The organism is Pseudoalteromonas sp. C2R02 (assembly GCF_018860845.1).
GTDB lineage: Bacteria > Pseudomonadota > Gammaproteobacteria > Enterobacterales > Alteromonadaceae > Pseudoalteromonas.
This window is the reverse complement of record NZ_JAHKQC010000030.1, coordinates 1-57,671: the sequence shown is the minus strand read 5'-3', so window position 1 is coordinate 57,671 and position 57,671 is coordinate 1. Positions and strand designations below refer to the sequence as shown.

49 protein-coding genes and 2 pseudogenes (1 of these 51 running past the window's edge) are annotated in these 57,671 nt (G+C 34.1%); 34 read left to right on the top strand and 17 right to left on the bottom strand.

Translation table 11 applies throughout. The features are described 5' to 3' along the window. Both KO527_RS11840 and KO527_RS11835 read left to right on the top strand, forming a co-directional pair. Positions 1 to 1,658: the 3' portion of a phosphate ABC transporter substrate-binding/OmpA family protein gene (locus KO527_RS11840; protein WP_216040511.1), read on the top strand. It extends 49 nt beyond the left edge of the window; only the last 1,658 of its 1,707 coding nucleotides appear in the window; its start codon lies off the left edge, out of view; the stop codon is at positions 1,656 to 1,658. 115 nt (positions 1,659 to 1,773) lie between these two features. Further along, positions 1,774 to 2,493 carry a hypothetical protein gene (locus tag KO527_RS11835; protein WP_216040510.1) on the top strand — a complete coding sequence of 240 codons (720 nt, stop codon included), beginning with the start codon at positions 1,774 to 1,776 and terminating at the stop codon, positions 2,491 to 2,493. On the opposite strand, the gene pdsS is transcribed toward KO527_RS11835, so the two are convergent. The 3 genes from pdsS to KO527_RS11820 are packed head-to-tail and all read right to left on the bottom strand — an operon-like array spanning position 2,480 to position 5,471. Continuing rightward, positions 2,480 to 4,606, bottom strand: coding sequence for a proteobacterial dedicated sortase system histidine kinase (gene pdsS, locus KO527_RS11830; protein WP_216040509.1), 2,127 nt, complete (start codon positions 4,604 to 4,606; stop codon positions 2,480 to 2,482). The genes KO527_RS11835 and pdsS overlap by 14 nt on opposite strands. Then, complete coding sequence (pdsR, locus tag KO527_RS11825; RefSeq protein ID WP_216040508.1) at positions 4,606 to 5,295, bottom strand: proteobacterial dedicated sortase system response regulator; 690 nt, start codon at positions 5,293 to 5,295, stop codon at positions 4,606 to 4,608. Before pdsR ends, pdsS begins: the two co-directional genes overlap by 1 nt. Before the next feature lie 20 nt (positions 5,296 to 5,315). Next, complete coding sequence (locus tag KO527_RS11820; RefSeq protein ID WP_216040507.1) at positions 5,316 to 5,471, bottom strand: hypothetical protein; 156 nt, start codon at positions 5,469 to 5,471, stop codon at positions 5,316 to 5,318. A gap of 45 nt (positions 5,472 to 5,516) precedes the next feature. Here KO527_RS11820 and pdsO point away from each other — a divergent pair, with 45 nt between their 5' ends. From pdsO to KO527_RS11805, 3 genes are all read left to right on the top strand, one after another. Further along, positions 5,517 to 6,275 carry a sortase-associated OmpA-like protein PdsO gene (pdsO, locus tag KO527_RS11815; protein ID WP_216040506.1) on the top strand — a complete coding sequence of 253 codons (759 nt, stop codon included), beginning with the start codon at positions 5,517 to 5,519 and terminating at the stop codon, positions 6,273 to 6,275. A 62-nt stretch (positions 6,276 to 6,337) separates the two neighbouring features. Further along, entirely contained in the window at positions 6,338 to 8,401 is a 2,064-nt protein-coding gene (locus KO527_RS11810) for a marine proteobacterial sortase target protein (protein WP_252733652.1), read from the top strand. After that, complete coding sequence (locus KO527_RS11805) at positions 8,385 to 8,996, top strand: class GN sortase (protein ID WP_216040505.1); 612 nt, start codon at positions 8,385 to 8,387, stop codon at positions 8,994 to 8,996. The genes KO527_RS11810 and KO527_RS11805 overlap by 17 nt, the downstream gene beginning before the upstream one ends. Here KO527_RS11805 and KO527_RS11800 read toward each other — a convergent pair. Further along, positions 8,969 to 9,877, bottom strand: a complete 909-nt coding sequence (locus tag KO527_RS11800) for a DMT family transporter (protein WP_216040504.1) — start codon at positions 9,875 to 9,877, stop codon at positions 8,969 to 8,971. The genes KO527_RS11805 and KO527_RS11800 overlap by 28 nt on opposite strands. A 224-nt stretch (positions 9,878 to 10,101) precedes the next feature. Here KO527_RS11800 and KO527_RS11795 point away from each other — a divergent pair, with 224 nt between their 5' ends. The 4 genes from KO527_RS11795 to KO527_RS11780 all read left to right on the top strand — a co-directional run bounded on the left by KO527_RS11795 (position 10,102) and on the right by KO527_RS11780 (position 13,644). After that, entirely contained in the window at positions 10,102 to 11,094 is a 993-nt protein-coding gene (locus tag KO527_RS11795; protein ID WP_252733650.1) for a GGDEF domain-containing protein, read from the top strand. Between the two features lie 83 nt (positions 11,095 to 11,177). After that, positions 11,178 to 11,537 carry a glutaredoxin gene (locus tag KO527_RS11790; protein WP_216040503.1) on the top strand — a complete coding sequence of 120 codons (360 nt, stop codon included), beginning with the start codon at positions 11,178 to 11,180 and terminating at the stop codon, positions 11,535 to 11,537. Positions 11,538 to 11,729: 192 nt separating this feature from the next. Beyond that, positions 11,730 to 12,638: an ABC transporter ATP-binding protein gene (locus tag KO527_RS11785; protein ID WP_216040502.1), complete on the top strand. Its 909-nt coding sequence runs from the start codon at positions 11,730 to 11,732 to the stop codon at positions 12,636 to 12,638. Further along, on the top strand, positions 12,631 to 13,644 hold the full coding sequence (locus KO527_RS11780) for an ABC transporter permease (protein ID WP_216040501.1): 1,014 nt from the start codon (positions 12,631 to 12,633) through the stop codon (positions 13,642 to 13,644). Before KO527_RS11785 ends, KO527_RS11780 begins: the two co-directional genes overlap by 8 nt. 66 nt (positions 13,645 to 13,710) lie before the next feature. On the opposite strand, the gene KO527_RS11775 is transcribed toward KO527_RS11780, so the two are convergent. Further along, the gene (locus KO527_RS11775) at positions 13,711 to 14,172 is read right to left on the bottom strand and encodes a hypothetical protein (protein ID WP_216040500.1); all 462 of its coding nucleotides are present in this window, start codon (positions 14,170 to 14,172) and stop codon (positions 13,711 to 13,713) included. A gap of 87 nt (positions 14,173 to 14,259) precedes the next feature. On the opposite strand from KO527_RS11775, the gene KO527_RS11770 reads away from it, so the two are divergent. After that, complete coding sequence (locus tag KO527_RS11770) at positions 14,260 to 14,811, top strand: Crp/Fnr family transcriptional regulator (RefSeq protein WP_216040499.1); 552 nt, start codon at positions 14,260 to 14,262, stop codon at positions 14,809 to 14,811. 81 nt (positions 14,812 to 14,892) lie between these two features. Next, entirely contained in the window at positions 14,893 to 15,339 is a 447-nt protein-coding gene (locus tag KO527_RS11765) for a globin family protein (protein ID WP_216040498.1), read from the top strand. A 56-nt stretch (positions 15,340 to 15,395) separates the two neighbouring features. On the opposite strand, the gene dxs is transcribed toward KO527_RS11765, so the two are convergent. Genes dxs through xseB form a run of 3 tightly spaced genes read right to left on the bottom strand, consistent with a single transcriptional unit; the run spans position 15,396 to position 18,422 of the window. Beyond that, positions 15,396 to 17,252: a 1-deoxy-D-xylulose-5-phosphate synthase gene (gene dxs / locus KO527_RS11760; protein ID WP_216040497.1), complete on the bottom strand. Its 1,857-nt coding sequence runs from the start codon at positions 17,250 to 17,252 to the stop codon at positions 15,396 to 15,398. Positions 17,253 to 17,269: 17 nt separating this feature from the next. After that, entirely contained in the window at positions 17,270 to 18,139 is an 870-nt protein-coding gene (ispA, locus tag KO527_RS11755; protein WP_354668619.1) for a (2E,6E)-farnesyl diphosphate synthase, read from the bottom strand. 40 nt (positions 18,140 to 18,179) lie between these two features. After that, a complete protein-coding gene (xseB, locus tag KO527_RS11750) occupies positions 18,180 to 18,422 on the bottom strand; it encodes an exodeoxyribonuclease VII small subunit (protein WP_042147557.1) in 243 nt (80 codons plus the stop codon). 248 nt (positions 18,423 to 18,670) lie between these two features. Between xseB and pomA the strand changes: the two genes are divergently transcribed. From pomA to KO527_RS11695, 11 genes and pseudogenes are all read left to right on the top strand, one after another. After that, positions 18,671 to 19,432 (top strand): flagellar motor protein PomA, encoded by a 762-nt coding sequence (gene pomA, locus KO527_RS11745; protein ID WP_216040496.1) that lies wholly within the window; start codon positions 18,671 to 18,673, stop codon positions 19,430 to 19,432. Between the two features lie 2 nt (positions 19,433 to 19,434). Then, positions 19,435 to 20,364 carry a flagellar motor protein MotB gene (locus tag KO527_RS11740; protein ID WP_216040495.1) on the top strand — a complete coding sequence of 310 codons (930 nt, stop codon included), beginning with the start codon at positions 19,435 to 19,437 and terminating at the stop codon, positions 20,362 to 20,364. Positions 20,365 to 20,584: 220 nt separating this feature from the next. Next, positions 20,585 to 21,079 (top strand): hypothetical protein, encoded by a 495-nt coding sequence (locus tag KO527_RS11735; RefSeq protein WP_216040494.1) that lies wholly within the window; start codon positions 20,585 to 20,587, stop codon positions 21,077 to 21,079. Positions 21,080 to 21,334: 255 nt separating this feature from the next. After that, the gene (locus tag KO527_RS11730) at positions 21,335 to 21,865 is read left to right on the top strand and encodes a hypothetical protein (protein WP_216040493.1); all 531 of its coding nucleotides are present in this window, start codon (positions 21,335 to 21,337) and stop codon (positions 21,863 to 21,865) included. 95 nt (positions 21,866 to 21,960) lie between these two features. Next, positions 21,961 to 22,278: pseudogene (locus KO527_RS11725) on the top strand (toprim domain-containing protein); the annotation flags it as partial. A gap of 75 nt (positions 22,279 to 22,353) precedes the next feature. Continuing rightward, entirely contained in the window at positions 22,354 to 23,679 is a 1,326-nt protein-coding gene (locus KO527_RS11720; protein WP_216040491.1) for a site-specific integrase, read from the top strand. A 4-nt stretch (positions 23,680 to 23,683) separates the two neighbouring features. Next, on the top strand, positions 23,684 to 25,486 hold the full coding sequence (locus KO527_RS11715) for a site-specific integrase (protein WP_216040490.1): 1,803 nt from the start codon (positions 23,684 to 23,686) through the stop codon (positions 25,484 to 25,486). A gap of 2 nt (positions 25,487 to 25,488) precedes the next feature. Beyond that, positions 25,489 to 27,390, top strand: coding sequence for a site-specific integrase (locus tag KO527_RS11710; RefSeq protein ID WP_216040489.1), 1,902 nt, complete (start codon positions 25,489 to 25,491; stop codon positions 27,388 to 27,390). Positions 27,391 to 27,398: 8 nt separating this feature from the next. After that, on the top strand, positions 27,399 to 27,863 hold the full coding sequence (locus KO527_RS11705) for a hypothetical protein (protein WP_216040488.1): 465 nt from the start codon (positions 27,399 to 27,401) through the stop codon (positions 27,861 to 27,863). Beyond that, a complete protein-coding gene (locus KO527_RS11700; RefSeq protein ID WP_216040487.1) occupies positions 27,860 to 29,800 on the top strand; it encodes a DNA topoisomerase III in 1,941 nt (646 codons plus the stop codon). The genes KO527_RS11705 and KO527_RS11700 overlap by 4 nt, the downstream gene beginning before the upstream one ends. A gap of 209 nt (positions 29,801 to 30,009) precedes the next feature. Further along, complete coding sequence (locus KO527_RS11695; protein WP_216040486.1) at positions 30,010 to 33,954, top strand: hypothetical protein; 3,945 nt, start codon at positions 30,010 to 30,012, stop codon at positions 33,952 to 33,954. A gap of 78 nt (positions 33,955 to 34,032) precedes the next feature. Here the strand turns inward: KO527_RS11695 and KO527_RS11690 are convergent, their stop codons facing one another. From KO527_RS11690 to KO527_RS11675, 4 genes are all read right to left on the bottom strand, one after another. After that, positions 34,033 to 34,455, bottom strand: coding sequence for a hypothetical protein (locus KO527_RS11690; RefSeq protein ID WP_216040485.1), 423 nt, complete (start codon positions 34,453 to 34,455; stop codon positions 34,033 to 34,035). Between the two features lies 1 nt (position 34,456). Further along, the gene (locus KO527_RS11685) at positions 34,457 to 35,512 is read right to left on the bottom strand and encodes a hypothetical protein (protein ID WP_216040484.1); all 1,056 of its coding nucleotides are present in this window, start codon (positions 35,510 to 35,512) and stop codon (positions 34,457 to 34,459) included. Further along, the gene (locus KO527_RS11680) at positions 35,502 to 36,410 is read right to left on the bottom strand and encodes an MvdC/MvdD family ATP grasp protein (protein WP_216040483.1); all 909 of its coding nucleotides are present in this window, start codon (positions 36,408 to 36,410) and stop codon (positions 35,502 to 35,504) included. The genes KO527_RS11685 and KO527_RS11680 overlap by 11 nt, the downstream gene beginning before the upstream one ends. Before the next feature lie 234 nt (positions 36,411 to 36,644). Beyond that, the gene (locus tag KO527_RS11675; RefSeq protein WP_216040482.1) at positions 36,645 to 36,947 is read right to left on the bottom strand and encodes a helix-turn-helix transcriptional regulator; all 303 of its coding nucleotides are present in this window, start codon (positions 36,945 to 36,947) and stop codon (positions 36,645 to 36,647) included. Positions 36,948 to 37,043: 96 nt separating this feature from the next. On the opposite strand from KO527_RS11675, the gene KO527_RS11670 reads away from it, so the two are divergent. From KO527_RS11670 to KO527_RS11655, 4 genes are all read left to right on the top strand, one after another. Further along, on the top strand, positions 37,044 to 37,574 hold the full coding sequence (locus tag KO527_RS11670) for a hypothetical protein (RefSeq protein ID WP_216040481.1): 531 nt from the start codon (positions 37,044 to 37,046) through the stop codon (positions 37,572 to 37,574). A 49-nt stretch (positions 37,575 to 37,623) separates the two neighbouring features. After that, positions 37,624 to 37,896, top strand: a complete 273-nt coding sequence (locus KO527_RS11665) for a hypothetical protein (RefSeq protein ID WP_216040480.1) — start codon at positions 37,624 to 37,626, stop codon at positions 37,894 to 37,896. Between the two features lie 403 nt (positions 37,897 to 38,299). Next, positions 38,300 to 39,613 carry a TIR domain-containing protein gene (locus KO527_RS11660; protein WP_216040479.1) on the top strand — a complete coding sequence of 438 codons (1,314 nt, stop codon included), beginning with the start codon at positions 38,300 to 38,302 and terminating at the stop codon, positions 39,611 to 39,613. Positions 39,614 to 39,919: 306 nt separating this feature from the next. Further along, the gene (locus KO527_RS11655; RefSeq protein WP_216040478.1) at positions 39,920 to 40,342 is read left to right on the top strand and encodes a hypothetical protein; all 423 of its coding nucleotides are present in this window, start codon (positions 39,920 to 39,922) and stop codon (positions 40,340 to 40,342) included. Between the two features lie 214 nt (positions 40,343 to 40,556). Here the strand turns inward: KO527_RS11655 and KO527_RS11650 are convergent, their stop codons facing one another. The 4 genes from KO527_RS11650 to KO527_RS11635 all read right to left on the bottom strand — a co-directional run bounded on the left by KO527_RS11650 (position 40,557) and on the right by KO527_RS11635 (position 44,992). Then, positions 40,557 to 42,548: a flavohemoglobin expression-modulating QEGLA motif protein gene (locus KO527_RS11650; RefSeq protein ID WP_216040477.1), complete on the bottom strand. Its 1,992-nt coding sequence runs from the start codon at positions 42,546 to 42,548 to the stop codon at positions 40,557 to 40,559. After that, positions 42,532 to 43,569 carry a glutathione synthase gene (gene gshB, locus KO527_RS11645; RefSeq protein ID WP_216040476.1) on the bottom strand — a complete coding sequence of 346 codons (1,038 nt, stop codon included), beginning with the start codon at positions 43,567 to 43,569 and terminating at the stop codon, positions 42,532 to 42,534. The genes KO527_RS11650 and gshB overlap by 17 nt, the downstream gene beginning before the upstream one ends. 134 nt (positions 43,570 to 43,703) lie before the next feature. Beyond that, a complete protein-coding gene (locus KO527_RS11640; RefSeq protein ID WP_216040475.1) occupies positions 43,704 to 43,946 on the bottom strand; it encodes a hypothetical protein in 243 nt (80 codons plus the stop codon). A 173-nt stretch (positions 43,947 to 44,119) separates the two neighbouring features. Continuing rightward, the gene (locus tag KO527_RS11635; RefSeq protein WP_216040474.1) at positions 44,120 to 44,992 is read right to left on the bottom strand and encodes a LysR family transcriptional regulator; all 873 of its coding nucleotides are present in this window, start codon (positions 44,990 to 44,992) and stop codon (positions 44,120 to 44,122) included. A 101-nt stretch (positions 44,993 to 45,093) separates the two neighbouring features. Between KO527_RS11635 and maoP the strand changes: the two genes are divergently transcribed. The 7 genes and pseudogenes from maoP (at position 45,094) to KO527_RS11600 (ending at position 55,028) form a co-directional block, all read left to right on the top strand. Next, complete coding sequence (gene maoP, locus KO527_RS11630; RefSeq protein ID WP_216040473.1) at positions 45,094 to 45,372, top strand: DUF413 domain-containing protein; 279 nt, start codon at positions 45,094 to 45,096, stop codon at positions 45,370 to 45,372. A 599-nt stretch (positions 45,373 to 45,971) separates the two neighbouring features. Next, a pseudogene (locus tag KO527_RS11625) lies at positions 45,972 to 47,594 on the top strand (DNA topoisomerase 3); the annotation flags it as partial. Between the two features lie 234 nt (positions 47,595 to 47,828). Further along, positions 47,829 to 49,085 (top strand): efflux RND transporter periplasmic adaptor subunit, encoded by a 1,257-nt coding sequence (locus tag KO527_RS11620; RefSeq protein WP_216040472.1) that lies wholly within the window; start codon positions 47,829 to 47,831, stop codon positions 49,083 to 49,085. 29 nt (positions 49,086 to 49,114) lie between these two features. Beyond that, positions 49,115 to 49,816 carry an ABC transporter ATP-binding protein gene (locus KO527_RS11615; RefSeq protein WP_216040471.1) on the top strand — a complete coding sequence of 234 codons (702 nt, stop codon included), beginning with the start codon at positions 49,115 to 49,117 and terminating at the stop codon, positions 49,814 to 49,816. 10 nt (positions 49,817 to 49,826) lie between these two features. Continuing rightward, positions 49,827 to 52,244: an ABC transporter permease gene (locus KO527_RS11610; RefSeq protein ID WP_216040470.1), complete on the top strand. Its 2,418-nt coding sequence runs from the start codon at positions 49,827 to 49,829 to the stop codon at positions 52,242 to 52,244. An 87-nt stretch (positions 52,245 to 52,331) separates the two neighbouring features. Then, entirely contained in the window at positions 52,332 to 53,723 is a 1,392-nt protein-coding gene (locus tag KO527_RS11605) for a sigma-54 dependent transcriptional regulator (protein ID WP_216040469.1), read from the top strand. 3 nt (positions 53,724 to 53,726) lie between these two features. After that, positions 53,727 to 55,028, top strand: a complete 1,302-nt coding sequence (locus KO527_RS11600; RefSeq protein WP_216040468.1) for an ATP-binding protein — start codon at positions 53,727 to 53,729, stop codon at positions 55,026 to 55,028. A gap of 86 nt (positions 55,029 to 55,114) precedes the next feature. Here KO527_RS11600 and KO527_RS11595 read toward each other — a convergent pair whose 3' ends face one another. Beyond that, entirely contained in the window at positions 55,115 to 56,446 is a 1,332-nt protein-coding gene (locus tag KO527_RS11595) for an amidohydrolase (protein WP_216040467.1), read from the bottom strand. A 146-nt stretch (positions 56,447 to 56,592) separates the two neighbouring features. Here KO527_RS11595 and KO527_RS11590 point away from each other — a divergent pair, with 146 nt between their 5' ends. Beyond that, positions 56,593 to 57,450 (top strand): tetratricopeptide repeat protein, encoded by an 858-nt coding sequence (locus KO527_RS11590; protein WP_216040466.1) that lies wholly within the window; start codon positions 56,593 to 56,595, stop codon positions 57,448 to 57,450. Positions 57,451 to 57,671: the final 221 nt, after the last annotated feature.

Below are 57,671 nucleotides of genomic sequence, written 5' to 3'. Positions count from 1 at the left end.
AAAAACTCACTCAATTATCATTAACAGAATTTGAAATCCAAATTTCATATCAAAAAATGATTTCAGAGCAAGATTATCGAGAATTGGTTCTAAAAGAGTTATATGAACTTAATCATCCAGAAATAATTGAAATTATTAATTGGATCAATAATTATTCTGCGGCAGAAAATCAATCTTCTCCTGCTGAACATAGTGATAGTCAAAACAATAAAAAACGCAACTTATTATTACCTTTATCCTTATTTTTTGTATCTGTGATCGCAGTAATGGCATTTCTATTAGTATCGCAAAATAGTGGTTCAGATATATTACGAGCAGCACCCCAAGTTAAACATCAAGCTACTCCTATTGAAGTTAAGACTGTGCAAACTACAAAGAAAATAAAACTAACATTACCGGTTAAAGAAGCAGAGGTAAGCTTTAAACTTCATGGATCTAATACCATAGGAGAGAAACTAGCACCTGCTTTATTAGTTAAATACCTAGAGTTGCAAGGTGTAAAAGATTTTGAGTGGATTCAGGGCGATAGTCCGGTTGAGCGTACTTTACAGTATATAAAAAATAACAAAGTCTATGCGATAGAGTTACATGCACATGGTTCAAGTACAGGTTTTAAAGATTTAAAGTTGGGCAAAGCCGATTTAGGAATGGCTTCTCGTCGCGTTAAACAAAAAGAAGTGATAGCGCTTAAATCTCAACTAGGTAATTTAAATAAAGTGGGTAATGAGCATATTATTGGATTAGATGGTTTAGCTGTCATCGTGAATCAGAATAATCCGATTGCGCATATTTCAACGGATAAATTATCCAAAATTTTCTCTGGTGAAATAAATAATTGGTCACAGCTTGGTGGTACAGATTTACCAATCAAAGTATTTTCAAGGGATGCGAAATCAGGTACTTGGGATACATTTAAAAACTTAGTATTAAAAAAGTTTAGCCGTGAATTAGCAGTCACAGCTACTCGTTTAGAATCAAGCTCGGAATTATCAACATTAATCTCTCAAGATGAAGCTGCTATCGGCTTTATTGGCTTAAATTATGTTTTGCATAATAAAGCTTTGGCTATTTCTGAAGGAGTGGGCACAACAGCTATTTTTCCAACGCGTTTTACAATTGGTACTGAAGACTATGCCTTGGCACGTAGATTATATTTTTATACACCCACTTCGGCTTCAAATATAGTGAAAGATTTTGCACAGTTTGCTATTTCTCAACAAGGGCAAGATATCGTTGAAAAAACAGGTTTGATTTCACAAAACATCAAGGTTGAAAATGCATATCCAATGCAAGATGCACCAATTAAATACAATAAATATACAAAAATAGCTAAGCGACTTTCGCTTAACTTTAGATTTAATTACGGTAATAAAGATCTCGATAATAAAGGTAAAAGAGATTTACAAAGATTAATCTCCTTTATGGAGCAAAATGAAGGACGTCGTTTAGTATTAATGGGTTTTTCAGACAGTATTGGTGCTAAATTGAAAAATATTCAATTATCACTTACACGTGCAAAGTCGGTTGAAAGAGAACTTGTTGCTAGAGGCATACCTGTTATGGCAGTTGAAGGTTTAGGCGAGGCGATCCCTGTTGCAAATAACGAGACCGAATCAGGCAGGGAGCGCAATAGAAGAGTAGAGGTATGGTTGTTATAACTAGGCCGAGCTAGTGTCATTTTATGAAGCTAGCTCAATTAATTAGATTAATTAATATTTCTGTCATAAATTCCTTTTATTATGCAGTCAATTCGTAGTTTTAAGAGTCTATTGTATGTTTGCTATTTTTTCACAACAAGAAAATCTCATTGCTGTATTTAAAAAATACTCAGTAACAGAGGCGCTTAAAGTAAAGTTTAATATTCACCAGGCAATTAAAACACTTAATATCCCTTCTGATGATTTAATTGCGCATATGCGTAATGAAGGTTTATGTATAACTGATTTTAGTTTAGGTTCCAATAAACCATTATCCTCGTCTGAAAGTTCACCTAGTATTATTCGTGCACATCTTCATAAAGTCTTTTTAGATAAGCAAAAGCTGATTGATGCGATGAGTGGTTTTTCTATGTCACAAGCTATAGAAATACGCGCTTTGTTACAAAAGAACATGAGTCAATTAAAGCTACCTTCAGATGAGCTGATCTCTAAGATGGAGCAAGAAGGTTTATCTTTACAGCGCATAGGCATAGAAAATACATCGCCTCAATCTACAGTATCTTCAATTAAGCTCGCACAAACAAAAAAGTTATTATCACAAGCAATTGAAGAAACCGCAGAAGATAAAAAAAGTCGTATTAAGTCAAAACTTAATGCGCTAGTTGAATATGTTGAAAAGCCAAAAAAGCAGCCTACTCAAATACAAAAAACAGAGTCGAAAAATACAAAATCATTAACTGAAGAAATCGAAATTTCCAAGGTGAGAAAAATCAGTTTGCAAGAAGCGCTTGATCGCTCATTACAAACTGACCTATCTCAATCTATGAACTTTTAAACACTAATTTAAATTCAACGCCGTCATTTGAATCTAAATTTTTAGCTGATATCTGTGCATTATGAAAATCAGCAACGAGTCTAGCAATATATAAACCGAGTCCTAAATGTGGTTTCTTTTGTAATGACTGGCTTCTTACCGATACCATAGAGTCAAAAATATGTTCGCCAATTTCAGGAGGTAATAAAGGCCCTTTATTGATGACTTTAATATGAGTTGATTGATTATCAACACGATATTCAACATAAATCGGGCTATCTTGTTCTGAAAACTCAACAGCATTGGCAATGAGCTTATCGAGTAATTGTGCTATAAATTCAGGCACACCTTGCATAGTTTTCTTTTCATCACTCAAGCTTAATTCAAAGGACTTTTCAGGATAAGCCATTTGATAGCCTTGCATACAACCCGAAACAACCTTAGTTAAATTGAAAGGTTCAGTCTCTGCGCTTTGGATGCTTTGCTCTAACCGTGTGGCTTCACTCATTGTAGTTATGATTTTATTTAATCTATGTACGCCATCTGTGGCACGCTCAATATACTTTTGGCTTTCCTCATCTAAGTTTTGCAATTGTAGGCTTTCTAAGGAAGAGCGCACAACCGCAACAGGTGTTCTCAGTTCATGGGATAAGCGTGATGACATATTTTCTAAATAATGGGTATAACCGCCTAATCGACCAACTATATTGGCAAAGCTACGAGACAAATCTCCGATTTCATCTTGGGTGTTTGAGCCTTTAATGTCTCTTAATACTCTTCCTTGAGGATCTATGGCCGCTTCAGCAGCATCTCTTAGGGTTCGGATCCTACTTGAAATACGAGAGGCAAAAAAGAATAAAGATAAAGTGCCTATAAGCATAACGGCTAAAATTACAGTAAATAATTTCTCTAAAGCTTTATTTCTTAAGGTACGTACGCCGTTGGTGGTCTCTTCTGCAATGACAGCACCCATTACTTTATCATCAATCCAAATTGGATAAGCGGCTGATAGAATAACTGCCTTTTTATCAGGGGTAAGGCGCCAACTTGATTGTGGCTTGCCTGCTAAAGCGCCTTTAATATTCTTGCCTTGTAATGAGGTAACATCAAATAAAGTATCTAGAAAATCAGCTGGTGGTTTAGTTAAAATTTTATAGTATAAAGGATGTAAATATTGTTTCTCAAACTGGCGCCATTGACTTAATTTACTTGGGTCATCGCTTAAATTTTGTGACCAAACCCCATCAGCATCTTGGATCTTACCTGATTGTGCCAATACTCTGTGATGATTATCGACTACCCAAATACGACTACCAGAATGCCCCATCCCCTTAATAATGCGTTCTATTTCTGGTGACGGTAATAATACAGAGCCTAACTGTGCTAAATCTTGCAGGTTAGAAGTCGACATGGTTTTGATGGGGGTATTTTTGTTATCTTTATCAACAATTGCAAACCCTAGTTTATTGCCAATCATATTTAGTGGCATGCGAATTTCGATATTATAACCATCTGATGTTTTTAAAAAATGTCCTTGAATTTTTGAAATAGGAGTTAAAGAAGTTGCTTCATAAGCTGTGATCCAACCATCTTTTTTTGGTGCGATAATGTAGTTGAAAATTTGGTTATCAGGATTTTTTAAAGCAATTTTAAGATAATCATTATTGGTGATGCTAAGGCTATTAGCACCGCGGTATTGCGTATTATCATCTTTTACTTTAAATACCGCATATAAGTAATTATCGTATTTCCCAACCATATGAGTAAAAGATAAGTCTGCGGGCTCATGATTAAGATTAATCGGCGTTAAATAACTTTTGTCGTAATGCCAAAATAGTGGTTGGTAGGTTTTCCAGTCATGTAATTTACCGTCTAACTGTATGCGACTTGGTAAATTATAGGCATATAAGTCACGGCCTTTAACCACTTGATCTAAAAAGCTTGCTTGATGATCGAATAGTTTAGGTCGTTCGTGTAAAGCAGTCGCTAGTGCACGAGTAGTACCGACTAACGTTTTTTCTTGGCCTTGCCTTAAATACTTCTCCATTTCCCATACGTATTCATAACCAAGCCAAGGAAGCAGTGCTAAAAAACATGACAATAAAATAATCTGACTGCGTAAACCAAATCGCATTAAACTTGCTCCCAGCGATATCCCATGCCATAAACCGTATCTATGCAATCAAACTCAGGATCAAGCTTTATAAACTTTTTACGAATACGTTTTACATGAGAGGTAATGGTGCTGTCATCGACATAAATCTTGGCATCATTCATTAGTTCATTTCGGCTTTTTACGTGACCTAGACGCTGTGTTAATGAATGTACCATCCAAAATTCAGTGACTGTTAAATCTAATAAAGTATTTAACCAGAAGACTTGCATACGTTTATTATCAATTTTTAATTTGCCACGGGTAATGATATTTTCTTCAAGTATTGGTGCTTCTAACGCTTCCATTCTACGGAACAAAGCAGCAATCCGTGCAGCTAAATGGGGTAGGCTAATATCTTTAGTTAAATAATCATCAGCGCCCATTCTTAAACCACATACCGTATCAATTTCACTGTCTCTGGCAGTTAAAAAAATAATTGGTAGCGTTTTTGATAAAGAGCGTAAGGTTTGACATAAAGCAAAGCCACCATCAATTTCATCGCCTAAGCCAATATCAATAATGGCTAAATCTGGCAAGGTATCATTAAAGGCTATTTCGGCCTCAGGGCGAGAAGCATAACCACTTACTTGATAGCCTTGCTTTGTTAGCATTTCGGTATAGTTTTCTCTAATGGCTTTTTCGTCTTCAATAATGGCTATTTTTTTCATGGTTATTGCTTACCTTTTGCTTAAATCGCTTTGCTGTATAGAACTATACCTAAATTACCCACTAATAAAATGCAAAAAAGCACATTGCCATTTTTTTGCCACAATTGATCTTTGCATTGCCATTTTTCATCCATTTTATCGCCAGAACTCAATGTTTTAATTAACTCATCAACCAAGCACGACCAACCAATTTAATAAATTTAAACATTGAGGCAAAAAAAATGAAAAAATCAATTATCACTACAGCATTAGTATTAGCACTTTCTTCAGTTACATTTTCAACGCAAGCTGCAAGCAGTAAAAAAAATGAAATGCAAAAAGAAGAAGCTATCGGTTTAGGAACTGGTGCATTAATTGGTGGTGTAGTAGGTGGTCCAATCGGCGCGTTTATTGGTGCGTTCACTGGCACTTTAATAGGAAAAGTAGAAGTAAATAAAGATGAAATCGCTGAGCAAGATAAACAAATATCGTCACAAAAAACACAAATAGTCGCGATGCAATATAAAACAAAAAACTATCAGGCATTAGTAGCACAAACGGAGCAACTAGAAACACAATTAGAAGAAATTGAGTTTGAAAAATCACAACTTCAAAAGCAACGCATTAATAACTTAATGGCGATGACAGTTCAGTTTAGAACGGGTTCAGCAAAAATAGAGTCTCATTTTGCAAAGCAGTTAACTGAACTTGCCCAAGTAATGAAAACGAATCCAGATATTCAAATTGATTTAAATGGTTTTGCAGATCAAAGGGGTGAAGAGCAGTTTAACTTAAAGCTATCAAAAGCGCGCGTAGCTCAAGTGCAGCAATTTTTAATAAAACAAGGTGTAGAACATACACGTTTAAATAGTCATGCATTTGGTGAAAGCCAAGCTGTAGCGAAACAAACAGATTATGAAGGTGATTTTTTTGACCGCCGTGTCACGGTTAAAGCTAGAAAAGCACACTCAAATTCTCAAACAGCAAGTAACCAATACTAATCAACCATTTAATTTAAAGTTTAGGATTGAGGTGTTTTACCACCTCAATTAAAGGTTCCCTTATGATGACACTTGCCAAAGCGCTAGGTTTTACACGATTGTGTAAAACTAGCCTTTTTTTACTAACCCTTATAATAAGCCTGTCAGCTAATGCATCTGACTTTGAAAAGCCTAGGCTTGAGCTAAAAGATCTCAGCGGTAAAAAAGTTAACTCAGCTATCTTATTAAGCAGTCATGCAGATATGAAAATATCAGGTTTAATAAATCAAGTTGATGTAATTCAAACCTTTAAAAATGAACATTTTGAAGGCGTAAATGCACGTTATGTATTCCCTTTGCCTAATGAATCAGCAGTTTATAAACTTGAAATGACAATAGGCGAAAGAACAATTTTAGGAGACATTAAAGAAAAACAAACAGCAAAAAAAATATATAAACAGGCACAAAAACAAGGAAAAAAAGCCAGCTTAATCACACAAAAACGCGCTAACGTATTTGTGAGCCAGGTAGCTAATATCCCTCCCGGTGAGCAAGTCACAATTAAAATTAGTTATCAGCAAGTTTTAAGTTATAAAAATCATGAGTTTTCATTAAGGTTTCCTATGGTTGTTGCACCTAGATATCAGCCAAAAACCATGCAATTTGATAGTGATTTAACTTCTAACTGGCTATTTCAAAAAAACTTAAAGCCAGAAGAAATGGAAATGAAAGAGGGACGAAAAAATGCTGAACCAGTCAATAAAATATCTTTAAATATTGCTTTAGATGCAGGTTTTGATTTAGCTGATATTAAATCGCCTTATCATCAAATCGATGTAGAAAATAGTGATATTGGGAAATATAAAATTTCGCTTGCTAGTAATACAACATTAGCCAATAGAGATTTTGTATTACGTTGGAAACCTGAGCAAGGTAATGAAGTTCAAGCTGCTATGTTTACTGAACGACTTAAACAGCAAGGTGAAGAGTATGCATTAGTCATGTTAATGCCACCTGCAAGCGAGTTTCAAGGGCAACAAAGACTACCGAGAGAGTTGATATTTGTAGTTGATACATCAGGTTCAATGCATGGTAGTTCAATGGAGCAAGCTAAACAGGCATTGTTTTTAGCGCTTGCTGATTTACGACCTGAAGACAGTTTTAATATTGTTGAATTTAATACGAATGTCAGTGCTTTAAGCGAGCATGCTATTCCAGCAACAGATTTTAATTTAAGGCATGCAAAAAAATACGTTTATAACTTAGATGCTGATGGCGGCACTGAAATAGCAAAAGCGTTTTCCCGAGTATTGCAAGGCGAGGTGCAAACAGATTATTTAAGACAAGTAATTTTTATGACTGATGGCAGCATTGGTAATGAGCAGCAAATTTTTGAGCAAATAAATAGTACATTAGGCACAAATAGATTGTTTACTGTGGGGATCGGCTCAGCACCTAATAGTCACTTTATGAGACGTGCTGCAGACATAGGTCGAGGCAGTTTTACATTTATTGGCAATACGACTGAGATCAGAAGCAAAATGCAGCTGTTATTAAAGCAATTAAAAAATCCCGCTTTAAAAGAACTAAACATTGTAGATGAAAATGCGTTAGTAATGGATTTTTGGCCTAAACCTATCCCAGACTTATATTTTTCAGAGCCTTTAATGGTGGCTATTAAGCTAAATAAAGGGCAAAAACAAATAAATGTGATAGGTCAAAGTGCAAATGGTGAATTTAAAGCTGAACTCAATGTTGTGGGAATTAAAGAGGGGGATTCAATTTCTCGTATATGGGCAAGGCAAAAAATAAAGTCATTATTGTTATATAAGAATAGTCCAAATAAAAAAGAACAAAACACTAAGCAACAGGTATTAGATTTAGCATTGAAGCATCATATCCTAAGTCCATATACCGCATTTGTTGCCGTAGATTATGGGCCCATTAATGAAAAAGACATCGCTAATAAAGCAAAAGAAACACATAGAGTTGAAGGCATGCGACCTGCGGGTTGGACTATGGCGAGTAAAGGCATTGTTTTGCCACAAACTGATGGTCAAAGCACAATGAAAATTCTACTTGGTTTAATGCTACTTTTATTAGTTACGGCTTATTGGAAATACCAATCCCATGAAGCAGCTAAGTAAAGTGAACCTTAAAAAGCTGCTAGTACTAACTTTGTTTGGTTTAGGGATATGGCAGTTAGGTTCGGGTATTTATATGCAGGCTAAAGCCAAGCTTGCGCAACATTTGATTTCGCAAGCTTGGCAATCTAATGTTGCGCAAGGAGGAGGCAAGCAGATTCGACCTTGGTTTTATGCTGATACTTGGCCTATTGCAAAGTTAACTGTACCAAGACTCAATATTGAAGAGCATATTCTTTGGAATGCATCAGGTCGAAACTTGGCTTTTGGTGCAGCTCACTTCTTACCTTCTGCAAAACTTGAAGACCTGGTAAAAAATGAAAATGGCCAGTTCAGTTTGATTGCAGGACATAATGATACAAACTTTGCTTTTTTATCTCAGTTAAAGCTTGGTGATAGTTATAAGTTAACTTTAGGTAATGGTTTATACATGCAGTATCAGGTGAGTAATATAAGTATTATTCATCAATCTGATACGGAATTTTTACAAACTAATATGCGCTCAGTTAATCGTTTATATCTTATGACTTGTTATCCGTTTAATAGCTTAACATCAGGTACGAAACAGCGTTATTTAGTTGAATCTGTTGTTATTTGATTATTCGAAGATTTATCATTATCTACCGCTTTATATTTTTGGCTGATCATGACGCCGACAAATATCACAATCACACTCAACCACTGTTCAAAGCTTAAAAACTCGCCCAAAATACTAGCCGATAACATTAGGGTAAATACGGGGATCAAATTAGAAAACGCAGCAGCTGTCAATACAGATACTTTTGAAATTGCATAGTTATACATACCATAGGCGCCTAAAGTAACAAAAGTGCCTAAGTAAAGAATGCTTAAAACCGCTTTTTCATCATATTGACTGGGAAGTTCAATAAAAAATAGAAAGGGTGCAAAAAATACAGTTCCAGTAAGTCCCTGTAAAGCAATTAAAGATAGTGGTGAGTATCGGGTAGATAAATGTTTAACGCTCACGGCATAATAAGCTGCACACAATATAGCCAAAAATTCTAAAGCATTTCCTAATGTAGGATTAGGAGCATGCTCTGATTCGGGTGAAAGTAATGTTAAAGCGATACCACCTATAATACAAAAACCAAACCCAGCCATAATTGTTTTAGTGAGCCTTTCTTTAAGCATAATATAAGCAAAAACAGCGACAATAAGCGGAAAACACGATACTAAAATACCCGCTTGAGAAGCTGAAGTATATTGCATTGCATGACCTTCAAATAAAAAATATAAGCAGGGTTCAGCTAACGACATACTCAGTAAAAACTTCCAATCACCTTTTTGATAGTTAAACTTTTTTACCCAAGGCCATAAAAACAGACATACCACTAAGGTTGTTAACATTCTAAAAAAAATAACAAATGCAGGGTCGTAAACATCAATAGAGTACTTTAATGCGATAAAAGAGCTGCCCCATAAAAAGGTGGCAATGATAAGTGCTAAATTGGCTGGCATAGGATAATAAAAATTAATGATAAAACGGTGTAATAGCAGAATATACTAGTTGCTATTCTAAAGCGCTTAGATCTTCTACAGAATAACTATTCCATTAACTAAAATATTTTTAATATCAAAGTACCATGATATTTATTTAAAACTTTATAAATAATACGACTTTGTTTTTACAAAAAATCTTTTTATTAACTAAGCTTAAATTGAGCTTAAAGGAGGGAATATTCTTGATTCAACAAATGAACAGTTGTGCGCACGATTGGCTTATTTCATTAACGCAGCAGGATGATGAGTCAGAATTAGATTTAATTTTGATATCTGCTGTTCAATCTATTTTATTTGGTACAAAAATAGCTGTTTATGTAAATAAATTTTTGGATCATGTTCATGCACCAAAACAAATTTGTTTATCTAAAACACAAGCTCCTCTTAACTTAACTAATCAACAAGTTGAAAATATCATAGATAAAGTGAGCTCTAATAAAATCCATATAGGCGAAATAAACTCCCATGGGGTGACTTATTTTCCCATTTATCATTTTGGTGATGTAATAGGTTTTGTATTAGCTTTTGGGCACAATGATTTTTCAAATGTACAAATATCAACAACGGTGAGTTTACTAAATATTTATGCAAATCAGTTATTCATGCTGTTTAAATCTAAAATAGATCCTTTAAGTGAATTATTAAATCGCCAAACCTTTGATAAAAAAATCCAGGAGATAATTACTGGCAATGGTTTTTTATCTCCTCGAACGCCAATTCCAAAAAATAACATTTGGCATTTGGCTATAATTGATATTGATTTTTTTAAAAAAGTAAATGATGTTTATGGTCATGTTATTGGTGACGAGGTCATTATTTTAATGGCAAGGTTAATAAAATCAGGTTTTCGTGCTGAAGATTATATCTTTAGATATGGCGGAGAGGAATTTGCGGTATTATTCCAATGTGTTAAATCTGAAGGTGCATTACAAGCGTTGGAAAGGTTACGCACTGAAATAGAATTATTTGAATTCCCCCAAGTTGGCAAACTTACGGTAAGTATCGGTTTTACCTCTTTATTAAATTATGAAATGGTGCCAGCTCTAGTGCAAAAAGCGGATATTGCTTTATACCACTCAAAAAATACTGGCAGAAATAAAGTGGCGGACTTTAAAGATATTTCAGATTCTGGAGTTAATAAAATTATAAAGGGAAATGATCCTGAGTTATTTTAATTTACTAAGAATTTCACCTGTTCTTTGCAATTTATTATAATACGGTTAAAATGCGCGCTTAATTTTGCATTAGGAGCGTTGTAATGAAGTTAGTTCGTTGGGTTTTAGGTCGTATTATTTTATTGTTGGATTTTATCTTTACACCTAAAAGCATAAAACGTGCTCCACAAGAGCAAGAACTTGTTAATCAAAAAACAAAAGACCTTTCTTTATATCAATTTAAAGCATGTCCGTTTTGTGTGAAGGTACGCCGTTCAATGAAGCGCAATGGCTTAAACATCGAAACAAGAGATGCTAAAAAAGATGAATTACATCGTCAAACTTTATTAGAGCAAGGCGGTCGTGTAAAAGTACCTTGTTTACGTATTGTAAATGGTAATGATGTAACTTGGTTATATGAATCAAATGATATTATTAGCTTCTTAGAAAAAGAAGTAGCTTAATTAACCTGATCTGCAGAAGAGCGGGTTTTATTGCCCGCTATTTTCTTTTATACCCTTATTTTTAACTCTTTATTATATAGTTCAGCTTCCTTTCTTACTTTTTAATAAACCACCCTTTTAATTTATATATTCCTTTATTTGACTTTCTCCTATATAAAATAGCTATAGTCGTATTTTATATTTGAGGGATTAATGTCGGAAATTCTAGAGGTTGAAGATCTTAAAAGGTATTTTTCAAAAAATAAAGCTGTGGATGGGGTGAGCTTTAAAGTTAAAAAAGGTATTTGTTTTGGCTTATTAGGGCCAAATGGTGCGGGTAAAACAACCACGATTGAAATGCTCGAAGGCATTGTGGAGCCAACATCGGGAAAAATCCTATACCAAGGCAAGGCAATAGATAAACATATTTATCATGAGTTAGGTATTCAATTTCAGCATACTGCGTTGCAAGATCATCTTACTGTTATCGAAACATTAAAAATGTTTTCTGCATTTTACGAAAAAACTTTACCTATAAAAGAGCTTATTTCACTTTGTCAGTTAAATGAATTTATTAATCAAGATCATCGAAAACTCTCTGGTGGTCAAAAACAAAGATTGTTATTAGCTTTAGCTTTAATAAATGATCCTCAGTTAGTTTTTTTAGATGAACCTACAACCGGATTAGATCCCCATAGTCGCAGATTATTTTGGTACTTAGTTAATAAGATTAAATCTCAAGGAAAAACAATCTTACTGACAACCCATTATATGGATGAGGCTGAATATTTATGTGATGAAATTGCGATTATGGATAAAGGTAAAATTATCGCACTAGATACTCCCGAAGCCTTATTACAGCAGAACTTTAGTGGTGCTTTAATTAAGTTACCTAAAAAAAATGTTGATGAACATGATAATAAGCAAAATATATTACAACATTTTAATATTCAGTTTGTGCAACAAAGTGCACTGGTTCAAAGTTTAGATATTCAAACTACTTTAGTCACACTGATTGAGCAAGGCGTTTCACTTGAGGGGTTACAGGTTAAATCAGCCAACTTAGATGATTTGTTTTTAAAGTTAACAGGTCATGGCTTAGAGGGAGTTAATCATGTTTAAGCGATTTTTAGCGGTATTAATCGCGCGCAATTATGAATTTTTTCGTGATCGTGCTGCACTTGGTTGGAATTTAATTTTTCCTGTCTTACTCGTTGTTGGTTTTGCCTTTATATTCTCCGGAGATGGAAAAACGCTTTATAAAATAGGCGTATTACCCGATATAAGCCAAACGTCAAATGATCATAAGTTAATGGCGTTAAAGCATATAGAATTTGTAAGCTATGATGAAAAACTAATTGCGATGAACAAGCTTAGGCAACATAAAATAGACTTATTAGTGGATTTTAACAATGAAATTTATTGGGTTAACCAATCTTCAAATTCGGGTTATATTGCTGAGCAGTTATTATTAGCGTCGAGTTTTAACTACCAAAGAAAGGCAATAGAGGGCAAAGAAATACGATATTTAGATTGGGTTGTGCCTGGTATTTTAGGTATGAATATGATGTTTTCATGTTTATTTGGTGTGGGATATGTAATTGTGCGCTACCGAAAAAATTCTGTATTAAAAAGGTTGCACGCAACTCCGCTAAGGCCTATCGAGTTTTTAACGGCACAAGTATGTTCTAGATTATTAATTATGATGGCGCTCAGTACAGGTATATTTACTGGGTGTAACTGGATTTTTGATTTTTATATTCTTGGAAGCTTAATTGATTTATTTATAATCGCTTTATTAGGCACTGTGAGTTTAATTTCTTTAGGCCTGTTAATCGCTGCGCGTTCAGAATCTGAAGAGTTCACAGGAGGCATGTTAAATGTCGCATCCTGGCCAATGATGATGTTATCAGGTGTGTGGTTTTCATTAGAAGGTAGCCCTGAATTTATTCAGACTTTAGCTAACTTTATTCCTCTTACCCATATGCTAGAAGCTGCCAGAGCAATTATGTTAGATGGTGCTTCTTTATGGCAAGTTAAAAGTCATATTGTAGCCTTACTGCTAATGACTGCTACGTTTTTAATAAGTGGCTCTTTATTGTTTAGGTGGCAAGGACAAGCTAGATAGAGCAAAAAATAAAGCCATCACTATTAGATGGCTTTTTTGATTTTAAATGATTAATTATTTAGATGCCTAAGTTGCATTCGTTAAAAATTGTTCGTTAAATAAAGAGTTAAGTTCATCGACTTGGTTAAATAAATAACTATAAGTTGTTTCAGGAGACTTTTTAAGTTTGGATATTTTGAAGTTATTAATTTCAGGCTCATCCACTAAATATATATTTTTATGTAAACTTTTAATTATTTTTTGTTTTTGAGGGCTTGCCTCTTTAAACATATTTTCAAAGATAAATACACCATCTAAAGCATGGTAATTTTTTAGGTAAACTGACATCTGAGAAATACTCAGTTCATCAGCGAAGTCACAATAGCAATAATCTTCTACTAAGTGGTCGTACATCATTCTTAATAAGTTTCGTGTATTCTCACCTGTACCGATTACTTTTGAATTTTTTTCTGTTAAATAATGACAAAATTGACGAGAAGGAAATGATGGGTTATCGATTAGCAAAAAATTTTTCTCATTTAATAACATTTTACTTTCCTTAGTAATATAGTTAACGAGATTTTAATTGGCTTTAACTAAAGGGGCATTAACTTAGGTTAATTAGGGGCGATTATTATGGATAAATATCAGCAATTATTATCGAATGTGGCAGAACGGAATAATTTACCGACTTTAAGCTATAAACCAGGAGATATTTTATTTCATCAAGGGGTGTTAGAACCTAGACTTTTTTGGATCAAATCAGGTTTAGTTAAACTGGTTTTTATACAACCAGATGGTAAAGAATTTGTAAAAGCCTTTTTAGCTGAAAATGATATATCAGGAAGTTTAATGAGTGTCATTTTTGAAAAGCCTTCACCTTATGCGTGTTATTGTATTGAACCCTGTGAAGTGATTGCTATGCCATACTCTAAAGTGAGGGAGTGGTCTGAAAAAACACCGCAACTTAAAGATGTAGAGCTGGAGTATATGCAGCAATTAACAGCTCGAAAGGAAGAGCGAGAATATCAATTTTTATGCCTGACACCAGAAGAAAGATATAAAAGTTTTAAATCTGGTTATCCTCATATATTTAAACGTATTAGCCAAGCTGAATTAGCCTTGTTTTTAGGTATCACACCAGTGGCGCTCAGCCGTATTAAGACTAGATTAAAAGCAACAGCATAAAATAACGTATTATAAGAAATTCAAAAATCCTATTTTTATACTAAGCTTTGAATAGTCAATGACTTACTAAATAGGATTTTTATGACACCTCAGCAATTGGAGTTAGTGCAAGTCTCTTGGGAAAAGGTAGTCCCGATCGCAAAACAAGCCGCAGGTCTCTTTTATGGCCGTTTATTTGAAATAAATCCAGCTTTAAAATCTATGTTTTCTGATGATATCGAAGAGCAAGGTAAAAAGTTAATGCAAATCCTCACGACAGTTGTCAGAAGCTTAAAACAATTTGATAAAGTAGAAATGGCAGTTTGGCAATTAGGGCGTCGTCATGAGGTTTACGGCGTTAAAAAAGCCGATTTTGATTCAGTGGCATCAGCTTTATTATGGACTTTAAAACAAGGTCTACAGCATGAATTTACATCTGAGGTAGAAGAAGCTTGGGTGGCGGCGTACACAGTGTTAGCTAGCGTTATGCAAGGTGGTGCTGATTATCCTTATGCGAATTTTGATAAATGGAAAGCTGAGCAAGGCTAAAAATTAGCAATAAAAAAGGTGGCTTAGCCACCTTTCTAAATAATAGTATTAAAATCTTACCAATTTTGAATACTATTCAAAATACCTTTGCTATCTAGGCCCATTACTTCATTCATTTCTTGTTGTGTACCATGTTTAATGAATTCGTCTGGTATACCTAGGTTTAATATTTTTATATCTAACTTATTAGCTTGTACAAACTCGTTAACAGCTGAGCCTGCTCCACCCATAATAGCGTTATCTTCTAAGGTCACAAATAAAGTATGTTCCTGAGCAAGGTTCGCTAATAGCTCGGTATCTAAAGGTTTGATAAAGCGCATATCAATTAAAGTCGCATTGAGTTCATCTGCTACTGATTTAGCATTACCTAAAAGAGTACCAAAAGATAAAATCGCAATTTTTTCACCTTCACGAATGTGTTTAGCTTTACCTAATTCAAGTTGTATCATGTCTTTTTCAACTTGGGCATCGCCTGCTGTACCACGAGGGTATCTTACTGCGACAGGTCCATTTAGGTGATAACCTGTATAAAGCATTTGACGACATTCATTAGTATCAGAAGGCGCCATAATAACCATATTAGGTATGCAGCGCATAAAGCTCAAATCATAAGAACCATGATGGGTTTCACCATCAGCACCAACAATACCAGCACGATCAATCGCGAATAGCACATCTAAGTTTTGTAAAGCAACGTCATGAATAAGTTGATCGTATGCACGTTGTAAAAAGCTAGAATAAATAGCGACAACAGGTTTTTGATCTTCACATGCAAAGCCTGCCGCAAGCGTAACAGCGTGTTGTTCAGCTATCGCAACATCAAAGTATTTATCAGGAAACTCTTTAGAAAAACGTACCATGCCAGAACCTTCACGCATAGCAGGTGTAATAGCAACTAATTTGTCATCAGTGGCAGCCATGTCACATAACCAATCACCAAATATTTTGGAAAAAGTAGGCGCACTCGGTTTAGCTTTAGGTAAGCTTGTAGTAGCGGGGTCGAACTTAGGCACGCCATGGTAACCAATTGGATCGGCCTCTGCTGGTTTATAACCTTTACCCTTTTTGGTACGAACATGTAATAACTGCGGACCTTTTAAATTACGCATATTACGTAAAGTATCAGTTAGCATATCAACATCATGGCCATCAATTGGACCAATATAGTTAAAGCCAAGTTCTTCAAAGAAAGTACCAGGGATCACCATGCCTTTTAAGTGCTCTTCCATTCTACTGGCAAGTTCTTTTACTGGAGGCATACCCGATAATATTTTTTTACTGCCTTCTCTGATATTACTATAAAAACTACCAGACAAAATACGGGCAAAATGGTTATTTAATGCGCCAACAGGTTCAGAAATTGACATCTCATTATCATTTAAGATAACGAGCATATCTGAATCTAAATTACCTGCGTGGTTCATTGCTTCAAACGCCATACCCGCAGTCATCGCGCCATCGCCAATTACGGCAACAACTTTGCGATCTTTACCTTCTTTTTTAGCGGCCAACGACATGCCTAATGCAGCTGAAATTGAGGTACTAGAATGGCCTACACTAAATGTATCGTATTCACTTTCACCACGATACGGGAAAGGATGCAAACCATCTTTTTGGCGTATGGTGTGCATGAGCTCTTTACGCTCGGTTAATATTTTATGAGGGTAAGCTTGATGGCCTACATCCCAAATTAATCTATCAACGGGTGTATTAAATACATAGTGTAATGCAACGGTTAGTTCAACAGTACCAAGGCCTGAAGCTAAATGACCGCTACTTTGTGAAACTGAATTTAGTAAATACTCTCTGAGCTCATTGCTAAGAGGTACTAATTTATCATGTGGCAACTGTCTTAGTTGCTCAGGCTTATCTACTATGCTTAATAAGGGATACTTGCTGCTATCAAATGTCATGATATTTATTCGTTATCCTAATGATCTCTTTCTATTATATACGTGGCAAGGGCTTGTAATTCGCTGGTATCAGCCTTGATATCATCAAGTGCAGCGAGTGCATCTTGATATAATTGCCTTGCTTTGTCTTTTGCGCCTTGTAAGCCTAATAATGCCGGATATGTTGACTTATTGGCTGCTACATCTGACCCTTGAGGTTTACCTAAAGTTTCAGTATCGGCTTCTATATCTAAAATATCGTCTTGTACTTGAAAAGCTAATCCAATCGCTTTGCCAAAGTCATCTAATTTAGTGAGTATATCAGAGGTACAATTAGGTGAACACAAAGCACCTAATTTAATCGCTGCTCTAAGCAGTGCACCTGTTTTTAAATTATGAATTTGTTCTAACTGCTCAAGCGATACCGCTTTATCAGTTGCTGCTAAATCTAATGACTGACCACCACACATACCTGTTAATCCAGAGGCTTGTGCTAAAACAGATATTAATGCAACTTGCTGCTTATGGCTAATTCCAACAAAATTATGTGTAGATAAAGTTTCAAAGGCTAAGGTTTGCAATGAATCACCCGCTAAAATAGCAGTTGCTTCATCAAACTCTATATGACAAGTGGGTTTTCCTCGGCGTAAGTCATCATCGTCCATAGCTGGTAAGTCATCATGTACTAAAGAATAACTATGGATACATTCAATGGCACTGGCTGCTGCATCTAAGTCAGAATCATGTGCGTTAAGCATTTTACCTGTGGTATACACTAAAAAAGGTCTTAATCGTTTACCACCATTTAATAAACTATATCTGGTAGCAGATTTTAAAGTTTCATCGGTATTATTTTGTTTATCAATTAAACTATTTAAAACGCAAGCAATGCGTTCTTGAGCTACTATTAGCTCAGGCTTGATATTCTTTGGAGAGTCATTCACTGGATTATTCCGGATCAGAATCAAAATTGGTTAATGGGCTATTTTCATTATTACCCATTAAAATTTTAACTTTTTGTTCTGCTTGGCTTAGCTTTGATGAAGAAGCATTTGCTAATTGAACACCACGTTCAAACTGTTTTAAAGACTGCTCCAGAGTAAGTTCACCATTTTCCATTTCTGTGACTATGTTACCGAGTTCTGACATTGCTTGTTCAAAACTGAGGTTTTCTGGTTTTTTTACAGCCATAGTTTGATTCTCTTTTTATTATACATACGAGTGAGGAGGTCAATTTTATGGGGGATCAGCATCGAATACAAACAACAATTAACCATTTACATAGGTTTTTTAATTTTTTATGACTAGGATTGACTATATAGGCCGTTAATTGATGCTAAATTTATTGAAAATAAATGTCCTTTAGAAAAAAAAATATTTGCCGATAGTTAAAACTAACTTAATATAAACAACAAGTTTGAAGTGCCCTTGGAGGGTTTGTGGATTTAGCAACAATAATAGGAATGGTTGGTGCCATAGGTTTTATCGTGATGGCGATGCTACTAGGTGGCGAGTTAGGCATGTTTGTAGATGTACCGTCGGTATTAATCGTATTTTGTGGATCATTTTTTGTGGTGCTGTCTAATTTTACTATGGGTCAGTTTTTTTCTATCGGTAAAGTGGGTGTTAAAGCTTTTATGTTTAAACTTGAAGCGCCAGAGGTATTAATTGAAAAATCAGTAGAGTTAGCCGATTCAGCCAGAAAAGGGGGGTTTTTAGCATTAGAAGAAGCAGAAATTCCAAATGTTTTTATGCAAAAGGGCATCGACATGTTAGTAGATGGTCATGATGCTGATGTTGTAAGAGCCACCTTACAAAAAGACATTACTTTAACTACAAACCGACATGACTTAGGTGCAAGCTTGTTTAAATCACTTGGTGATGTTGCTCCGGCAATGGGCATGATAGGTACATTAATCGGTCTTGTTGCTATGTTATCAAACATGGATGATCCAAAAGCGATTGGACCTGCAATGGCGGTAGCACTACTAACAACTCTTTATGGTGCGTTTTTAGCAAACGTAATCGCTATTCCAATTCAAGCAAAATTAGAAGTACGTCGAGATGAAGAAGAATTAAATCAAAAACTTATTTTAGATGCCATCTTAGGTATCCAAGATGGTCAAAACCCTAAAGTAATCGAAGGCATATTGAAAAACTATATCGCAGAATCTAAACGCGAAGTCAGTACTGAGGAATAGTTATGTCTGACGAACAAGAAGAGTGTAAATGTCCTCCCGTTGGTTTACCTGCATGGATGGGCACATTTGCAGATTTAATGTCATTGCTGATGTGTTTCTTTGTATTACTATTAGCCATGTCAGAAATGGATGTACTTAAGTTTAAACAAATTGCAGGCTCTATGAAGTTTGCATTTGGTGTGCAAAATAAACTTGAAGTTAAAGATATTCCAAAAGGTACCAGTGTAATAGCGCAGGAATTTACCCCAGGTAAACCTGAACCAACACCTATTGAGACTATTCAACAGCAAACCACTGAAATGACACAGCAAATGTTAGAGTTTCAGGCGGGTGATGAAGCCTCTGCTGGTGGTCGTCAAGAGCAACGAGGTAATAAACGGGGTGGTGAATCACAAAGTACCGCTAAACAAGAGTCTGCGGCTAAAGCCGAAAAAACAGCCGATCAAGAACAAGTGAATGAACTGGTTAAGAAGATAGCGCAACAGCTTGAGCAACAAATAATAGATGGCGCAATAGAGTTGGAATCTTTAGGGCAGCAAATCATCATTCGTATTCGGGAAAATGGCTCTTTTCCGTCGGGTAGTGCTTTTTTACAACCACAATTTAAACCTATTATTCAAGAAATAGCAGATTTATTAAAAGATGTACCGGGTGAGATTGAAGTATCGGGCCATACTGATGATTATCAGGTTAGTAACGAATTATATTTCAATAACTGGGATTTATCAGCAAAACGTGCGGTTGCAGTTGCGAGTGAAATGCAAAAAGTGCGTGGGTTTGATAAAAATCGTATGGTGGTAATTGGTCATGCAGAAACCCGACCTTTAGTGCCAAATACAGACATTGAAACTCGTAAACGTAATCGCAGAGTTGAGATTTCAATTATGCAAGGCAAAGCAAAAGAATCAGATCCAATTCAAGTTGGAAAATAATTTAGATAAATATCAAAAGCTCTCTTGGCATTTATGTACAATTGTTATACTTTAAAACTCACTCTTTCGTAGGGGTGAGTTTTTAAAATTTTTATAAAGAGAAATAACTAAAATTAAGGAAAATATTATGAATACAATTGATAAATATTCGTATATGCCTGGCGGCGGTAGTGGTAATGATGAAAATGAACCACCAAAGAAGAAAGATTAATTCTAGGCAATGCTCCTTTTAATCCTAGATTTTGTATATAGTAGTCAAGCTATATTGATAGTGCTGGCTACTATCTTTTGTTTTGTATCAAAAGATACAAAGGGGACTTTATTTTGTTTTATTACATTCATTTTTTTTCTATGGGCTATTTCTCTAAATAGCTTTATTAAAATTTATGACCAAGATTATTTTATTTTTCGGTATATATTTTGGGCATTTAATGACTTAGCTTGGATGGGGTTAATTGCCTACCTCACCATAAAAGATAAAATACATCTTTGGCAATCGATTATTGGTCAATTAATTGTTTTACCTGCACCTTTACTTCAACTTATGCGTTTAGTGGATCGTCACTATTTTGATTTAACTTATACCGATTATCTTTATAAAGGGTTATTGCCTTTAATTAATACCGCAACAGTAGTTTTATGTTTTGCCCCTTTATTTGTGGTTTTTACTCAATACTTAAAAAATAAAAAGTCTGAAGCAGAAGTCGAAGTTTAGCTTTATTCTTATAGCATTCTTATAGCATTCTTATAGCTTAATGTTTTTTGATTTTAATCCATATCTGATTTTTCCTTTATTTAAATGGAATCTTTCCTATTATTAAAAGTGCTTAAACTTATTTAAGCAAATGGCAAATGGATAAGGAGCATGGATATGACATTACTTGATAAATACGCTTTTATGCCCGGCGGTGGTGGTGGAAATGACGACCCACCTGACCCACCAAAATAGAATATATGAAAAGGAAATCATGTGATTTCCTTTTATTGTTTTACGACTATAAAAATTATGACGATAAAAGAGTTATTACATCTCATACTTGATTGGCAAATGATCATCATTGCTTGCTGTGCATTGATTTATTTTGCTAATAAAGACAGATCTGCATTTTTATTTACCTGTGTTACTTTGCTTTCTTTTTTACTCAGCTATCTATTAACGCCTTATATTTTTGAATATGATCCAAATCGCATATATCGTTATGTATTTTGGATAAGCAATGATATTGTTTGGATGGCAATCATTGCTTATTTAGGCTTAAAAGATAAAATAAGTCTCAGTTTGTGCATTAGCGCACAAATATGTGTTATTCCCGCTATGTTGGTTCAACTGCTACGTATTGTTGATGTGCAAATACTCAATATTCAATTTATCTCTGTTTTATATCAAACGATTATTCCACTTTCTAATAGCTTAGTTGTTTTATTATGTGTGTGGCCATTACTATTCTATTTAATTGAAAAAGCTAAATTAATTGTTTTTAACATGTCGGATGCTAATTAATAAATACAATAAAAATTAGCAATACAAACAAACAGCGATTATGATAACTGTATAAGTAACCAGTATCTTAAATGCAGATATCTAAGACTAATAATATGAAATTGTATATTGCTGAAAAACCATCTCTTGCCCGTGCTATTGCTGATGCCTTACCTAAGCCTCATAAAAAACAAGATGGCTATATAGAAGTTGCGGGTGGCGATATTGTAAGTTGGTGCATAGGCCATTTATTAGAGCAAGCTGAGCCTGATAGCTATGATGATAAATACAAAAAATGGAATGCCGCTGATTTACCTATTGTGCCAGAGACTTGGCAACTTAAACCTAAAGCACAAACCCGTAAACAATTAACGGTTTTAAAAAAATTAATTAAACAGGCTGATGTATTAGTTAATGCCGGCGATCCCGATAGAGCACTGTTACGATATTTTAATGAAATATCACTGTTACATTAAATATTGTTAAAAGTGTGAAATAGGATATGGCTAATGAATTACATTTTATGGACTGTACCAAGTTTAACTATTGACCAAAAATTATCTAAGTCAGTTAATTCAGACACTGGTGAGATCAGCTTTAATTTTAGTGGAAAAGGCCATGATGTTCAGAATATTGTGTTGTTGTATCAAGACAATGGTTTGCCCGTTAGTATTGTTAATAACTGGCTAATTTATCTAAAGACCTCTCTATACCGAAAAAGTGTAAGCACTCAAGCTCAATCCTTATTACATTATTTTATCTTCCTAGATGCTATCGGAGTTGAGTGGGATGAAATGCCTATAACTTCAAGAAATAAACCTACATATAAGTTCAGTAAACATCTTAAAGATGCGGTAAAAAATGGAGAACTAGCTAGAACAACAGCTAATAACTACTTAGGATCAGTTGTTAGTTTTTATAGGTTTTATTTGAACAAAGGCTATGAATTCATAAATAAACCATTTAACTACAAAACAATTAAAGTAAACATTGATGGTGGTCATGAGTTCATGAGAGGTAAGTTTATCTTTGTCGACTCGACAGACATTAGACTGAACTTACCTAAAGATAAAAGTAATTTTGGTATGCCAAGAGAGCTTGTGCCTTTAAGTGAACATGAATGGACTTTGGTTTATGAGATATGTCGCCAAGGAAAGGTAAATTCAAATACTTCAAAAGGAGCTACTTTAGTTAATTTGTCTGAAGAGTTTAAACTTGCTGTTAGCTTAGCTCGATATACAGGGTTACGTAGAGAAGAGCTTGTTACGTTTAGGTCAAAGTTTATTTATAAGCCAACTGCTGAACAGCTTAATAATAAGTATTTAATCCATTCAAGTGGCGTACATATATCTCCGCAAGAGGGAGTAGATACGAAAGGCTCTGGCAGTAGAACTATTGAAATGCCTTCATTGCTAATGCTTCAATTGCACCAATACATTAATTCTAAGCGTTATATAAAACGTAGAAAACTCTTCGAAGTAAAGAACCCTGATAAATTAAGCAATCCACCTTTATTCATTTCACAGAATGGGCATTACTATGCTCCAAGGACGTTTAATGCTAGATGGGGGGAGGTTCGAAATACAGTAAAAGTAAAATATCCAAGCTTTAATCATAAGTTTCATAACTTGCGTTCAACCTATGCAGTAACTCGTTTGAAAGAGCTATTAAATCAAGGGATAAAAGAAGGTGACGCTCTTGATTATATTCAGTCTGTAATGGGTCATAAATCGAGATCGACACTTTTGCATTATTTGAAATTTTGTCATCAAACATTGAAGGCTAATGAAGTTTATGAGCAAGCCCTTGATCTAGTTTTAAAGGTCGAGAAATAAGACTATGGCTTTTATCGGAAATGAAAAGCGCAAAGCCATCCACATTCAAAAAGATATAGAACTTGATGTGCTCAAAATTCCAATAGAGCAGATGGTGCTAAAAGATGATAGCCATACTGCTTATTTTAGGCGATTAGGCTTTAAAGGTTGCCCAAATGCAAAGTCTAAAGGTTTTACTTTGAATTTTGAGCTTGATCGAACTTTACAAGATATGAACAGGTGGAAGGAAGTCAAAAACCTGTATTCCATAATGATAAAACTAGATAGACGCCCAAGAACTAAAATCAATATTTTTAATGCTATCGTGTCATTAATTCAACATTGTGATGAAAAGGGGATAAAGGATTTCTATTCTGCAATAGCAATCCGTAGTTATATATTTAAGCTAAAAGGTAGATATCTTCAGGGAATAAAAGGAAAAACAGTCATGCAGATTCAAAATTCAATAAAGGTGGTTTTGTCTGAAGTGAACCCGACTCTTTTATGTGAATTAAGTGCTGATTTTTTAACGTTAAGCAATGATACGTCACCTAGCTCGACTTATTCCGATGAAGAACTAAAGAAAGTAGTTAAAGCTTTATATAAAATTTTTAATTCTTATAAAGAGTGCGCTATCTCAAATACTGTTCCACAAGTGCACCCTCTATACAATGAGGAAACGTTATTAACAAATAACAATTTTAACGGTCATACAGAAAAAGCTTGGAAAAAAAAGCTTTACACAAAAAATTTTTTGGATAAATGGCGTAACGAACTAATAAATACAGCATTCTATTTAACAAGTTTTTATACAGGAGCCAATGAGTCTGCATTACTTAATTTGAAGCTTTCAGATATCTCAGCAGATACGTTTAATCAAGTATCTAGTGGAAGCTATATTTTAAAAACAGTTAAATACAGGCAAGGTGGAAAAGAGAATTTCATTGAAATAGGATTTAGTAAAAAGGCTAAAGAATTTTTTGAAACTTGGTTACTATTAAGAAAAATAATAATAAAACAGGAGTTTGATTATGTATTCCCACATATTATTAAAAATAAAATAACGAAAACATCACCTGCAAGTTCCTGTGTATCACTTAATAATACTTTTGGTTTACTAGGTCTTCCACTATTGAGCACACAGCGGTTTAGAAAAACTAAAGCTACTTTGATAATGAGAGCGACAGAAAGTATTTTCTCAGTTGCCGAAGGTTTAAATAATAGTCCTGAGACCGTTTCTAGGCATTATTCTAATGGCATGCCTGAATTAATGGAGTTCTCGATTGCTGGAGCGCTTGATGTAAGGCAGAGAACTGTTCAAGGAGAGTCATTAGATGAAGCGGTTATTGAAAGTGCTTATCACTTTAGAGATCCAGTGAGAGAGCAGTTTTATTTAGAAAAAAAATTGGAAGTCCCAAATAATTTATCCAATGGACTTCGCTGTAAAGATTCTTTCGGTGAAAAAGCTAAGCAGCTAAAAAAATCACTAGTTAAAGCTGGTTTGGCTAAACAGAAAAATAAGGTTGCATGCCATAAGTTTTTAGAATGTTTTGGTTGCCCATACCATGCTGTTATTGCTGAAGTTGATGATATTTGGCTTATGCTTTCGTTTAGAGATGTAATTCTTGAGGTCGCCTGTCAGCCATCAATTAACTCAATACCCACTACGACATTAACCAAGGTTACTAATACCGTAGAGTCAATTTTAGAGCGATTGAAGCGAGAATTTCCTCACGTATATAAAAGTGCTGAAGTGAAGTATTCTGAGCTTCCACATCCTCTTTGGGCTGATAAAACCGATTTTAATGTTTTAATGGAGTTACATTAATAATGAAAGAGTTAATTAAGCCTCTAGAGACTATTAATGCTGTATATCAAAAAGTAACTGATACTGATAATAAAGTTATTTCTTACTATTCAGATGGTGAACCTTTTAGTTATTACAAAGATGACATTTGGTTAATTCTAAAAGAAGACGTTAAGTTAAATTTTGGAAATCTCAGTAATGGATTTAAATCAGTTTGTAAGAGATTAATCTTTAAATTGCTAAATTGTGATGATCTCATAAGTAAAAAAAGTATCGGTATGAAGTACATACAAGCATTTTCAATTTTCGACAAGTGCATTATTGAATGTGGCGGTACGGACTTTACCTTTATAAACTCAGATAAAGGGTTTAGAGACTTTATAAAAGTAGCTCAAAGCCGTAATTTAAAATACAAAACATGGAAAAACTACTTAATAATACTTAGCGTTTTAAAAAAAGAAGGGGTTATCTCTAGAGTAATTAATAATGCTGATGAGTTAGCTGTTTTACTCGCAAATAGTCACCGAATTTCACATCAAACGATAGCTTTACCAGAAAATATAGCCTCAAATTATTTTAAAGTTGCATTAGATGTTGTTGCTAAGTATCACCCAAGTAGAAGGGTTATTAGTGATACATATGAAAGTTTTATTCAAGATTACAATAAAAATATTGAACAAGGGTATGGTGTTCCTACAGCTAGGGGTTACGCTCAAAAAAATTATCAAGAACAAACTAAAACTATAGATTTTAAACTAGATCTTACAGGGCAGTGGTTAAGCCTAATTCGAGCAGCATGTTATATAGTCATAGCTGGTTTTACTGGCTGTAGAGATGGTGAAGTTAAGTCATTAACAATTAGGTCTTATCAAGAAAAAAAATATGGAGGTATGGTTATTCCTGTAGTAAATGGAATTCATACAAAAGTAAACGTTGCAGGTGTAGAAAGACAAACAAGCTGGGTAACTATTCCTGCTGTACAACAAGCTATTGAACTTATATATGACATTTATGAATTCTCAAGGAATGCTTGGAAAGAACGAGCTAAGTTATATTTCCACATTGATGAACAACAAAAAATGATAAAAGAAGCAGACTCGCTTTTTTTATCATATTCACCAACAGCTAGGCATCCATCTGCAGGACGTCAAGGCATTGAGTGTTCTTTAAAAAGCTTTGTTAAGTTTGTTAATTACAGAGCTACTTCCCACGATGTTACTGAATTTAACCTTTTAAATCCATCACGAAAAGATGAATTAAAAGTTGGTGAAACATTAATTCCTAACCCACATTGTTTTCGAAGAACTTTTGCGGTTTATATTGTTCGTAATAAACTGGCATCGCTCTTAGACTTAAAATATCAATTTAAACATCTCAATATTTTTATGACTTCTTGGTACTCCAACCAAGCAAATGTGGCTGGCTATTTTGACATGATGTTAGATAAAGAATTACTTTTAGATATAGCACAAGAAAATCATGAGTTCATGACCGACACTCTTTACCATATTTATAATGAAGCAGAATCGCTGTCTGGAGCTGAAGGTAAACGAATAGAAAGTTTACGAGGTGAAGACAGAAGCACCATTTATTTGAGCCGTGACGAAATTTCAAAGCAAGTTCGTGATGGACAAATGTCTATAATAGAAACACCTGTTGGCCACTGTACTAATCCCCGATGTGACCGTATTTGTGATGCGCCTGTCTGTAAGTATGCGGTTGTTACTAAAACCAAGGCGTTAGAACTTCTTCCCAAAAGAAACCTATTAATAACCAAATTTGAATCATTGATCGAGTTTGGATTGAAAATGCCGAACATATTGTCGAAGCTCTATTATGAAATTAAATCGATAGAACAATGTTTTAAAGATCATAATATTGCCTTTGATGTATTCAAACACGACATTAATCAAACACTTTTATAAGAGCACCTATGACAGAACAATCAGATAGAGGCAGAGAAACGTTAATCAGGTTAGAGCAAGCATGGGATAGGCTTATTGATGGTGAGCCATTAAATACAAAACCTGATGGGCGCATTAGCTTAAAGAGAATCAATGATGAAGCTGGTTTAAGTTCTGGTGGTATTTATTATTATTCAGAATTTGTTGAAATTGCTAATCAAAGAATTCAGTTACTAAAGCAAGGTTCAGCCGTAGATAAAAGTGTAAAAAACAAACAGGCTGAAAGTAAACTACGCGAGCAGCGCGACAAAGAAAAAGAATTAAAAGAGCGTTATAGATCTCAGCGTGACCAAATAAAAGCGTTTAGTGATCAAGTTTTAGCTCATAATGCTCAGCTTGAATTTACGCTTTTTGAAGCGTTAGAAAAGGTATCTTTGTTAGAGCAACAACTAGAAATATATAAAGTTAGTCCAATTACAGGTAAAAAAGTTTGAGATTGTTTATTGCAGAAAAACCAAGCCTCGGCAGAGCACTAGTAGATGTATTACCTAAACCGCATAAGAAAAGTGATGGTTTTATCACTGCTGGTAATGGCGACGTTGTTACTTGGTGTATCGGTCATTTATTAGAACAAGCAGAGCCAGAGGCGTACAACCCTGATTATAAAAAATGGGCTGTTGAGCATTTGCCTATTGTTCCTGATAAATGGAAGCTTGTCGTTAAAAGTCAAACAAGAAAGCAATTTACAGTAGTAAAAACATTAATAAAAAAAGCCAGTACGTTAGTAAATATGGGCGATCCAGATCGAGTTGGGCAAATTTTGATTGATGAGGTGATCAATCATAGCGGTGTATCTAAAGCTAAAAAAGCGGAGGTATTAAGGTGCTTAATAAGTGACTTAAACCCAGCGGCAGTAAAAAAAGCATTAAATAATTTACGTAAAAATACCGACTTCATTCCTCTTGCGACATCTGCATTAGCACGCGCAAGAGCTGATTGGCTGTATGGAATCAACATGACTCGTCTATGCACGTTACAAGGGCGTCAGTCAGGTTATAACGGTGTTTTATCAATTGGCCGAGTACAAACACCAGTTTTAGGTTTAATCGTTCACAGAGACTTAGAGATTGCGAATTTTGTATCAAAACCATTTTATGAGGTTACCTGTACTCTTATTACTTCTAAAGGTGAGCCTTATCAGGCTAAATGGCGTCCAAGCAAAGCATGTGAGCCTTACATGGATGAAGATAATCGAGTGTTATCCAAAGCATTAGCCTTAAACGTTGTATCAAAGGTACAAAATAAATCAGGAAAAATTGTTAATGTAACTCAAGCAAAAAAAGCGACACCTCCGCCATTACCGTACAGTTTATCAGCCTTACAAATTGATGCAGCAAAAAGGTTTGGTATGAGCGCACAATCAGTACTTGATACGTGTCAGCAATTATATGAGCGACATAAATTAATTACTTACCCTCGCTCAGATTGTCGATATTTACCCAAAGAGCACTTGAACGATGTTAAGCAAGTCGTTGGAGCTATTAGTAAATCATGCTCAGCTTTGAATGATGCAGCTAACAACGCAAATCTTAGTTTAAAAAGTAAAGCATGGAATGACTCAAAGGTAAGTGCCCACCACGCAATAATTCCTACATCAAAATCAACTGATTTAAGCCGCTTATCACCTGCTGAAAATAATATTTATGAACTAGTGGCTAGGCAGTACCTTATTCAATTTTATCCTCCTTTTGAATATGTTGATAAACAAATTGATACGGAAGTGTCAGGTGGTTTATTTATTGCTAAGCAAAAAGATGTGGTATCACAAGGTTGGAAAAGTTTATTTCCTTCAAAGCAAAGTTCACAAGGGGATAGTGAATTTTCAGCGATCAACCTTCCTAATGTTTCAAAGGGTGACGAAGTGCACTGCCAACAAGCTGATTTGATAGAAAAGCAAACTACGCCACCTAAATATTTCACAGATGCTACATTACTTTCAGCTATGACAGGTATCGCCCGTTATGTTACTGACACCTCAATCAAAAAAGTATTACGTGACACTGATGGTCTAGGAACAGAAGCAACAAGGGCTGGAATTATTGAGCTTTTATTTAAACGTCAATTTCTTTCACGTAAAGGCAAAGATATTAGGGCTACTGATGTTGGAACACAGTTAATATGTTCATTACCCCAACGTATGACAATCCCTGATATGACAGCTCATTGGGAATCACAACTAGAGGCCATTAGCCAAAAAGAAATAAAGTACACACATTTTATGGAGCCCATTACTCAAAGCATAGATGTATTAATCAATGAAGTGAAAATGGTTACTTTTAGTGGATTAAAAGGTAAGGGTACACCATACAAGGCGAAGAGGGCTTTTAAGCCTAAGACAAAGAGAAAAAATAAAACTACAAATACATTTTAAAAAGTAACTTAGTGTCGAAAATTACTTATTTGATCAGCATCGGAGACTAACAACTATTTTTTGAAAATTTTGATTATTGCAGGTTTAAGTTCAAAAACAGTCAATCATTAGGCTGATTATATTTTATTATAAGTTTCTATAAAAGTCATATGTGCTAACTATCTTAAATATGGTAAGTTTTGTGTACTAATAACTTTGACTTTACTTGTATGTCTAACTCTTATATTCAACTTAATCGGCTGTTTAATGAAATACCTACATCATTAAGTGATGAAAAAGATCTTTCAGATTTTTATTCTCTAGGAACAAGAAATGGAGATACTTGGGAAGGGTTATTAAATAAAGACCGAATAATCATTTTAGCTGAGGCTGGTTCAGGTAAAACTGTTGAAATAAGAGAGCAAGCTAAGAAACTCTCAGCAGAGGAAAAGTGTTCGTTTTTCATAAAAATTGAAGACATAAAAGATAACTTTGAAGATGCTTTTGAGTTTGGTGATATATCTCAATTTGATACTTGGTTGACAGGTCAAGAATATGGGTACTTTTTTTTAGACTCAGTTGATGAAGCAAAAATTGCAAATGAAAAAGACTTCCAAAAAGCGCTTCGCTGCTTTAGCAAAAAAATTAACAAGGGGATAAGTAGAGCAAAAATATTCATAACATCCCGAGGTTCAGCTTGGCGGCCAAAAACTGATTTGGAATTTGTTAATAATTTGTTGTTACTTAAAAATGATGATAAGTCTAAATCCTCTTTTGAGGTATATTCTTTTTCTGACTTAAGTTATGAACAAATTCGTATCTTTTCTCTAGAAAAAGGTATTGAAAATATTGATATCTTTATGGCGGAGGTAAAAGAAAAAGAAGCTGAATTTTTCACCAGAAAACCATTAGATTTACTGTCGGTGGTTGAGTTTTGGAAAAAGAATCAAAGAATAGGTTCTCGCTCTGAGTTATTGCAAAATCTGTTAACTATTAAGCTAGAGCTAATAGAGGTTGGTCGTGATAAATGTGATTTATCTTTATCAAAAGTCCTTAAAGGTGTACAAGAAATTGCGGCAGCATTAACTTTTGGTAAAAAGTCTAAAATATCTGTTCCTGACGCAAAAGTTAATCATGAAATTCTCAATGTTCATCAAGTTCTTCCTGATTGGACTAATGATGAAATTACTACATTGCTAAATCGAGCTGTATTTGAACCTTCTGCATATGGCACTGTCAGTTTTTCAAATAGACTCCTAAGGGAGTATTTAACTGCTCAGTGGGTGTCAATAAAATACGCCAGTAAAGGGAGCGATGATAAGCTTCGTTCTTTATTTTATAGTACTACTTACGGTATAGAAGTTCCTGTACAGACATTAAAGCCCATATTGTCGTGGTATGCCCTTATGAACGATAGCTTTGCTGAAGTAGTAGCAAATATATCGCCAGAAGTGTTTATAGAAGAGGGAGACCCTTCTAAGTTACCAATAGAGCAGCGTCAAGCTTTACTCATGAAGTTTTGTGAGATGATTGGCGCAACAGACGATTCATTTATTTCATTTGACGCTAATGCTATTGCTAGGTTCAGCCACCCTGATATGGGGGGGATATTTCAAAGTCTATTGCAGCAATATTTAAGCAACAAACAGTTAAGGCAAATATTGCTGCAAATGGCTTTATGTGTTGAAGCTAAAGAGTGTGAAAATGTAGCATGTGAAATATCTAAGACTGTTGGAATGGATGTTTTATCTATGACTTTGGCTGTAAGGTTATTAAAAAAAATAGCGATGCCGGATGTGATTAAGGATAATGCTAGTGAATTACTTGCCTCCTTTTCAGAAAGCAATAATGAATCTTTAGCTAGTTTGATATTAGATGAATATGGAAATCAATTACAAGTAAGTGAATTACTAGAAATATTCCCTTGTATAAACAAACCAAGTAAATATAGCTATAGGGCTATACAATCATCGGTTGAAAATTTTATAGAGCGATTAAGCTTCGACTCCGTTTTAACTGTAATAGATTCATTGTTTGGCATGATTGATACTAAACCTTACGCAAAGCACTTCAGGTGTTTGGTCTCAGAGCGATATGAATGGTTATTTGGCTGTGTTGAAGTAGCTTTACTCAGGGTTATTAAATCAAAAGACGCAACACACTTATCAACTAATGTGCTTGAGCTTATTTCGAGAGCTCAGGTCTATCATAAATGTGGAGGCTATAGTCAACACGAAAAAAAGCTTCCTAAAGCTGTTAGTAATTGGAAGGAACTTAACTATCAACTTTTTTGGCACGACGTAGCTAAGGAAAGGAGCAGAACTGAAGAGGATAATAAAGAATCTTCAAACCCTAAGTCAGTTAATATGTGGTTTCAAGCTCGTGCTTTTCATGAGTTTTGGGCGTTCAATTACGATGACTTTCAGCAAGTAATAAAATGGGTTATGACTAAGTCGATTAGGGATGACAAGTGTGTCGCCTTTTCATTGGCATGGACGTTAGCAAAAGAAAATGGACTAACTTCAGAAGATCTTGAAAAAGTTAATGGTGTATCCCGTGAGTTTGAAGGTGGTGCTGCTCTTTTAGACGGATTCTTAAATCCCGTAAAGGAAGATTGGCAAAAAGAGCACGAAGTTCAAGAGGAAAAATTCTCAAAACAGCGTGAAGAAAAAGAAGAATTAAGAAAAAATAACTTTATTGAAAGTGTAGCAACTATAAAAGCTGAACCTGAAACTATCCTAGATATACGGCATGCTGTTACTGGTAAGTTAAATGGCTTTCAAAGCTATTTGTTTGATTGTATAAGAAGTAAATCTAAAGATAATAATCATTGGTGTTGCTTAAATTGGGAGGTATTGGTTTCTGATTTTGGAGATGAGGTTGCTTTAGCGTATAAAAACGCTTCAATATCGTATTGGCGCTCTTATAATGCCCCGTTATTAAAGTCAGAAGGAAATGATTTAAGCTCTGCTACTTATGGTTTTACTTTCGCGTTAAGTGGTGTCGGAATTGAAAATGAGACTATTGAAAATTGGGAGGCGTCATTATCTGAAATAGAAGTGAAGCAAGCTACAAAGTTAGCTCTTTGTGAAATGAATGAGTTACCAATCTGGTTTGAGAAGTTATTTATAGCTCACCCTGTGTTAGTTTCATCAATATTAATGCAAGAAATTCAGTGGTTATTAACTAATAGTGAAGAATCTAATTCAGGTCGTTATGTTTTAGGGCAAATACTAGTAAATGGTCATTACTTATTTGAAACATTATCTCGACCATTGCTTGACCTCATATATGATACAAACAACTCAAGTTATCAAATTAACAAAAATATTTTACGTATATTGACTACATCAAAATATATATCCAATGAAGAGCTTGCTAGCTTATCAGAGTACAAAATTAAGAATAATTGCGATAATCTTAAAGGCGTGTGGTGGGCTATATTAATTAGTTCAGATGCAATTAAAGGTGTACCGCTATTAGGTTTGAAGCTAAAAATAAAAGCTAGTGAAGATGCTACGAACTTAGCTATATCTGTACTTTCTGAGCTATCTAATAAGCGTAGTTATGACGAGTTGAGTGGCAGGAAATCACATCATACAGTTACTTCAACTATGGAGTTATATAAATTGATGCATCTATACATACGGGAAGAAGATGATATAGATAGGGCAAACGGGGGGTGTTATTCTCCGACTTCAAGAGACGATGCTCAAGATGCTAGAAATAACCTATTTAATTCATTGAAAGAAATCCCTGGTGAAGAAACTTATAAAGCTTTGATGGATATTGCTAATATGTGGAGTGATGTCCCTTACAGGAAGTCATGGATAGAGCATTTAGCTTTACAGCGAGTGATAGAGGATGCAGATAAAGAAGCTATGACAGAAACTGCTTTTAATAAGTATTCTCAGGAATTAACCCATGCTGTAGAATCAACAGTACTTTTGACTAAAATTGAGAATAATGTGAGTAATAATTTTAATGGATCAGTATCAAACTCTGTTATAGGCGACAATAATAAGGATATTAAAATTACTCAAGACAGCAATAATACTGAAAATATTCCTGAGCCGATTAAAGCAAGTAAATGGCACGAAACCTTATTAGGAAAAATAATTGTCGGAGTGTTTATAGGTGCAACTGTATTAGGTATCAGACAATTTTTCTTTTAAGTCTGAGGTTGAATAATTTTGATTGCTGAAATGGCATCCATGTAATTAAAGTAAACTAGTTACTTAAAATAGGTAATACTAGTTTAATAATAACTCGTTATTGTCTGAACTCTCAACAGTGTTTGTTTGTAAGGTCGACATCTGATGTATCTCGTCTTCGTCAGACTGCTCGATTGTTCTAGTAACTATCGTAGTCATCTCATTAACCTCGTCATTATCAGATGGCTCTATAGATTTAGTTACAAGCGTGGAGCAATGTAAATTATTTGTGATTTCGTCTCCGTCCCAAGGTTCGACTGTAAATGTCTGTACTGTTGAGCCTTGTAAATTGGTATGTTCTTCATTATATTTGACTTCTGTCTTATAGCTGTAATCAGTAGCGATAGAGCCTTCATCGATTTGCTCAATTGTTTCTGTCAGTCTAGTTGTATCCGCAGCACTGTGAATCGCTTTAGATTTAACTTCTATAACTTCACTATAGTTTAATATATATGGCTTCATATCACTCTCCGTACTTAAGCACTACTATGTTAGTGTGTAGCGTATCTGTTTTCATTGAAATATGCTCCAGTTTTTGTTTTATATTCATATTGGGTTTTAGTAATTCAATTAGCGTGTCTACTTTTGGATTTGATTTATTACTAATGACGTAGATTTTTCCTTCGTATGTATCTAGCACATTAAGAAATTTAGCCAGCTGCTTTGATTGTAACTTTTGTTGATTATTAATAACAATGTATTCATTTATTACTGGCGGTAAAAGTTGATTATAATCAAGAAGGTCGTTTTTACTAACAAAAAGGCATAACCAAGCAGCCACTAGAACTATAAAGCTTCGGTTAAAGTACTTTTCTGCATTTTTTGTAATTGAAACGGTGATTTGAGATTCATTATTGAGTGAGAGAAAATCAATATAAAAGCTTTTAGCTAATTGAAGACTGGTAGAATCTTGTTTAAGCTCCTTGAATGAAGATTTAACAAATGCTTTTACTTTTAACGCAAAAGTGACTTGTAAAAAGGCACTTAACCCATAAAAGGTAAATAAAATTAGAAATATTGAGCTTAAAACTATAAGAATGTTGATTGAGCTTGCTCTTACAATTTCGGTTAGCAAATAAACACCAACGGCAGCTAGTGCTAAAATTATAGAGCGATAGCTATTCATTTTTGTATATGAGTTAGATATCCGTGTTCGGCTTTGAGTTATCTTTTCTTTTAATAGCTCTATGTGTAACTTTAGTTTTTTATCATTTTCATCATTATCTGATTTGTACGGTTGAACATACTTACTTGATTTATCGTCAATGTCGTTTTGTTGGCTAATTGGGCAAATATCAAAAAAGTCCAGCTTTTCTAATAAGTTGAGTTTCCATGTGGTTTTTGATTTAAAAAGTGATATAACGTAATATTTATTTTGTCCTAGCGACAAAGTAAATAAAGTAAATCGAATATCACTATTTTTACCATTATACGAACCAAAGTCACTATCACTAGAAATATGTAATATAGGCGACCAATTTAGTATCGTACCAACCCAAACAAAAAACTTAATTACCACGTAAATACCTCACTATACTACCCGATATATTAAGCTCGGTTTCAAACTCCAACCAAGCCCATTGCCCATTTACATTCATTTCTAAAAAGTACCAACTATCGTTATGAACAATAAAGTCAAAGCAACCAAAATCCATTTTACACAATTTCATGAACTTAACGCACTTGCTGTAAATGTCTTTGGGCATTTCAAAAACCGAGTAAGTGATCTTGTTATCTGATTTGCGCCAATCAATTTCATTTAGTGATTCAATTTTTACAACAAACACTTCACTATCGACAAAGGTTGCTCGTATTTCGTAATCTTTTTTTTGATAAAGCTGAAAATATGATGGTGAGTACTTAAGCGCGTCTAAATTTATATTGGCATCAATCATATTAGTTTGAACATACTCTTTAGTTTTTTCATCCTGTATAACCCCCACTGACAATGGTTTTACAATTGCTTCGTTAGCTTGATATTCTTTTACAAAATCTGCATTGTTTGTCATCAAGTAATCAGGTGCCTCAAATCCAACTTGCTGTGCTATTTTAGCTTGAAATATTTTATTGCCAGCTGGTCGCATGATGGATGGCTTGGTTAAGCAAGTTCCATCAAAAGCCTCGACAATCCCTTCTATTAGCGAATAAGCCTCTTTATGGGAAAATGATTGATATTTTAGGTCGATAATTCCATTAAGATTTTCAGGGGTGGGTTTTCTATAATAGATTGATGAGCATGATGCTTCATGCAGAATGTCATTACCATTACTAATGACAAAGCCATCTTTAGTATAAGAAATAGAATATTTAGAAAAAAAATCTAAATCTAATCGAAAAAAGTCTACGTCATTGTATTTTTGTATGATGTAGTCACAAGTTTTATCATAAGAGCTTGTGACTATTAGTATTTTTTCCATTCCGTCAAGTTCCGATTAATCTTTTTCAATTGTAACGTTAGCTAGGTTTTATATACATATGGACTAAAATCATTTTTCTTATTCAGATCCACTATCAACTCCTTAACATACCAACAAGCTGTATTTTATCCGTTAAGAAATAACCTTTATTAGCTCAAGTTGCAATGACTCATATCGAGCCAGCTTATTCAATATAAGTTAAATATATTTGTATAATGTTGTGAAAGTTGAGGTTTATTTACTTAACTGTTCGATCAGTTTTTGTTTTTCTTCTATTGATAGATTGTTAATTAAGCAAGCAAGTTCAGCTGTTTCACTACTATCACAAAAGAAGTAATTCAAAGGTACGCCTAACTCAGCGGCCATACGCTGTAGCGTTTGAACGTCAGGAGTGTGTCTGTCTTTTTCGTAATGATTCATCCGACTACTTGCTGAGCTAGCATCTAAACCAATACGTATACCTAATTCTTTTTGAGTCATACTCGCTCGCTTACGAGCTTCTTTAAGCCTGACTGGGATAGGATTTGGTTTAACCACTTAGTTTTCATCTGTATACCTAGAATAACTTAGATTGTCTAAGTTTTACTTATATTAGTATACTTAGCAATACTAAGTTTTTATTGGTAATCCCATATGTCTAAAACTATTAAACTCAATGAGTATATTTATTATCTTTTAATTGAAAAGGATTTGAATCACTTTACCATCACCACTTTGCGTGACATGTTGCAATCGATTAGCAATGTTTTCGAGGAGCCAATTGAAGCAAGGCGATTTATATACCGGCAAGTCATTCGTTTAGTTAAACAAAACTTGCTAGTTAGTGATAAAAATCCAAGCCCCAAATATGCTAAATATAGTAAAACCTCACTTTTTAAGGCTTCAGATTTTGTTAAATTACAGAAGCATCCGATATCGGACTCTTTGCCATTAAAGGCTATTAGTAATGCTAAGTGTTTTGAAATTGAACTTGCTCAAGCGGAAAAAGCACACAATATAAATATATTGATAGTGGAGAGTGAAATTGAAGAATATAAACGTCTCATGGATAAATTCCCTCAAAATAGAGAGCTTATTTTGCCGTTTCACGATAAAGGGCAAATAAGATTGCTATCACTGAAAGGTAAGATAGCTGCATTAAAAAATATTCAACATGCTAAATAATGACTATATAAAATCTGATTAGCAAATATTACAGAAAGCGAGTAATAATATGAAAGAAAATATGAAAAACAGTAAGGGGACAAAGCATCAAGTTCCCACTTTTTTAATGGGTAGTATCAAAGATGAAACCGAGGGAAATTTTCTATATCCTTTAGATCTACCTCTTTTCTATACAACGTCAGAGCAAAGAGAAATAATGAACAAAGCAGCCGTGAAGGCTGATGCCATAGAAAAAAAACTAAGTATTAAACACGAAATAGTAAGAAAGGTTATTGTCAGAAGACAAAATAGTTTGATCACTTTATGTCGATTAACCAACTAACAAGGTCAATCTCAAAAGTCAGCAAGGAGCCTTGAGTTTAAGTGGTTTATATAAAGAGTTATATTAATGGAAATACGTTACACAGTAGCTGTAAAGATGTAATTTCCTAACCACTAGGATAATTACAATCTACACTTTCTCTGCTAGAAAAAGAGGGAACATGTCTTGTATACAAAAAATTAATTAATTATAGTCAATAACATATGAATTTTGTATCGAAATATTGAGCGAAAATAATCAAGAATAATGCGCATGCACGCTTTCCTAGACAGCTAAAATCAGTTTTTATTAGTTAACGTTATGTTCTTCTATGCTTAAATCGTATTTTTTATTAAGAGGTCTAACCTGATAAACACGCATGCACATTATACAAATATTAGCTTTACTAATAAGATGAGCCAAAATGAACGATAAACAAAAAGTATTCATCTCTTATTCATGGACCGATATGCAAGTAGCTGACGAGATTGAAAAGGATTTAAGTCAATTACAATTAAATTTAGTTCGTGATGTACGAGATATTGAATACAAGCATAGTATTTCAAGTTTTATGGAACGTATTAGAGATGCAGATTTTGCTATTCTACTAATTAGCGATGCCTACTTACGCTCTAAAAATTGCATGAAAGAAGTATTACATGTGTTAAAAGACAAAAATTATGAAGATAAAATACTGCCTGTAATGGTCACTGGGACTAATATTTATACTGCGGAAGATCGGATTGAATATACTAAACATTGGATAAAAGAAAAAGAGAATTTAAGTTCATTAATTTCATCTCTTCCGCCTACTGCAATTGTAAGTGAAATAGCAGAATTAAAGGCTCTTGAAAATATAAGCTCAAATATTAATGATTTTCTCTCTTATGTCAGTGACATTAAAAATTTAACATTTAATGAGTTAAAAAAGGAGGGGTATAAATCTATACTTTCTTGTTTGGGGGCTGTTGACCTTACTCACTTGATTGAGCTATTAAAAATCTCATATTTAGATGATATTGATCTAAAAGAAATTTCATTAGACCAATGGTTTGAAAGCAACACTCCAACATCAGATGCTTACTCCATACGTGCTAGCATTTCTTCGCATCGGAATAACCTTAAGAAGGCAGAGCATAATTTTAATAAGGCAATAGAATTAAATAGTAAAAACTCTTATGCATTAAATAACTATGGATTTATGTTTTATCGGTTAGGTATTAACCATGAAAAAGCAAAAGAGTTATTTGAAAAAGCAATTGAATATATGCCAAATTTAACGGAAGCTCGTTTAAATTTGGGTTGTCTTTTAAGCCGAAAATTTGATGATTATGAAGGTGCTAAGCTTCAGTATGAAGAGGTGATTTCTTATAATCCTACTGAAGAAAAAGCATACAATAATTTAACGAATTTTTATAAATTCAAATGTAAGGACAATAAAAGTAATCGTCAAACTATTTGCAATCTTTATGACAAAGCTTTGTCTATAAACCCCGATTACCTTGAAGCACATATGGGTTATGGTAGTTTTCTTTCAGAAACCATGGGGGATCATGAAACTGCAATCGAACATTACGATGAAATGCTTAGAATTGACAGAGAGTCAGCTGAATTAGTTTCTAAATTAAAAGAACGCGTTGACCAATTGAAGCAAAAAAAGACTCAAGTTAAAACTGGTCGAAATGAATTGTGTACTTGTGGAAGTGGCTTAAAATTTAAAAAATGTCATGGGGCATAAAAACTAACAATGTATTTAAACGCAACTAAAATAGTGGGTTACGTTTCGATTCGTTCCACATTTTAGCCCTCTATTTTAGTTTGCTTAATACGACGTTGAGGCTGTAGATTAATTAATATTTTAACTTCATAATCTAAAAACAGGGTTCTAAATGCATTAGTTAAGTTAAGTTAAGTTAAGTTTTAAGCTTACTTTGCTATACAGGAATCCACTTTTTTATCAATTTTAGCCATTCGATAAATTCTATTGATTCGTTAGGTGAATCTAAAATTAAATTACGTAGGTGATATTTTGAAGCTGTTTATTATGTTTTCACAAGTACTTTATAGTACAAAAGATGGCTACACCTATAGCAAGAATGAATATGTAGTGCATAAGGTGTTTGAGGCAAAAAATAGGAAAGCTGCAAACATAGAACAAGAAAAATTTGACTATCCAATTTTAAATTTGGAACTAGTAAATTCACTAAATAAGCGTGGATATTCAATCAACTTAAATGACAACCCCACTCTTGATCTTGAAGATATGTTAGCGCTAACCGCAACGGTTAACGTTCAAGTTATAGCTGAATATCTTTTTCCTGCGATAGTAGCATATTACGAAACATGCAAAGATTCAGATTTGGTATTAATAGTTAAAGAAAAATTGCACTACATAAGTAGTAATACTAATTACATTTTGGTAGCTGAAAGCCCTGATGACTTTCCAAAACTACTTAGAAGTCAGTAACCCAACTGGAGGTTTCTAACCTCCAGCCCCCACAGCATCCATCGTGCGATTATGAAATAGGAAAACACTACCCTTAAAGCCCATTATCTTTATGACCGAAATGTCGGATAACTTGCCCTTTTGGAAAGGCTAAATAGAGCCTACAGCGGTCATCCGTAATCGACTCAATACCTACTATTAGCCATAGATATTGAGAGTAAGGCTATTACAAAAATCATTTGATTGAATTAACAACAAAATCCAAAACATTATCGCCTGATGATTTATAGGTTAAATCGAATAAAGGTTGTGGTTTAGTGATCATGCCACGGGCTACAATCTCAGAAACAACATTGAAATCGAGTAACCCTGTTTTACCAACCAATAAATTATCAATAGAGCTTTTTTTAGCAAGATTTAAAACATCTCTAAAACCTTTTAAGTATAAATAATCTTTAGTGAAACCACCGCCTCTATATACTCTTGTTGTTAACGTAAAAGCAAACTCCTTGTCTAAGTTAAATTCATTCATCAACGAGTGATATGTTTTAACAAAATCGCCATGTTCTAACATGTATTGAACAGCAATAACTCTTAATGCAATTGTTTTTAAGCGTTTGGTGGTTAAACTGCCTGAACAATACTCACTATATAATGCAATTCCTTCCTGAGTATGCGTATTGCCAGCTAAGCCTAAACTAAATACTTTGAGTGGATGTTTCTTCGCATTAATCGTTGTTAACATATGAATACCAAGCTCATGATAGGCAAAGGCGTGTAATTCTTTTTGAGTAAAAAGTGCTTCCTTATTAATAAGTAATAATGCTTTTTCATTATTTACCATTGCTTTAGCTACAATTTTTCCTGACTTTTCTATTTTACAGTTCAGCCCCCATTCTTTTGCTTGAAACTTAAAATAATCAATTGCATCATCCGAACTCAGTAGTTCCTCAGTTTGCTCTGATTCATCATCATTCAAATGAAGAAGGAAGCGAGCATTTGCAATATCGTTAGGGCTAGGTTCTCCATAATATTTTAATGAGTTATAAACAAAATCATCTGTGCCTATAGTGGCTAATAAATCTATTTTACTTGCTAAGTTATCAATTACATGGCGATATAACTGCTGAATATCAGCATCATTTATTTCACTAACGGGTAAGTTGTACAAGTGCTCTCTAAATTTATAAGGATCAATATTAAGCTGCTTGTAATTAAAGTTTGGTGATATATAGCTATTTTTTTTCAGAAACTTATTTCGTTGAGCGATCAAATTAACAGGGTTAATAAAATTTAATGTTTCAATACTTTTGCACAATAAAAATAGCTTCTTATCTAAATTTAAAACTTCACTACTAATGCTTGAAGATAATATATCAGCCTTTTGAGTTTTTTTTCTTTTGCCGTATCTACGAACGAAAAATGCGGCAGTTTCACTAATGGCATTTTTGAATCCAGCTTTTAACTCTTCTAATACAAGTGGATAAACTTCACCTGACGCTTCATTCATAAATACTTTTTTAACTTCAGTAGGTAGCACCAAAGTATTGTCAAAATGAGCATTAATATGCGTGATTAAATAGCCTCTACCTTGAAATATTTCATCGGTTGCAGCTCTTACATTTAAATTTGGTAATTCAATTTTATTAAGTTGTTTTTCAAATTGATTAACAATTCCCCCCCAACGCTCTACGTCAATTTGACCACCACCAATATTAAAAGTAGGTGAGTCTTTTTCTATTCTTTTATAATTATAGGAATGAATATCAAACACTATCGCATTGTTAAATTGTTTTTCTATAACAGTGACAATGGTTTCAAGCACGTTATAAAAAGCTTGATGTTTACTATGACTTTTTGCACGTTGCTTTTGTGTCAAAGGCTTTTGCCAAACCTGTTTATCCCATGCGGTTTTAAAGTAAGTTGATAAGGTTTTAGCTCGATTTAAGTCATATTCGAATCGAGAGTCATTACCTATGATCTGAATAGGAAAAGAAGAAATTAGTTCATCTGTGTAAGGATCTTCCTCATAAAAACGCTCTTCTTTTGACAAAAGAAATGATTTAGTTAAATCATTACGGAGCCGATGACCATTATGAATAGCGGCACATATGATAGGAGCATACTCGTCTATTTTGACAATAAAAGCACCATCGTCCACTTCAGCATGAAAACATTCTCCATTTTTGATTAAGGTTATACACTCTTTTTCAGACAACATGAGCATCGTTTATGGCCTTTCTAAATTCATTTTTACGTTGCGCTAATGCTTCTTTTGCATTAACAACACTTTCAACAAAATCAATTACTTTTTTTTGTAGCTTAGTATTATTCAATTTGTTAATACGCATAATGCCACCAGGGCTTTGTACGTTTACTTCAATTAATTTTTCATTAATTACATCAATACCGACAAAATATAAACCGTCTCGAACAAGTTTTGGTCCAATATGCTTACAAAGTGCTTTTTCATTTTTAGTTAATGTATGTTTTACAACTGTGCCGCCAGCATGAACATTTGAGCGTACTTCGTTGGAAGCTGGAACACGCTTCATCGCACCGATTGGCTCTCCATTTAACATTAAGATGCGAACGTCTCCTGAGTCAGCACCTTCTACATATTCCTGTAGAATAACGTAATTACCGCCTTTACCGCTGTTAATATAAAATTCCAGTAGTGAATGAAAGCTTTTTTGTGCATGTTTCTCAACTAAAATAACTCCTTGCCCACCATATCCATCTAACGGCTTCATGATCATTTTTCCGGACTGAGATTCATTTAGAACGTCAACTAGATACTCTGGTGTTTTAGATACATGCGTAACAGGAATGAAGTGATTTGCAGGGTCGTCAAAAGAGGCTGTGTACAGTTTAGTATTTGCGATACGTAAACCATCAATGTCATTCATGATAAAAACATCTTCACGAACTGAATCCAAAAAATTTAAAGTGATAGGATTTAACGGTGGGTTTGCACGCATTATTATCGTATCAAAGCCAGCTAGAGGTAACTGTGACTTTTTAAACTCCGCTTTTTTATAAAATGACATTATACTGTTGGGCGTTGCGGAGCCTTTTTTAAAAACTTGGCAAAAAGCGCTCGACACTGAGTCTCTCATTGTTAAATTATGAGGAGTTGCAATTGCAACTGTATGTTCACGTGATACACATTCGTGAATTAATCGTAAAGTTGAATCTGTTTCGGGCTCAATTTTATCCCAAGGGTACATTAAAAAAAGTATATTCATGGATATGCCTTTAATAAGTAAAATTCAATCATCAGATACTGACATTATGAAAATTACAAAAAAGTTTTTGGTATAACGTTAAATTAAAATTTAGCGTTAAGATAACTGCATAACTTGTAGTTAAGCTTATTTAGTTAATCCCAATCATCAAAATAATCTTCATCTTGCTTTCTTCGAAGGCGCTCTTCCTGTAGTTGCTCTATTTTTCTCTTTGCAAGAAAGTTACGTTTGTTTTTATGTTTTGAATTTGCACTCTCACTCGGGTTTATATTTAATTCAAGCTCTGCGATATCATTCTCAACTTCGCTAGAAGTTTCATCGCTGCTGAAATCTAAATCGTCAGCTGAAGTTGAGTCATAATTAGAATTAATGGTCATTATTCGGTCACTAAAAAGTAATTAATTTAAAATTGAATAATCTATGTTTTTGGTGGGTAAGAAAAGTAAAATATTTTTACATTAACGATAAAAATATTTTACTTTTTACTTTTAACTTTTAACTTTTGCAAGAAAGATAAATAAAATTAATTTTATAAACAACAACTACATTGCTAAGGAGTCATAATAGCGGGAGCTTCAGGGTCATCTTTTCTTAAGAGGTTCTTAATTCCAATAATGCGCTCTTCATTTTCATTTTCTTTATGAAAGGCGCTAAATAATTCCCTTTCAAATACAGGTAGTTTGTCAATCTCAAACAGTTTGCCTTGCTCAATAAATGGTTTGGCCAACATGTCAGGTAAATATGCACTTCCTCCACATTGCAACATAAGATCTAAAGCAATCCGAGCGGTACTCGTTCTGATAGCTGGAAGAGATATTCCGGTGAGTTTTTTAGCATGCCAATTAATAAAACTTGTACCCCAATCAATCATAATATAACGTTTAACTTCTGAAGGATTTGTTATGTTATTTTGAAATGTTGTTACCGGTATTAATTTGAACATGTGTAATGATTCAATTTTTAGCTCTTCTACTTTGGGTGGATCAAATAAAATGGCAACATCTAACGTGCGCTCAAGTAACTGCCTTGTTAATTGTTCACGCGACAAAATTTCTGCGATTAAACTGATCTGAGGTTGATTTATATATATTTTTGAAATTGCATCATGAATATACACATCCCAAGTGTTGGGCGTACCAGCAATAGATATTTGCCCTACCTGTTCAGAGGCTAGTGCCACATCTTGTTTTGCCATTCTCAATGTATTAAGCATGTTTTCAGCATGGGGAACTAATCTTTCTCCGGCTAATGTTAGTTGTATGTTATTTCTCGCCCTTTGAAATAGTGTAACCCCAAAATACCTTTCTAACTGACGAATTCTGGTACTTATTGCTGCCTGAGTCAGGTATAAGTTTTCGGCCGCTTTTCCGAAGTGACGGCAATCTTTAACTTCCAAAAAAGTTTTAATTAACTCTATATCCATGAGGTGCTCTCTTATCGATAAGATAATTATTATTTGTTTTACAGCATGTTTAGTTAGCCGCATAATCCGCCAAAATATATTCACTGTCAACAGCGATAAATATGACTTTAATTCATGGTTTTATTTCCGTAGAACAATTTTACGATGATGCTTATTTCTCACGTAATTTTAAGAAAAGGGGCGATTTCAGTATTGCCAAAGCTGGGCTATTATCAAACATTGGAAAAAGAATATTTATGCTAGAGCAAAAACTTAGCATATCGGAAAACCAAGTTGAGGAGCAATTTGTGCAAATGTGTCAATCACAACTTGAAGGGCAAACAAAAATTGAATTATTGTGGAGAAAACAAAAAATTAATGAAGCTCAAACGATTCCATAGCTTAAATGGGCAACCTTAATTCTAGGTATAAAATACTGACAGCTTTCAAATTAACGGTGTAAGTTACCACCATTTGGTTGTCACTTTTATATTGCGCATTAAGAAGTCATGCCAATACAATTATTTGAACGATTGTAATAGTGGCTTAGTTGTCTATCATAACAAAGGTAAAACTACCTCTTATGAACATTGAAAAATCACAAGAGTCAATTGATGCTAATGTCTGCAATGTCGGATGAGCTGCCGTAATTTATATTTAAAAAATGCTATTTTCCGTTAGGCAGGTTAGTATCATTTAGTACTGTTACATCCACATTATGGCAAAAGTGATCAAACTTTAATGTCAATTGGAAGTAAAATTAGGGGATTAATTTTTCTGCTATTAACATGATCAAGTTTTATTTGGCGATAAGATTCTTAGGGGTAAGATATAGCCACATTTTTATCAATCTTGATTGTGTGCTGACAGTTATTAAAATTTAATTGATTTATGCTTTATATTTTCATGAAACTTTTAATAAATAAGAAAAGTATGAAGTTAATAGTAATAACTATAAAACAATAACTTAAACATTTTATAAAAAATAACTTGTAACATTGATGAAGAAGGGCAGTTACTGGTTGATGAAGTAATAGATCATGCAAAACCCAGTAAAACGAAAAAACAAAATGCCCAACGATTATTAGTCAGTGATTTAAATGTATCTGCCGTAAAAAAATCTTTATCTAATTTAAAACCTAACAGTGAGTTTATTCCTTTAAGTGTTTCAGCATTAGCGCGCTCACGTGCAGATTGGCTTTATGGTATGAATTTAACGCGCGCTTATACTTTGGCTGGACAAAAATCGGGATTTAAAGGGGTATTATCAGTAGGGCGAGTGCAAACACCTATTTTAGGTTTAGTGGTGAGGCGTGATTTAGAGATATTAAATTTTGTGCCTCATGCGTTTTATGAAGTGCTTGCTCATTTAAATCCTGATCCCGAACCTGTTTTAGAAAGTAAGACATCAGCGACTTTTAGCGCTAAATGGCAACCTAGTGAAGCATGTGAACCTTATATGGATGATGAAGGTCGTGTTTTACATAAAGGTTTAGCACAAAATGTGGTTTCTCGTATTACTAATCAAACGGGCAGTGTTTTAAATATCGAGAAAAAACAAAAAAAGCAAAATGCGCCTTTACCTTATAATTTATCGGCCTTGCAAATAGATGCAGCAAAAGCATTTGGTATGGCTGCACAGCAAGTATTAGATACATGTCAAAACTTGTATGAAAGACATAAGTTAATTACTTACCCAAGATCAGATAATCGTTATTTACCTAAAGAGCACCATAAAGAAGCTACTCAAGTATTAGCTGCGATAAAAAATAACCAAGGGCAAGATGCAAAAAAAGTTGATGGTGCTAATACCAGTATCAAATCTAAATGTTGGAATGATAAAAAAGTTGAAGCGCACCATGCGATTATTCCTACATCTAAAAAGCTGCAATCAGCGAGTTTATCGCAATATGAAAAAAATATTTATCAGTTAGTTTCTCGTCATTATTTAGCGCAGTTTTATCCTGAATATATTTATAACGAAACCCAAGTAGAAATAGAAATCGCCAAAGGCAGATTTAAAACTAAAGCAAAACAAGAAGTACAGTTAGGTTTTAAAGTCTTAATGGGTAAAAGCGCATTAGATAATGAAGAAAAGTTACCAGCCCTAATTAAAGGCCAGCAGTTATTGTGCGTACAAGGGGAATTAATTGAAAAACAAACACAACCACCTGCACATTTTACCGATGCAACACTATTAGCTGCAATGACAGGGATCGCTAGATTTGTAAAAGATCCTGAAGTTAAAAAGGTACTAAAGGAAACAGATGGTTTAGGTACTGAAGCAACTAGAGCTGGGATCATAGAACTATTATTTAGGCGAAATTTTTTAAAGCGCCAAGGTAAACAAATTTTAGCCACTGAATCGGGCATTGCTTTAATTCAAGTATTGCCAGAGCAAGTATCTAAACCAGACTTAACCGCAGTATGGGAATCAAGCTTAGGGTCAATTGCTCAAAAAGAATTAAGTTATCAACATTTTATGCAGCCATTATTACAGCAATTAAATGAGATCATAGACCTTTCAAAAACCTGTGATAGCTCTGTTTTTAAAAGCTTACCAGAACAAAAACCTAATAAAAAATTTAGACGTAAACGTAAGGCCTATAAAAAAGCGTCTTAAATGTTTTTTGTAGGCGGGAGTTTATTCGCGCAGCATTATAAAGATAGTCAATTGTCAAAAGCCATCCCTATTTCGGGATGGCTTTTTTGTTTTGTGATCCCAATTTCGGGATGGTAAATATAACTTTTTAACTTAAATGTTTTTAAGTTGCTGATTTTTAATCTTTTAATTGTTGGCATGAATTTGGCTTTTATAACTTCATATTACTTTTTAAATGGCTTAGTAGAGGCAATCATGGATATCATTAAACAAAAGAAGACGCCTTTTTATAAAAATAAAATATTATTAGCGAGTATGGCAAGTGTATTATTTGCTGGTGTTGTATATGCAAGCACACAAGTGCAACTTGCAGGTTTTTCAATGAAAAAAAATTCAGTGATAAGTGCCATTGTTGAGCGTGGTGATTTTGATATTAAAGTATCTGGTCCCGGCATATTAGTACCAAGAGATATTCGTTGGGTATCAAGCACTGTCGTAGGTAAAGTTGAACGTATTTTATTGAAGCCTGGTGCACAAGTCGCAAAAGGGCAATTAATCGTTGAGTTAAAAAACCCTGAACTAGACCAAAAAGTAGAAGAGCTATTTTGGGAGCTTGAATCTATGCAAGCTAAAACCCGTGCATTAAAAGTAAATCAAGATACTCAAATATTAGATATGCAAGCTGAAGTACTTAATACCCAAATGCAATACGATAAAGCCAAAATGCGTTTAGATGCAGAGTCACAATTAATTAAAAAAGGCAATGCGACAGTTTCAAAGCTAGATTATGAATCATCAAAACTAACGGTTTCGCAATTAGCTAAAACAATCGAAATTAACAAAGCCAGAACCAAACAATTAAAGCTTAATTTAATTGCGGGTTTTGAAGCGCAAACAGCACAATTAAATAAATTGAAAAAAACACTAGAGCGCGCGCAGTTTCAGTCTGATTCTTTAAGCATTAAAGCGCCAGTATCAGGGGTATTACAAGCAATGCCTTTAGAGCTTGGTCAGCAAGTCTTATTAGGTGGCAATATTGCGAAGTTTGCTAAAAAAGGAGACTTAATCGCTGAATTAAAAGTGCCAGAATTAAATGCCTCAGATATTTTAATTGGTCAAAAAGTAGAAATAGATACTCGCTTTAATCAAATTAATGGCAAGGTGATCCGAATAGACCCTGCAGTAGTTAATGGCACAGTACAAGTTGATGTTGAATTAGAGAAAAACTTACCTGATGAAGCGCGCCCAGACTTATCAATAGACGGTGAAATATTTCTAACACAAAAGACAAATACTTTATTTGTCAGACGTCCTGCTTTTTCTCAAGCTAGTCAAACAACCTCAATTTATAAGTTTGATAATACGGGTGAATACGTATTTAAAACGCCGGTGAGTTTTGGTTTATCGTCAAGTGTTAATATCGAGATATTAGATGGTCTTAAAGCAGGCGACAAAATTATTGTTTCAGAGCAAACAGACTTTGAACGTCATAACAAAATTTCAATGAATTAAATAAAAGAATAAATACAAGGAATATTAAGATGAGTGCATTAATCAAATTAACAAACGTAAAAAAAGTATTCTCTACAGATGAAGTTGAAACACATGCTTTAAGCGATATTAATTTAGAGATCCAAAAAGGCGAATATATATCAATTTCAGGTCCATCAGGGTGTGGTAAATCAACATTATTATCGCTATTAGGTTTATTAGATACTTGTTCAGGCGGTAGTTATATTTTAAATACACACCAGGCCGTTGATATTAGCACTAAACAAAGAGCAGCTATTAGAAATAAAGAAATAGGGTTTGTATTTCAATCATTTAACTTAATTAGCGACTTAACTGTATCAGAAAATGTTGAATTACCGCTCACATATCGTAAAGACTTAACTAAACAGCAGCGACATGAAATGGTAAAAGAAGCATTAGAGAAAGTAGATATGGGGCACCGTTCTAAACATTACCCATCACAGCTTTCAGGTGGTCAGCAGCAAAGGGTCGCAGTGGCACGTGCAATCGCTGGTAACCCATCAATAATATTAGCCGATGAACCTACAGGTAACTTGGATTCTAAAAATGCAGAATTAGTAATGGCTTTACTCGATAAACTTAATGCAGAAGGTAAAACAATTTGTATGGTAACGCATGATCCGCGTGGCGCAGAACGAGCAGAGCGTATAGTTGAAATATTTGATGGTCGCATTGTTAATGATACGCAAACCCAAAGCGCTGTAGCTTAAGGAGTAAGTCATGAATACCTTAAATGATATTAATTATGCATTTAGATTAATGCTAAATAACCCTAAGTTTACCGCTTTAACTGTATTTGTTATGACCACAGGTCTGACTTTATGTATTTATATGTTCAGTTTTATTAATGGCACCATTACCGCACCGTTGCCTTTTGAAGGTGGAGAACGCATAAAAAAAGTAAGTACCATAGTAAATGGCATTAAATATGATGGCTCTACTATTCGAGTTCATGAATATGAAGAGATGAAAGCAAAGCAACAAAGCTTTGAAGTGTTTGATGCCTTTCAAACAGGTACCGCAAATGTAAGTACTAGTGATAAATCTATGAGATATAGAGGGCATTTTGTTTCTCCTACATTTTTTGAAATATCTGAAGGAAAAGCAATTTTAGGTCGATTAATTACTGCTAACGATTTATTACCCGGCGCTGAAAAAGTCACTGTATTAGGTTTTTCTATGTGGCAAAGTTTATTTGCCGGTAAAGATGATGCTATTGGTAAAAAAATACGTATAAATTCAGTGCCACATAAAGTGGTGGGTATTACACAAGAGGGCTATAAATTCCCAGCTGCATCTACGATATTTATGCCATTTAATGCAACTTCTAAAGGTGTAAAAAGAGAAAACGCAGCATATGTGTCTGTATATGGCAGAGTAAAATCAGGTATTGATGATGAAACAGTAAACTTAGAAATAAATCAGTTTTTTAAAGAGTTTGAACGTTTATATCCAAAATTATACTCAAATACCACAGGTAATATTTGGAGTTTTCAAGAAGAAGCGATGGGCGACGGTACAACAGTAATTATATTTATGATGCAGTTATCTGTTGGTTTAATTTTATTATTAGCCTGTATCAATGTAGGCAACTTATTATTATCTCGTGCTTTTGAGAAAAATAAAGAAACTGCAATTCGTACTGCTTTAGGTGCACCAAGGTCACGCTTAGTGTCCCAGCTTATGTGGGAAAGTATCTTAATTTGTTTTATTTCAGGTATTTTGTCTGTTTTATTTGCGGGCTGGTGGCTTGAATTGTCATTTAGCCAATTATTAGATGGATTACCAATACCAGCACCATTTTGGTGGTCAATGAAATTAAATACAACAAGTTTGATCACAGCTGCGATTATTACTGTTGTAACTGCTTTTATTACCGGTATTTTACCAGCATGGAAAGCAACAAAAGGTGACTTTAATGCTGTTTTGCGTGATGGTACTCGCGGTGCACAAAGTAAAAGTTCAGGTCGATTAAGTAAAGTCATTGTGGGTACTGAAGTAGCGTTGTCTTGTGCTTTATTAATTTTATCTACCTCATTAGTTGTATCAGTAAATAATATTAATAAGACTGATTATGGCATGAATATAGACGGATATTTAACGGCACGAATTGGTTTACCAGAAGTGACTTACAAAGAACCTGAAAAAAGAAATTTATATTACCAAGCATTAGCACAAAAACTAAAAGCTAATGACTCTGTTCAAGACGTTGCGTTTTCAAATGCATTGCCTAGTACTTGGGGTAATACGCAAAATATGATGTTAGAAGGCATTGATTATGGTAAAAAACCACAGTATCCAAGCTCTAACTGGATAACAATATCAGATGACTTCTTTAGTGTGATGGGTATGAATGTAATAGAGGGGAGAGCCTTTGATTCTAGAGATAGAATAAATACACCATTAACAGCAGTCGTCACACAGAACTTTATTGATAATCACTATCCAGGACAAGCAGTGATTGGTAAACGTTTTAAGTTTGTTGAAGGGCAAGATCAGTGGGCTACTATTGTTGGTGTAGTGAATAACGCTATTTTTGGACAACCATTTGCGCATAACAAAAATAGAAGTACGGCTTTCTTATCTATGAACCAAGATGCAATGCGTTTTATGAATGTTGTTATTAAAGCTAAGGGTGATGCTAATGACCTACGTAGTTTACTTGCTGATGCAACTTTAAAAGTTGAGCGTGATGCACCCCCATATAATGTAATGACTTTAAGACAAGGCGTTATACAAAGAGTGTCGGGAATGAACTTTGTGAGTGAAATATTTATGGTGTTTGCTGTTGCATCAATGATTTTAGCTTTTAGTGGTATTTACGGTGTCATGTCGAACTCTATAATACAAAAAACCCAAGAAATAGGTGTAAGACGTGCATTAGGTGCTGATAACCTAGATGTATTTAAACACTTTTTAAAGCAAGCAAGTAAACAATTATTAGGCGGCTTAATTGTTGGGTTGCCATTAGGGGTTGCTTTAGTGCAGCTATTATCTGGCTCAGGTTTAGTAGAAGCTAATAGCTTAGTATTTATAATGATCCCACTATTTATATCATGTATTATTTTAATTGCTGTCATTGCGCCAGTGGCACGAGCCTTAAAAATGGAACCTTGTTCTGCATTAAGGTATGAATAAGATATTGTTTTAAGTTAGAATTTATTTAAGTTGTTGATAAGCCTCTACACTAGAGGCTTATTTGTTCTAAATCAAAAGGAAGTCAGTGTGTCACATATATTAATTGCAGATGATGATGTCAGTATTTTAGCTTCATTGAGACTATTTTTAAAAATGGAAGGTTTTAAAGTTACAACGGCAAGTAATCCAGCTGAAGTTGAGTACTTTATAAAATCTCAAGACATTGCATTAGCTTTAATTGATTTAAATTATAAATTAGACACAACTTCAGGTGAAGAAGGACTTACTCTGACACAAAAGCTGAAGTCTTTAGATCCTGATTTAGCAATTATTTGTATGACTGGCTGGGCAACAGTGGAAATTGCAGTTGAAGTGATGAAAAGCGGTGCGGGAGACTTTGTTCAAAAGCCTTGGGAAAATGAACGTTTACTAGCAATCATTAATGCACAGCTGGCTATTAGAGAGCAAAAGTTAAAAAACCTGAGATTAAATGAAGAAAATAAAACACTGAAACAACAAATCGCAGCAATAGATGGTAATGATTTAATTGCACACTCACCAGCGATGACAAATTTACTAGCGACAATAGATCAAGTTGCTAAAACAGATATTAATATTCTCATTACCGGTGAAAATGGCACAGGTAAAAGTTTATTAGCCAGTTATATTCATTCAATTAGTGAAAGAAAATCAGATTCATTTGTTTCTGTGAATATGGGCGCTATAACAGAGACTTTGTTTGAAAGTGAAATGTTTGGTCATGTAAAAGGCGCTTATACAGATGCAAAAGAAAATCGCATAGGTCGGGTAGAACTAGCACAAAATGGCACTTTGTTTTTAGATGAAATTGCTAACATTCCCTTAACGCAACAAGCAAAATTATTAAGACTGCTTGAAGAACACCAGTTTGAAAAAGTTGGCTCTAGTAAAACGCAACAAGCAGATATTCGATTAGTGAGCGCAACAAATGCTAACTTAGAGGATATGGTGACTGATAAATCATTTAGACAGGATTTGTTATATAGATTAAATACTTTTGTTATTGAGATCCCATCATTAAAAGTGCGAGGCGAAGATATTCTACCTATGGCTGAATCATTTATTGCTAAAAGTGCTAATAGATATAAAAAACTTGCTCCTTTATTATCTGAAGATGCAAAACAGCAACTACTGAGCTACGAGTGGCCTGGCAATGTACGTGAATTGAGTCACACCATTGAAAGAGCAACTTTGTTAGCTCAATGTGAAATATTATCCGAGCATTTAATGCTGAAAAAGACTGATGCGAATATTGAAAGTAAAGTGATAGTTGAAGAACCTAACGGTAATAATTTTGATGACATGAGCATGGACGATATTGAAAAGTCGGTTATTGAAACCAGACTTCAGAAAAATAAAGGCAACGCATTGGATGCTGCAAGATCGTTAAGTATGAGTCGAAGTGCTTTTTATCGCCGTTTAGATAAGTTTGGTATTTAACTTATGGCCAATATATCGTTTGAAAAAAGAATGCTATTCACTGTACTGTGGGCGATAGTTCCGAGCTTTTTATTAGCACTCGTTTTGCTTTGGTCTGCTGATCTCTCATTTTACTTACAGTCTATAGTGAGTATTTTTTTAACTGCGAGTATTGTTTTTTCACTTACGTACTTTATGAGTAATATCAAAGATCAATTTATATCTTTATCTAATTTGGTAGAAGCGCTAAATATAGGTGACTTTTCATTACGAGGTAAGTCAGAAAAAACACAAAGTGGTCACAGTGATTTAATTTATCAAATTAATACTTTGGCAGATTCATTAACAACTGCACGGTATGATTTTAAAGAAAGTCAGCTATTATTAGCTAAAGTCATAAAACAAATAAAAGTTGCTATTATTGCGTGTGATGAAAATCATAAAATAACGATGGTTAACCCTGAAACAGAAACCTTGTTAGCGATGAATGAGTCAAAGCTAATTCATAAAACGCTATCTGATCTATCTTTATCAAAACTAGAATCAATAAAATCTAACTCTATTGAAAGTTTAACTTTAGGTTCTCGAAATGCCCGTTGGCATATATATAAAGATGGGTTTAGGGAGCAAGGTACACAACATACACTTTATATTTTATCTGATATGGACTTATTGCTTAGTCAACAAGAGCAAAAAGCATGGAAAGATTTAGTGCGTGTTTTAAGTCATGAAATTAATAACTCTTTAGCGCCTATTATTTCTTTAACTTCAACTTTAGATAAAATGATAGCGCACACTGATATTGATGGTGAAGATAAAACAGATGTGCAATCAGGTCTATCAATTATTCAAGATCGCGCAACTAGCTTAAAACGCTTTATTTTAGGTTATAGAGAATTAACGCATTTACCTGAGCCTAAAAAACAGATAATTGATTTAGTAGCTGTGATTGAACAGTTAGTATCACTTTTAAAGTATCCACTAAAGCTGAGTTTACCAAATGAACTTAAAATTAATTTAGATGCAGCACAAATAGAGCAGTGTTTAATTAATCTATTAAAAAATGCATTTGAAGCTGGTGGCCCGAATAAAGAGATTGAATTAAATTTACTTGTTAGTGAACAACTCATAATAGAAATTTTAGATAAAGGCGATGGCATTCAAAATACGGATAATTTATTTGTGCCCTTATTTACAACTAAGCAACAAGGCACAGGCATTGGTTTGTCGTTATGTAAACAAATCATTCAGGCACATAACGGACAGCTACAACTTACAAATAGAAAAAGCGGTGGCTGTCGCGTAGAAATAAAACTGCCTGTTTAGACTTTAAACCTCAAGATAATGAACTTTTAAAATAACAGCCGTAGTCTTTTAAATTGAACGTCTGCCATTTTTAAGATATTAAAGACTTATAGTTTTCCGTTAAATAAATCTAATGCACTAGCAGTCATAGCGCGAACGCCTGTTTTTATAGCTACAGGATAGTCTGGTGCGAATTTACTTGAATGTAATGAAGGTAAACTTGTGCCATTTTTAATTGAATCATTATAATCTTTAGCTGGTACGCCACCTAGCCAAAAAATGGTGCTTGGAATCTTATCTTCAGTTAGCGTATATAAACCAAAATCTTCCCCAGCCATAACAGGCTCTGATTTTTGAACGTTAACTTTTCCTAATTCCGATTCAATACTAGATTGTACTTTTCTGGCTAAAGTAGGATCATTATAAGTTGAAGGGATTTTTTCTTCTTCATGAACATACACAACAGGTTTCATTGAATCCTCTAAACCTGCACTAATAGCAATACCATGTGTAATCCGTTTTATAGCAGCAATTTGTTGCTCTCTTACTTTAGGATCATATGACCGTAAAGTAAGTTGTAATTTCACTTCATTAGAGATGATGTTATGTTTTGAACCACCGTGAATAGAACCTACAGTAATAACAGAAGGTTTTAATGGTGAAATTTCACGACTATTTATAGTTTGTAAAGCCATAACAATACGAGAAGCTAAAATCACAGGATCTTTAGTTAAATGAGGGTAAGCGCCATGGCCACTTTTTCCTTTTACTGTAATATCAACAGAATCAACATTTGCTAAGGCATAGCCTGGTGCGATTGCTATTTTTCCTGCGGGAACTGAAGCGCTAACATGCAGACCTAATATATGATCAGGTTTTGCAAATTTAGTGAATAAGCCTTCTTTTAACATTGCCTTTGCGCCAGCACCTACTTCTTCAGCGGGTTGTGCCACCATCATTAGCGTACCTTGCCATTGAGATTTATTTTCGATTAATTGTTGTGCGGTACCAATAAAACTCGTCATATGTATATCATGACCACAACCATGCATTATGCCTACTTTATTATTATTTTTATCTACAGTAGTGGCTTTTGAAGCGTAGCTTTTGCCTGTCTCTTCAATAATAGGTAATCCATCAGTATCCGTACGGATCATTACTGTTGGCCCGTTACCATTTTTATATAAACCAACAACACCAAAACCGCCAACATTTTTAGTAACTTTAAAACCAAGGTTAGATAATTTTTTGGCTATTACTTTCCCAGTTTCTTCTTCCATATAAGAAAGTTCGGGTGCTTGATGTAATTTTAAATAAAGCGCTTCAAGTTCAGGTAAGTTATTTTGAAGAGATTTTTCTATAAATGAATTTGAAGTATTATCAGTTAATGCTTGAGTGCTAAGGGCTAAAGCGAGACTTGAGAATAAAAAAGATTTCATAGATATCTAACTGTTTATAAGGAGGATAAGTTTAAATTATCATATTGACTCATTTTATCAATTGTTAAAGAAATACAAAGTTGAACTTGTAAATAATAGTTTAGACCCAAATATATAAGTTAATTACTAATTGATGCAGAAGCTTTATGAGCAACATTCTAGATTTAACATCGGAAAATTTTCAGACTATTTTAGGTGAGAATTCACAAAATAAACTGGTTATCATTGAGTTTTACTCACCAAATAGCCCAGAAAGCCAACAGCAAGCGCCTTTAGTATCTGCTATTGCGAGTGAATATCCTGAACATATATTATTGGCAAGGTTAAATTGTGAAGCGCAACAAACGCTAGCACAACAATTAGCACAACAAATTGGTATTCAAGCGATTCCAGCTTTAGTGATTATTAAAGCATCAGCGCCAGTTGATATGTTATCGGGTCCTCAAACAGAAGCACAAATCAGAGAAGCACTCAGCAAACATTTGCCCTCACCAGACGATTTAATTTTAGAGCAAGCTAAACAAGCATTAATAAATGGCGAGATGGATAAAGCATATAATTTCGCGAAACAGGCCTATGAGATAAATCCAGAAAATGCACGTATTAAGCTTGTTTTTGCAGATATCAGTATAAAGATACAAAAGCTAGAAGATGCTAAAGCATTATTAGAAAGTATCCCAATGATAGAACAAGATGCTTATTACACTAATTTAAAAGCTAAATTGGAATTAGCGTTAGAAGCATTAGATTCTCCTGAAATCAAAGTACTTCAGGATAAGGTAGAACAAGAACCCGATAACTTTGAACTTAAAACGCAACTCGCTATTCAATATAATCAAGTTGGTAGAAAAGAAGAAGCTTTAGAGTCTTTATATAGTGTATTGAAAAAAGATTTAGCATTTGGTGAAGCGAAAAAAATGTATTTAGATGTAATTACAACTTTACCTGATGGTGATGCGTTAGCGCTTAAATACAGACGTAAATTGTATAGTATGTTGTATTAATTGATTTTTAATATAAAAGCTTAATCGTTAGAAAATAAATAAACAAATCGCCTTGCAATATAGTCTTTTTGATTAATACTTAAATTCCGCTTTAGATTAAGTTTAAAGTGGGATTTAACTCATATTCTATTAAGTTAACTAGACTTTTTGTTGGTTAAATGATCAAAAAGCACATTAAGTGAGTTTTTTACAATTTAATTAAAAAAAACACTTGCGCAGAT

What these genes read in the sequence shown, in the direction of transcription:
- KO527_RS11595 (WP_216040467.1), bottom strand. Translation starts at nt 56,446, where the DNA reads ATGAAATCTTTTTTATTCTCAAGTCTCGCTTTAGCCCTTAGCACTCAA.
- KO527_RS11775 (WP_216040500.1), bottom strand. Translation starts at nt 14,172, where the DNA reads ATGTTATTAAATGAGAAAAATTTTTTGCTAATCGATAACCCATCATTT.
- KO527_RS11735 (WP_216040494.1), top strand. Translation starts at nt 20,585, where the DNA reads ATGCTCCTTTTAATCCTAGATTTTGTATATAGTAGTCAAGCTATATTG.
- KO527_RS11780 (WP_216040501.1), top strand. Translation starts at nt 12,631, where the DNA reads ATGTTTAAGCGATTTTTAGCGGTATTAATCGCGCGCAATTATGAATTT.
- KO527_RS11680 (WP_216040483.1), bottom strand. Translation starts at nt 36,410, where the DNA reads ATGGAAAAAATACTAATAGTCACAAGCTCTTATGATAAAACTTGTGAC.
- KO527_RS11835 (WP_216040510.1), top strand. Translation starts at nt 1,774, where the DNA reads ATGTTTGCTATTTTTTCACAACAAGAAAATCTCATTGCTGTATTTAAA.
- KO527_RS11785 (WP_216040502.1), top strand. Translation starts at nt 11,730, where the DNA reads ATGTCGGAAATTCTAGAGGTTGAAGATCTTAAAAGGTATTTTTCAAAA.
- KO527_RS11670 (WP_216040481.1), top strand. Translation starts at nt 37,044, where the DNA reads ATGTCTAAAACTATTAAACTCAATGAGTATATTTATTATCTTTTAATT.
- KO527_RS11810 (WP_252733652.1), top strand. Translation starts at nt 6,338, where the DNA reads ATGATGACACTTGCCAAAGCGCTAGGTTTTACACGATTGTGTAAAACT.
- pdsO (WP_216040506.1), top strand. Translation starts at nt 5,517, where the DNA reads ATGAAAAAATCAATTATCACTACAGCATTAGTATTAGCACTTTCTTCA.
- xseB (WP_042147557.1), bottom strand. Translation starts at nt 18,422, where the DNA reads ATGGCTGTAAAAAAACCAGAAAACCTCAGTTTTGAACAAGCAATGTCA.
- pdsS (WP_216040509.1), bottom strand. Translation starts at nt 4,606, where the DNA reads ATGCGATTTGGTTTACGCAGTCAGATTATTTTATTGTCATGTTTTTTA.
- KO527_RS11650 (WP_216040477.1), bottom strand. Translation starts at nt 42,548, where the DNA reads ATGCTCATGTTGTCTGAAAAAGAGTGTATAACCTTAATCAAAAATGGA.
- dxs (WP_216040497.1), bottom strand. Translation starts at nt 17,252, where the DNA reads ATGACATTTGATAGCAGCAAGTATCCCTTATTAAGCATAGTAGATAAG.
- KO527_RS11765 (WP_216040498.1), top strand. Translation starts at nt 14,893, where the DNA reads ATGACACCTCAGCAATTGGAGTTAGTGCAAGTCTCTTGGGAAAAGGTA.
- KO527_RS11720 (WP_216040491.1), top strand. Translation starts at nt 22,354, where the DNA reads ATGAATTACATTTTATGGACTGTACCAAGTTTAACTATTGACCAAAAA.
- KO527_RS11790 (WP_216040503.1), top strand. Translation starts at nt 11,178, where the DNA reads ATGAAGTTAGTTCGTTGGGTTTTAGGTCGTATTATTTTATTGTTGGAT.
- KO527_RS11635 (WP_216040474.1), bottom strand. Translation starts at nt 44,992, where the DNA reads ATGGATATAGAGTTAATTAAAACTTTTTTGGAAGTTAAAGATTGCCGT.
- KO527_RS11620 (WP_216040472.1), top strand. Translation starts at nt 47,829, where the DNA reads ATGGATATCATTAAACAAAAGAAGACGCCTTTTTATAAAAATAAAATA.
- gshB (WP_216040476.1), bottom strand. Translation starts at nt 43,569, where the DNA reads ATGAATATACTTTTTTTAATGTACCCTTGGGATAAAATTGAGCCCGAA.
- KO527_RS11640 (WP_216040475.1), bottom strand. Translation starts at nt 43,946, where the DNA reads ATGACCATTAATTCTAATTATGACTCAACTTCAGCTGACGATTTAGAT.
- KO527_RS11770 (WP_216040499.1), top strand. Translation starts at nt 14,260, where the DNA reads ATGGATAAATATCAGCAATTATTATCGAATGTGGCAGAACGGAATAAT.
- KO527_RS11590 (WP_216040466.1), top strand. Translation starts at nt 56,593, where the DNA reads ATGAGCAACATTCTAGATTTAACATCGGAAAATTTTCAGACTATTTTA.
- pdsR (WP_216040508.1), bottom strand. Translation starts at nt 5,295, where the DNA reads ATGAAAAAAATAGCCATTATTGAAGACGAAAAAGCCATTAGAGAAAAC.
- KO527_RS11715 (WP_216040490.1), top strand. Translation starts at nt 23,684, where the DNA reads ATGGCTTTTATCGGAAATGAAAAGCGCAAAGCCATCCACATTCAAAAA.
- KO527_RS11710 (WP_216040489.1), top strand. Translation starts at nt 25,489, where the DNA reads ATGAAAGAGTTAATTAAGCCTCTAGAGACTATTAATGCTGTATATCAA.
- KO527_RS11740 (WP_216040495.1), top strand. Translation starts at nt 19,435, where the DNA reads ATGTCTGACGAACAAGAAGAGTGTAAATGTCCTCCCGTTGGTTTACCT.
- maoP (WP_216040473.1), top strand. Translation starts at nt 45,094, where the DNA reads ATGACTTTAATTCATGGTTTTATTTCCGTAGAACAATTTTACGATGAT.
- KO527_RS11805 (WP_216040505.1), top strand. Translation starts at nt 8,385, where the DNA reads ATGAAGCAGCTAAGTAAAGTGAACCTTAAAAAGCTGCTAGTACTAACT.
- KO527_RS11610 (WP_216040470.1), top strand. Translation starts at nt 49,827, where the DNA reads ATGAATACCTTAAATGATATTAATTATGCATTTAGATTAATGCTAAAT.
- KO527_RS11615 (WP_216040471.1), top strand. Translation starts at nt 49,115, where the DNA reads ATGAGTGCATTAATCAAATTAACAAACGTAAAAAAAGTATTCTCTACA.
- KO527_RS11655 (WP_216040478.1), top strand. Translation starts at nt 39,920, where the DNA reads ATGTTTTCACAAGTACTTTATAGTACAAAAGATGGCTACACCTATAGC.
- KO527_RS11705 (WP_216040488.1), top strand. Translation starts at nt 27,399, where the DNA reads ATGACAGAACAATCAGATAGAGGCAGAGAAACGTTAATCAGGTTAGAG.
- KO527_RS11600 (WP_216040468.1), top strand. Translation starts at nt 53,727, where the DNA reads ATGGCCAATATATCGTTTGAAAAAAGAATGCTATTCACTGTACTGTGG.
- KO527_RS11660 (WP_216040479.1), top strand. Translation starts at nt 38,300, where the DNA reads ATGAACGATAAACAAAAAGTATTCATCTCTTATTCATGGACCGATATG.
- KO527_RS11690 (WP_216040485.1), bottom strand. Translation starts at nt 34,455, where the DNA reads ATGAAGCCATATATATTAAACTATAGTGAAGTTATAGAAGTTAAATCT.
- KO527_RS11695 (WP_216040486.1), top strand. Translation starts at nt 30,010, where the DNA reads ATGTCTAACTCTTATATTCAACTTAATCGGCTGTTTAATGAAATACCT.
- KO527_RS11800 (WP_216040504.1), bottom strand. Translation starts at nt 9,877, where the DNA reads ATGCCAGCCAATTTAGCACTTATCATTGCCACCTTTTTATGGGGCAGC.
- KO527_RS11665 (WP_216040480.1), top strand. Translation starts at nt 37,624, where the DNA reads ATGAAAGAAAATATGAAAAACAGTAAGGGGACAAAGCATCAAGTTCCC.